53 protein-coding genes (1 of these 53 running past the window's edge) are annotated in these 57,671 nt (G+C 38.8%); 17 read left to right on the forward strand and 36 right to left on the reverse strand.

Features of this window, described 5'->3' with window-relative positions; genetic code table 11:
• Positions 1–194: 194 nt before the first annotated feature.
• From AACU98_RS15010 to yceD, 20 genes are all read right to left on the reverse strand, one after another.
• Positions 195–1,502: an NAD(P)/FAD-dependent oxidoreductase gene (locus AACU98_RS15010; protein ID WP_004247101.1), complete on the reverse strand. Its 1,308-nt coding sequence runs from the start codon at positions 1,500–1,502 to the stop codon at positions 195–197.
• 394 nt (positions 1,503–1,896) lie between these two features.
• A complete protein-coding gene (ycfP, locus tag AACU98_RS15015) occupies positions 1,897–2,442 on the reverse strand; it encodes an alpha/beta hydrolase YcfP (protein WP_004247100.1) in 546 nt (181 codons plus the stop codon).
• The gene (nagZ, locus tag AACU98_RS15020) at positions 2,439–3,458 is read right to left on the reverse strand and encodes a beta-N-acetylhexosaminidase (protein ID WP_004247099.1); all 1,020 of its coding nucleotides are present in this window, start codon (positions 3,456–3,458) and stop codon (positions 2,439–2,441) included. Before nagZ ends, ycfP begins: the two co-directional genes overlap by 4 nt.
• A gap of 38 nt (positions 3,459–3,496) precedes the next feature.
• Entirely contained in the window at positions 3,497–4,408 is a 912-nt protein-coding gene (locus AACU98_RS15025; RefSeq protein WP_049212458.1) for a phosphotransferase, read from the reverse strand.
• A complete protein-coding gene (locus AACU98_RS15030) occupies positions 4,401–4,982 on the reverse strand; it encodes a penicillin-binding protein activator LpoB (RefSeq protein WP_004247096.1) in 582 nt (193 codons plus the stop codon). The genes AACU98_RS15025 and AACU98_RS15030 overlap by 8 nt, the downstream gene beginning before the upstream one ends.
• Positions 4,983–4,996: 14 nt before the next feature.
• Positions 4,997–5,398 (reverse strand): YcfL family protein, encoded by a 402-nt coding sequence (locus AACU98_RS15035; RefSeq protein ID WP_004247095.1) that lies wholly within the window; start codon positions 5,396–5,398, stop codon positions 4,997–4,999.
• Positions 5,399–5,439: 41 nt separating this feature from the next.
• Positions 5,440–5,790, reverse strand: a complete 351-nt coding sequence (gene hinT / locus AACU98_RS15040) for a purine nucleoside phosphoramidase (protein ID WP_004247827.1) — start codon at positions 5,788–5,790, stop codon at positions 5,440–5,442.
• A gap of 64 nt (positions 5,791–5,854) precedes the next feature.
• A complete protein-coding gene (locus tag AACU98_RS15045) occupies positions 5,855–6,640 on the reverse strand; it encodes a metal-dependent hydrolase (RefSeq protein ID WP_004247093.1) in 786 nt (261 codons plus the stop codon).
• 67 nt (positions 6,641–6,707) lie between these two features.
• Positions 6,708–7,694 carry a DNA polymerase III subunit delta' gene (holB, locus tag AACU98_RS15050; protein WP_004247092.1) on the reverse strand — a complete coding sequence of 329 codons (987 nt, stop codon included), beginning with the start codon at positions 7,692–7,694 and terminating at the stop codon, positions 6,708–6,710.
• Positions 7,691–8,335, reverse strand: a complete 645-nt coding sequence (tmk, locus tag AACU98_RS15055; RefSeq protein WP_036908100.1) for a dTMP kinase — start codon at positions 8,333–8,335, stop codon at positions 7,691–7,693. The genes holB and tmk overlap by 4 nt, the downstream gene beginning before the upstream one ends.
• Positions 8,336–8,337: 2 nt before the next feature.
• Positions 8,338–9,360, reverse strand: a complete 1,023-nt coding sequence (mltG, locus tag AACU98_RS15060; protein WP_004247090.1) for an endolytic transglycosylase MltG — start codon at positions 9,358–9,360, stop codon at positions 8,338–8,340.
• 17 nt (positions 9,361–9,377) lie between these two features.
• Positions 9,378–10,205, reverse strand: a complete 828-nt coding sequence (gene pabC / locus AACU98_RS15065; protein WP_004247089.1) for an aminodeoxychorismate lyase — start codon at positions 10,203–10,205, stop codon at positions 9,378–9,380.
• Positions 10,206–10,349: 144 nt separating this feature from the next.
• The gene (gene fabF / locus AACU98_RS15070; RefSeq protein WP_004247823.1) at positions 10,350–11,591 is read right to left on the reverse strand and encodes a beta-ketoacyl-ACP synthase II; all 1,242 of its coding nucleotides are present in this window, start codon (positions 11,589–11,591) and stop codon (positions 10,350–10,352) included.
• Positions 11,592–11,665: 74 nt separating this feature from the next.
• Positions 11,666–11,902, reverse strand: coding sequence for an acyl carrier protein (acpP, locus tag AACU98_RS15075; RefSeq protein WP_004247087.1), 237 nt, complete (start codon positions 11,900–11,902; stop codon positions 11,666–11,668).
• A 157-nt stretch (positions 11,903–12,059) separates the two neighbouring features.
• The gene (fabG, locus tag AACU98_RS15080) at positions 12,060–12,794 is read right to left on the reverse strand and encodes a 3-oxoacyl-ACP reductase FabG (RefSeq protein WP_004247085.1); all 735 of its coding nucleotides are present in this window, start codon (positions 12,792–12,794) and stop codon (positions 12,060–12,062) included.
• A gap of 8 nt (positions 12,795–12,802) precedes the next feature.
• Positions 12,803–13,735: an ACP S-malonyltransferase gene (fabD, locus tag AACU98_RS15085; RefSeq protein ID WP_012367763.1), complete on the reverse strand. Its 933-nt coding sequence runs from the start codon at positions 13,733–13,735 to the stop codon at positions 12,803–12,805.
• Positions 13,736–13,754: 19 nt separating this feature from the next.
• Positions 13,755–14,708: a beta-ketoacyl-ACP synthase III gene (locus AACU98_RS15090; protein WP_004247821.1), complete on the reverse strand. Its 954-nt coding sequence runs from the start codon at positions 14,706–14,708 to the stop codon at positions 13,755–13,757.
• Positions 14,709–14,712: 4 nt separating this feature from the next.
• Positions 14,713–15,750, reverse strand: a complete 1,038-nt coding sequence (plsX, locus tag AACU98_RS15095; protein ID WP_012367762.1) for a phosphate acyltransferase PlsX — start codon at positions 15,748–15,750, stop codon at positions 14,713–14,715.
• 24 nt (positions 15,751–15,774) lie between these two features.
• Positions 15,775–15,945: a 50S ribosomal protein L32 gene (gene rpmF, locus AACU98_RS15100; protein ID WP_004247080.1), complete on the reverse strand. Its 171-nt coding sequence runs from the start codon at positions 15,943–15,945 to the stop codon at positions 15,775–15,777.
• 5 nt (positions 15,946–15,950) lie between these two features.
• Entirely contained in the window at positions 15,951–16,484 is a 534-nt protein-coding gene (yceD, locus tag AACU98_RS15105) for a 23S rRNA accumulation protein YceD (RefSeq protein ID WP_004247079.1), read from the reverse strand.
• 141 nt (positions 16,485–16,625) lie between these two features.
• Here yceD and AACU98_RS15110 point away from each other — a divergent pair, with 141 nt between their 5' ends.
• Positions 16,626–17,225 carry a Maf family protein gene (locus AACU98_RS15110; RefSeq protein WP_004247078.1) on the forward strand — a complete coding sequence of 200 codons (600 nt, stop codon included), beginning with the start codon at positions 16,626–16,628 and terminating at the stop codon, positions 17,223–17,225.
• Between the two features lie 65 nt (positions 17,226–17,290).
• Complete coding sequence (locus tag AACU98_RS15115; RefSeq protein ID WP_223231955.1) at positions 17,291–17,668, forward strand: hypothetical protein; 378 nt, start codon at positions 17,291–17,293, stop codon at positions 17,666–17,668.
• A gap of 106 nt (positions 17,669–17,774) precedes the next feature.
• On the opposite strand, the gene rluC is transcribed toward AACU98_RS15115, so the two are convergent.
• Positions 17,775–18,728 carry a 23S rRNA pseudouridine(955/2504/2580) synthase RluC gene (rluC, locus tag AACU98_RS15120; protein WP_004247076.1) on the reverse strand — a complete coding sequence of 318 codons (954 nt, stop codon included), beginning with the start codon at positions 18,726–18,728 and terminating at the stop codon, positions 17,775–17,777.
• 531 nt (positions 18,729–19,259) lie between these two features.
• Between rluC and rne the strand changes: the two genes are divergently transcribed.
• Complete coding sequence (gene rne, locus AACU98_RS15125; protein ID WP_161735040.1) at positions 19,260–22,781, forward strand: ribonuclease E; 3,522 nt, start codon at positions 19,260–19,262, stop codon at positions 22,779–22,781.
• A 174-nt stretch (positions 22,782–22,955) separates the two neighbouring features.
• Here the strand turns inward: rne and tmaR are convergent, their stop codons facing one another.
• Both tmaR and AACU98_RS15135 read right to left on the reverse strand, forming a co-directional pair.
• Complete coding sequence (gene tmaR, locus AACU98_RS15130) at positions 22,956–23,294, reverse strand: PTS system regulator TmaR (protein ID WP_004247073.1); 339 nt, start codon at positions 23,292–23,294, stop codon at positions 22,956–22,958.
• Positions 23,295–23,554: 260 nt separating this feature from the next.
• Positions 23,555–24,817, reverse strand: a complete 1,263-nt coding sequence (locus tag AACU98_RS15135; protein ID WP_004251857.1) for an MFS transporter — start codon at positions 24,815–24,817, stop codon at positions 23,555–23,557.
• 419 nt (positions 24,818–25,236) lie between these two features.
• On the opposite strand from AACU98_RS15135, the gene sbcB reads away from it, so the two are divergent.
• A complete protein-coding gene (gene sbcB / locus AACU98_RS15140) occupies positions 25,237–26,667 on the forward strand; it encodes an exodeoxyribonuclease I (RefSeq protein ID WP_036920081.1) in 1,431 nt (476 codons plus the stop codon).
• 81 nt (positions 26,668–26,748) lie between these two features.
• Here the strand turns inward: sbcB and dld are convergent, their stop codons facing one another.
• Together dld and AACU98_RS15150 are read right to left on the reverse strand one after the other, a co-directional pair.
• A complete protein-coding gene (gene dld, locus AACU98_RS15145; protein WP_161735043.1) occupies positions 26,749–28,518 on the reverse strand; it encodes a D-lactate dehydrogenase in 1,770 nt (589 codons plus the stop codon).
• Between the two features lie 217 nt (positions 28,519–28,735).
• On the reverse strand, positions 28,736–29,629 hold the full coding sequence (locus AACU98_RS15150) for a LysR family transcriptional regulator (RefSeq protein ID WP_049208647.1): 894 nt from the start codon (positions 29,627–29,629) through the stop codon (positions 28,736–28,738).
• A gap of 149 nt (positions 29,630–29,778) precedes the next feature.
• Here AACU98_RS15150 and AACU98_RS15155 point away from each other — a divergent pair, with 149 nt between their 5' ends.
• Both AACU98_RS15155 and AACU98_RS15160 read left to right on the forward strand, forming a co-directional pair.
• On the forward strand, positions 29,779–31,428 hold the full coding sequence (locus tag AACU98_RS15155; RefSeq protein ID WP_161735047.1) for an alpha-keto acid decarboxylase family protein: 1,650 nt from the start codon (positions 29,779–29,781) through the stop codon (positions 31,426–31,428).
• A 316-nt stretch (positions 31,429–31,744) separates the two neighbouring features.
• A complete protein-coding gene (locus AACU98_RS15160) occupies positions 31,745–34,678 on the forward strand; it encodes an autotransporter domain-containing protein (protein WP_161735050.1) in 2,934 nt (977 codons plus the stop codon).
• Between the two features lie 65 nt (positions 34,679–34,743).
• Here the strand turns inward: AACU98_RS15160 and AACU98_RS15165 are convergent, their stop codons facing one another.
• The 5 genes from AACU98_RS15165 to yieE form a co-directional block, all read right to left on the reverse strand.
• Positions 34,744–36,123: an APC family permease gene (locus AACU98_RS15165; RefSeq protein WP_004247065.1), complete on the reverse strand. Its 1,380-nt coding sequence runs from the start codon at positions 36,121–36,123 to the stop codon at positions 34,744–34,746.
• Positions 36,113–36,322 (reverse strand): hypothetical protein, encoded by a 210-nt coding sequence (locus tag AACU98_RS15170; RefSeq protein WP_017628390.1) that lies wholly within the window; start codon positions 36,320–36,322, stop codon positions 36,113–36,115. Before AACU98_RS15170 ends, AACU98_RS15165 begins: the two co-directional genes overlap by 11 nt.
• Before the next feature lie 751 nt (positions 36,323–37,073).
• The gene (locus tag AACU98_RS15175; protein ID WP_036905808.1) at positions 37,074–39,080 is read right to left on the reverse strand and encodes a ligand-gated channel protein; all 2,007 of its coding nucleotides are present in this window, start codon (positions 39,078–39,080) and stop codon (positions 37,074–37,076) included.
• Positions 39,081–39,860: 780 nt separating this feature from the next.
• Positions 39,861–41,348 (reverse strand): amino acid permease, encoded by a 1,488-nt coding sequence (locus tag AACU98_RS15180; protein ID WP_004247812.1) that lies wholly within the window; start codon positions 41,346–41,348, stop codon positions 39,861–39,863.
• 122 nt (positions 41,349–41,470) lie between these two features.
• Positions 41,471–42,361, reverse strand: a complete 891-nt coding sequence (gene yieE, locus AACU98_RS15185; RefSeq protein WP_004247811.1) for a DNA-binding transcriptional regulator YeiE — start codon at positions 42,359–42,361, stop codon at positions 41,471–41,473.
• A 148-nt stretch (positions 42,362–42,509) separates the two neighbouring features.
• Here yieE and AACU98_RS15190 point away from each other — a divergent pair, with 148 nt between their 5' ends.
• The 5 genes from AACU98_RS15190 (at position 42,510) to yeiP (ending at position 47,369) form a co-directional block, all read left to right on the forward strand.
• Positions 42,510–43,631: a YeiH family protein gene (locus tag AACU98_RS15190; RefSeq protein WP_004247060.1), complete on the forward strand. Its 1,122-nt coding sequence runs from the start codon at positions 42,510–42,512 to the stop codon at positions 43,629–43,631.
• Positions 43,632–43,777: 146 nt separating this feature from the next.
• Positions 43,778–44,623 (forward strand): deoxyribonuclease IV, encoded by an 846-nt coding sequence (gene nfo, locus AACU98_RS15195; RefSeq protein ID WP_004251877.1) that lies wholly within the window; start codon positions 43,778–43,780, stop codon positions 44,621–44,623.
• Between the two features lie 84 nt (positions 44,624–44,707).
• Entirely contained in the window at positions 44,708–45,124 is a 417-nt protein-coding gene (locus AACU98_RS15200) for a nucleotide triphosphate diphosphatase NUDT15 (protein WP_004247058.1), read from the forward strand.
• 296 nt (positions 45,125–45,420) lie between these two features.
• A complete protein-coding gene (gene mtr, locus AACU98_RS15205) occupies positions 45,421–46,662 on the forward strand; it encodes a tryptophan permease (RefSeq protein ID WP_004247056.1) in 1,242 nt (413 codons plus the stop codon).
• A 134-nt stretch (positions 46,663–46,796) separates the two neighbouring features.
• Positions 46,797–47,369 (forward strand): elongation factor P-like protein YeiP, encoded by a 573-nt coding sequence (yeiP, locus tag AACU98_RS15210; RefSeq protein ID WP_004247807.1) that lies wholly within the window; start codon positions 46,797–46,799, stop codon positions 47,367–47,369.
• 134 nt (positions 47,370–47,503) lie between these two features.
• On the opposite strand, the gene AACU98_RS15215 is transcribed toward yeiP, so the two are convergent.
• Positions 47,504–47,830 (reverse strand): hypothetical protein, encoded by a 327-nt coding sequence (locus tag AACU98_RS15215; RefSeq protein ID WP_063108972.1) that lies wholly within the window; start codon positions 47,828–47,830, stop codon positions 47,504–47,506.
• A gap of 264 nt (positions 47,831–48,094) precedes the next feature.
• Complete coding sequence (locus AACU98_RS15220) at positions 48,095–48,406, reverse strand: hypothetical protein (RefSeq protein ID WP_004247804.1); 312 nt, start codon at positions 48,404–48,406, stop codon at positions 48,095–48,097.
• A gap of 346 nt (positions 48,407–48,752) precedes the next feature.
• Between AACU98_RS15220 and AACU98_RS15225 the strand changes: the two genes are divergently transcribed.
• Together AACU98_RS15225 and mepS are read left to right on the forward strand one after the other, a co-directional pair.
• Positions 48,753–49,475, forward strand: a complete 723-nt coding sequence (locus tag AACU98_RS15225) for a phosphatase PAP2 family protein (RefSeq protein WP_004247803.1) — start codon at positions 48,753–48,755, stop codon at positions 49,473–49,475.
• Positions 49,476–49,823: 348 nt separating this feature from the next.
• A complete protein-coding gene (mepS, locus tag AACU98_RS15230; RefSeq protein WP_004247050.1) occupies positions 49,824–50,438 on the forward strand; it encodes a bifunctional murein DD-endopeptidase/murein LD-carboxypeptidase in 615 nt (204 codons plus the stop codon).
• Between the two features lie 185 nt (positions 50,439–50,623).
• Here mepS and AACU98_RS15235 read toward each other — a convergent pair whose 3' ends face one another.
• The 3 genes from AACU98_RS15235 to rsuA all read right to left on the reverse strand — a co-directional run bounded on the left by AACU98_RS15235 (position 50,624) and on the right by rsuA (position 53,411).
• Positions 50,624–50,971 (reverse strand): YejG family protein, encoded by a 348-nt coding sequence (locus AACU98_RS15235; protein WP_004247049.1) that lies wholly within the window; start codon positions 50,969–50,971, stop codon positions 50,624–50,626.
• A 515-nt stretch (positions 50,972–51,486) separates the two neighbouring features.
• A complete protein-coding gene (locus tag AACU98_RS15240) occupies positions 51,487–52,671 on the reverse strand; it encodes a Bcr/CflA family multidrug efflux MFS transporter (protein ID WP_004247802.1) in 1,185 nt (394 codons plus the stop codon).
• A gap of 35 nt (positions 52,672–52,706) precedes the next feature.
• Positions 52,707–53,411: a 16S rRNA pseudouridine(516) synthase RsuA gene (gene rsuA / locus AACU98_RS15245; protein WP_004247801.1), complete on the reverse strand. Its 705-nt coding sequence runs from the start codon at positions 53,409–53,411 to the stop codon at positions 52,707–52,709.
• A gap of 194 nt (positions 53,412–53,605) precedes the next feature.
• On the opposite strand from rsuA, the gene AACU98_RS15250 reads away from it, so the two are divergent.
• Together AACU98_RS15250 and rplY are read left to right on the forward strand one after the other, a co-directional pair.
• A complete protein-coding gene (locus tag AACU98_RS15250) occupies positions 53,606–55,369 on the forward strand; it encodes a DEAD/DEAH box helicase (protein WP_004251887.1) in 1,764 nt (587 codons plus the stop codon).
• 140 nt (positions 55,370–55,509) lie between these two features.
• Positions 55,510–55,794, forward strand: a complete 285-nt coding sequence (rplY, locus tag AACU98_RS15255; RefSeq protein WP_004247799.1) for a 50S ribosomal protein L25 — start codon at positions 55,510–55,512, stop codon at positions 55,792–55,794.
• Positions 55,795–55,877: 83 nt separating this feature from the next.
• On the opposite strand, the gene yejK is transcribed toward rplY, so the two are convergent.
• Positions 55,878–56,882 carry a nucleoid-associated protein YejK gene (gene yejK / locus AACU98_RS15260; protein WP_049199195.1) on the reverse strand — a complete coding sequence of 335 codons (1,005 nt, stop codon included), beginning with the start codon at positions 56,880–56,882 and terminating at the stop codon, positions 55,878–55,880.
• Between the two features lie 163 nt (positions 56,883–57,045).
• On the opposite strand from yejK, the gene AACU98_RS15265 reads away from it, so the two are divergent.
• On the forward strand, positions 57,046–57,273 hold the full coding sequence (locus AACU98_RS15265) for a YejL family protein (protein ID WP_004247042.1): 228 nt from the start codon (positions 57,046–57,048) through the stop codon (positions 57,271–57,273).
• Between the two features lie 23 nt (positions 57,274–57,296).
• A protein-coding gene (gene yejM / locus AACU98_RS15270; RefSeq protein ID WP_017628394.1) for an LPS biosynthesis-modulating metalloenzyme YejM crosses the window boundary here: on the forward strand, positions 57,297–57,671 show its 5' portion. The gene runs 1,359 nt beyond the window's last position; 375 of the gene's 1,734 nt are visible here — the first part of the coding sequence; its start codon is at positions 57,297–57,299; the stop codon falls past the right edge of the window.

A 57,671-nucleotide genomic window follows, 5' to 3' on the forward strand; every position in this document is an offset into this window, starting at 1 on the left:
AAATTAATTCGATATCCACATAAATATTTTCTACTGAATTAATCATCTAATTCAGAGATTCTTATTTTGACTGTTCACAATTATTACTACTCTTTAGATAGATAAAACCCCCGACAATATAAATACTGCGGGGGGTTAAAATAAACTTTTGTTTGCTAAAAGAAACAAAAGTTAGAAAAATAAACCATTATTCACTAATGAAGTTTTAGTTTTGGTCTAATCACACGATTGATTGATCCAACTAACATCATCAAACCCGTTTTAAGATAACCATGTAACGCGATTTGGTGCATACGGTATAAAGAAATATAAACGATACGTGCAATACGCCCTTCTATCATCATATCGCCTTTCATTAAGTTGCCCATCAAACTCCCTACCGTACTAAATTTAGAGAGCGAAACTAACGAGCCATGATCTTTAAACACATATTCTTTTAACGTTTTACCCTTTAACATGGCTAAAATATTGCTATAACAACGGCTTGCCATTTGATGAGCGGATTGTGCCCTTGGCGGAACAAAACCTCCCTCTTTTCGCGGACAGGATGCACAATCACCAATCGCAAAAATCGCATCATCTAATGTTGTTTGTAATGTCGGCTTAACGACTAATTGGTTAATACGATTGGTTTCTAATCCAGCGATATCTTTCATAAAGTCTGGGGCTTTGATCCCCGCAGCCCAAACCATCAGATCAGCATCAATATGCTCGCCATCTTTGGTATTTAACCCTTTTTCATCGGCGCTTGTTACCATGGTTTTCGTCATCACGCGCACACCCAACTTAGTCAGCTCTTGATGTGCTGCACTTGAAATACGCACGGGTAATGCAGGTAATATTCGCTCACCCGCCTCAACAAGCGTGATATTAAGGGCTGATGGCGCTAATTTTTTTAAACCATAACTATTGAGTTGGCGAACAGCATTGTGTAATTCGGCAGATAATTCCACTCCAGTTGCACCACCCCCCACAATCGCAATATTTACTTTACGATTTTCAGCTTCTGCGTTGGAGTCTGCTGAATATTTTAAAAATAAATTGAGCATTTCATTATGAAAACGGTGTGCTTGCTGTGGGCTATCTAAAAAGATGCAGTGCTCTTTGATCCCTGGGGTGCCAAAATCATTAGATTTACTGCCTAAGGCCATGACTAAAATATCATAATCGAGTTGACGCTCTGGAACTAATAGCTCTTGATTTTCATCATAAATAGCAGCCAAAGTGATATTTTTATGTTGGCGATCAAGCCCTGTTAAAGTGCCTAATTGAAAATTAAAGTGATGGTTATAACCATGAGCGAGATAACTTAATGCATCAACACCATCATCTAATGAGCCTGTGGCAACTTCATGTAACAGAGGTTTCCATAAGTGACTATTATTTCTATCAACAAGGGTAATTTCTGCTTTTTTTTTGCGCCCTAATTTATCACCCAATTTAGTCGCTAGTTCTAATCCACCAGCTCCACCACCGACTATAACAATTTTTGTTAATGACATATAACGTCACTCCTAAAGATATTTACTGTTGTTATTTAAGTCATCTTGGTTAAATCCACTTAAATAACGACAGTTAAAACGTTTCAGTCAATGATTTTGATAATAGCCAAAGCTCATTGGCAATATGGTCATACCAAAGTTGATTTATATCAAAAAAATTTGAATTTTCATACCTGTTTTTTGATGAATCGAGTCATTTAGGTTGTTTTTCATTCACCAATAGAACATCTTATTGACATATGGCTATTTTTTACCATAAATATCAATTAGATATAGGATATAAGTGAATAATTCAGTCGGAATATGAGAGGGGCTTAAAATAATAAAGAAAAGGAAAAATATAAATCAAAAAAGATGGACAAAATGCACTCTGTCCATCTTACATAAGCCAATTTTAAGCGGGGATTTTGCTATTAAATGCTTTAATTTTAAAAAGATGTTCTGACAAGCTTTTGAACTTATGTGTCTGCGTTTCATCCCAAATAATCGAATAATAAGGTGATAACTCATCAGCAGAACGCTGGTTATCTAAAATCTCATCATGACGGGATAAAATCACTAATGCATTGTCTCTATTTTTAGAGCGAAAATCTTGAATACACTTAGTGGCAATATCTAAATACTCTTCAGGTCTATCAATCTTATCAGTCATATTTTCATATGGAAAAAGATTGGGGTTAATCATTACTTGGCGAATATTAGATAAAAAACCGATACGCTCTGCCCAGTAGCCACCTAATCCTACACCACAAATCAGCACCGGCTGTTTTGTCGATTTAATCAGTTTATCCGTCTCTTTGAGTAGATGTTGCATATCGTGACGTGGATGCAACGTACTGTAACTGAGAAAACGGACATCAGGATCAATAAACTGTAGCTGTAATACCTTCTCATGATTTCCCGGACTGGTGGAATCAAAGCCATGTAAATATATAATCATGCGCGCTCCTGCCATTGCTCCTGTAATTGGGTCAGCATTTGATTCGCTTTTTTCCAACGATCAGATGCTTGCAGTTCACTTAATGTGTAACGACCTCGGTGATGGTACAACGCCGAAATGCGTTCTGCTTTGACAAAGGACAGGTTATCTAACACACTTACCGCCCCTTTACGGTTATTACACACTAAAAGCATATCACAACCCGCATCTAATGAACGTTGCGCTCTCTGCGCATAACTTCCCATAATAGCGGCACCTTCCATAGATAAATCATCAGAGAAAATAACGCCTTGGAAACCGAGTTGTTCACGTAAAATTGATTTCAACCAATAAGGAGAGCCACTTGCTGGACGCTCATCAATCTGAGAATAAATAACATGAGCTGGCATAATGGCATCTAATAATTGACGTTGGATAAAATCTTTAAAGATAGCCATATCACGTTGACGAATATCGTTTAAAGAGCGCTCATCACGTGGCGTTTCTTTATGGGAATCGGCTCTGACGGCACCATGACCAGGAAAATGCTTACCTGTTGATTTCATACCTGCAGAGCGCATTCCTTTAATAAAACTTTCCGCCATATCCATAGCAATTTCTGGACACTCATGGAAAGAGCGCTCACCGATAGCAATACAGTCATGACCAAGATCTAGGACTGGAGCAAAGCTAATATCAATATCCATTGCGATCATTTCTGATGCCATTAACCAACCGGCCTCTTGTGCTAAGCGACTAGCTTGATAGCGCTCATTAAGCGCAGCATAAGATTGCGCGGCAGGTAAGCGAGTAAAACCATCACGAAAGCGCTGTACTCGCCCTCCTTCTTGGTCAACGGCAATCACTAAACGCTCATGGGAAGCATCACGGATTTGGCGCACTAATTCATTTAACTGCTCAGCGTCGTGGAAGTTGCGGGTAAAAAGGATCAAACCACCAACAAGGGGATGCTTTAAAATTTCACGCTCCTCGTTATCGAGCTCATATCCTTCAACATCAAGCATTACAGGACCCATAACATTCCTCTCTTTGTTATTGCAATAATAAAATCTTTTCAATTCATCAGACTAAAATAGCGACGTAAAGGTTCAGACATAGCCAAAAACGCGTTATCTTTGGTTTGTTGCCAACGAACCTCATACCACATCAGCATCATATACAAGATAAAGGGTTCTCTTGATAAAATACGCTGCTTTAATACGTTAACCGAATAAAACGACTGCTGTTGTGGGTGCTGCCTATTTTGCTGATCATTATTTAATTCAGTATAGTGATGATATGCACAATACTCATGTAAAAATGCTGTTTGTTGTGCGCTGTTTAACTGATTTGCGGCAAAAAATGTCATTAATGAATCTGCCGTATCAATATCAGCAGCATATTCCCAATCAATAAATTTTATACCTGAATCGCTCAGAAGAATATTCTCAGGATGAAGATCCATGTGAGCTGGCGCGTATTTTATGAGTGTACGTCGAGGTTGACGTAAAAAATCGTGATGTAAACGTAACCACTTTGGTGATAATCGTTTTCTGTCAATATGATACCAATAGACTGAAAGTTCATGCCACAAATCAAGAGGAAGCCCAAAAGGTTTTTGCTGATGTAACTTAGCAATTTGATGAGCTAATAATTTGAGATGGGAGCCAAATAACTGCTGATGAGTAAGATGCTCACCCTCTAGCCACTGGAAAAAAAACCATGCACCATGGCGTTTAATAATATTTGGTGCAAGCTGAGTATTTAATAACTGTTTTAAAATCGAAGACTCTTTTTTAGCCCTGACAAAAAGTGCCGTTTTTTCAGAACCATAATAACGAGCGACCCAATCTATCCCATTACTTTGCAAACGAAAAGTACCGCCCCCTAATCCCGCTAAGGCGGTTATTTGCCACTGTGATAAGGGTATTGCGGGAAACCATTCCCGCAATAGGCTCAATAACTGTTGTTGATAAGACTTACTCAACCTTATGGCGCCCGCTCCAGAGTATTTCTCCGCTCGCAACCGACATTAATTGCATGCTGATCACACGATTATCTTTCTTACCATCGACAGTAGAAAACAAAATATAGTCTGCTTGCAAATAACGCGCTAAACCAATTGCCGCACTGCGCAATCCTAAGCTATCTTCACCGGATAGTCCTAATGCTTTTCTTGCTGACATCATTTGTGCATAAGGAACTGTTTGTAATGCACTAATACTATTTACTGAGTCGATAATTGTGTTAGTAGCATTAACTGCTTGGATGTTTCCGCCCGAATTATTTTTTACATTATCAACCACTAATAATTTGCCAGTTGCTAAATCATCCGTGACAGACATCTCTCTAATTAATGGCTGAATGGCCGCGTTCCAATTAATACTGGTTATTTTTGGCGGTGTTGGTACAACCTCTATGGGTGGCTCGATAGGTTTAGGTGGCTCTGTTGGCTCTGTGGGAGTAACAGGCTCTACAGGTGCTGGGGGTTGTTGTGGTAACATCGATGGACAACCTGCCAGTAAAAATACCGCTGCCACCACAAATAGCATTTTTTTCATATGACTACCTTATCCTAAGTAAAGAGATAGACTCTGACATAACTTACTGTTTTATTGGGTATATCAGCACTGATCTCAGTATCACCATCGCCCAAAATCATCACATCATTTACGCGGCCTGCCGGAGAAATTTCCAGTCCTTGCTCGTTATACCAATAAAAACGATAACGAATAGAGACAGGATAAGATCGCGTATTCGATAACGTCACCGTGGCGCGACTCCCCTGTTCATAACGCGTTAATAATGGTTTGCCTGCCACAATACCTACAGCTAAAACCGACGGCTCCATCACAATAGATTGTTGACGATTAAAATAGAGTTTATTGTCTGAATGAGACGCAAAACATCCAGCCAATAACGTTGTCATCAACAATACTATAAGTAATGAATAAACCCTTTTAGCTTGTTTTATCATGCTGCTACCTTGTTGCCATGATGATCTATTATCACATTAGATTATTTGCTTAATAATGGCCCTAATGGTTTTCCACCTAAAAGATGCATATGAATATGGAAAACTTCTTGCCCACCATGTTTATTGCAATTCATTACTAAACGATATCCCTCTTCTGCAATACCTTCTTGCTGAGCAATTTTAGCTGCCACAACAAATAGATGACCTAAAACTTGTTCATCTTGTGCAGTAACATCGTTTACCGTTGGAATAAGTTTATTGGGGATAATTAAAATATGAGTAGGCGCTTGGGGTGAAATATCACGAAATGCAGTGACAGTATCATCTTGAAAAACGATATCTGCAGGAATTTCACCACGAATAATTTTACTAAAAATTGTCTCTTCTGCCATTTTTATCACCTTATTATTTATTTTAATTCCTAGCCATCACTCGCCAATATTTCTATTGAACAACTTAGTCTGCGAGGTTTGGTATTTGAAAAAGTGTTGCAAAATTACGGGTGGTTTGCTGAGCAAGCTCTTCTATGCTCACCCCTTTTAATACGGCCATATACTCAGCAACATCACGTACATAAGCGGGTTGGTTCTCTTTACCACGATGAGGCACTGGCGCTAAATATGGCGAATCCGTTTCAACCAGAATACGATCAAGTGGTACGATACGTGCAGCTTCTCTAATTTGCTCGGCATTTCTAAATGTCACAATGCCTGAAAAAGAGATGTACATACCAAGATCAAGTAGCGCCATTGCTGTTTCTTTATCTTCCGTAAAACAGTGCAATACACCGCCACAGTCTTGAACCTTTTCTTCTTTTAAAATAGTTAGCGTATCTTCACGAGCGCTACGCGTATGTACAATAACAGGTTTATTAACTTGGCGCCCAATGCGAATATGTTCACGGAAAATTTCACGCTGAAGTGACGCATTTTCTTGTTGATAATAGTAGTCTAAACCTGTTTCGCCTAATGCAACAACATCGGCCTCAGCTGCAAGGCGCGCAAGCTCAGCGACATCGTGTCCCTCATCAAGGTTTAATGGGTGAATACCACAAGAAAAAGCCACATTATCACGCTTGCCGATCAGTTCGCGCATATTTTTAAAGCCGGGTAATGTTGTTGCGACAGCTAACATATATTTGACATCACGCTGTTGCGCTTTTTCTACAACATCATCAATATTTTTGTGCAGTTTTTCATAATCTAAGCTGTCAAGATGGCAGTGTGAATCAACTAAAAACATAATGTACTCTCATCGTTATATAACTTTATATTATTTCTTTTACTTGTCTGCTAAATGGAAAGGGAAATTATTTCCCTAGAGCAACTAGCTGGGCTTCCCAATCAAGTAACTGTTCTGCCAACAATAGCTCTTTATTGATTGCTGGAATGGTAACTAATTGATGACGACACTGTTTCCAGCTTTCGCTCACCGCTAGCAACATTGCAGAAGGCAACTGTGATAACGCCATAATTAATGGCTGCTTATCTTGGTTGACACAATACACTTCAGCATGAGTTTGTCGTTTTAAAGCATCCAACAGTAATGATAATAACCAATAGATCTTACGTTCAGCATTATCTTGATTGAACTGAGCTAACAACCCATATAAATTTTGTTGTTGTAAGCTAACATATAACGCTTGGCAGAAGGCTTCCCTTTCTTGCCATTCTTGTTTTAGTAATGATAACGCTAAAACGGGCGCACCTTGAGATAGATTTAATGCTGTGACACCATCGGCATAAGCCATATTAGGTAGCTGTTGTTGTAGCCAATGTATCGCATAATTCATCTCAGGCGGTGCTAAATGGTAATAGAAACAGCGACTACGTAGTGTTGCTAGCAATATTTCAGGTTGTTGACAATTCAATAAAAAATAGCAATTAACTGGTGGCTCTTCTAAGGTCTTTAATAACGCATTGGCTGCCGCTTCTGTTAATGCCTCAACCTCTTTTATCCATACCACTCGTGAGCCACCTTGTTGTGCATGGTGCTCAAGCTTTTCGGTGACTTTTCTAACCGCTTCGATCCCTATTGATGACTTTCCCTTTTCATTTTGCAAGATATGCCAATCTGGATGTGTTTCTGCCAACATCAAACGGCAACTATGACACTCATTACAGCTTTTTGAACCCTGCTTATTCTGACACATTAACCAACGACTTAATCCATAAGAAAGTGCATCAGCCCCCATTCCTTGAGATGCATGCAACAAAATCGCATGATGACCACGCCCTTCTTGGTACATACTTACCAGTTGTCGATATGCCTGATTTAACCAAGGATACCAATTCATAATGCGCTATTTTCCTGAGTCAGCCACTGATTGAGTACATCGCGAATATCCGCTTGTACTTTATCAATATCTTGTGATGCATCAATGGTAATAATCGAGGTGTCTTCTTTTGCTAATGCTTGATAACGTTCGCGAGTGCGGTAAAAAAAGTCCATAGACTCTTTTTCTATTCTGTCCAATTCACCTCGTGCTCGTGCTCTGGCTAGACCAACGGCCGGATCTAAATCAAGATAAAGGGTAAGATCAGGTTTAAAATCTGCTAATACCGTATCACGTAGTGACTTCATCAGGGCTTTGTCAATTCCTCGACCACCACCTTGATATGCTTGTGAAGAGAGATCATGTCTATCCCCTATCACCCACTTACCTTGGGCTAAAGCTGGTTTTATCACATTTTCAACCAGTTGCACACGTGCAGCATATAACATTAGCAATTCAGCTTTATCGGTAACTTTTTCGCCTTCAATACCTTGTTTAATCAATTCCCGTAATTTTTCTGCAAGCGGAGTTCCCCCCGGCTCGCGCGTAAAGGCCAAATCGGTGATCCCTTGTTGTTTTAATGTATCAACAACCGTTTGAATAGCACTGGTTTTGCCAGCCCCTTCTAATCCTTCAATAACAATAAATTTGCTGTTTTTCATAATTATCTTTGTTGTAAGCGTCGGTATTGTGCGACGGCTTTATTATGCTCCGCCAACGTTGTAGAAAACTTATGTCCCCCAGTGCCATCTGCGACAAAATAGAGATAACGCGTATCCGCAGGATGTGCTGCGGCTTTAATGGAAGCAACACTTGGCATAGCAATCGGTGTTGGCGGTAGCCCATCAATTTGGTAGGTATTGTAAGGCGTATAGCCATTAAGATCACTGCGATAAATTGTACCGCGATATTTATCACCTAACCCATAAATCACAGTGGGATCAGTTTGTAAGCGCATATTACGTTTTAAACGATTAACAAACACCGAGGCCACTTTGGTTCTTTCTGCATCAATGCCAGTCTCTTTTTCAATAATCGATGCCATAATCAACATTTCATAGGCAGATTTATAGGGTAAATCACTATCGCGTTTTAGCCACTCTTCTTCTAATGTTTTTTCCATTTGCTGATAAGCACGTTTTAAAATGGCGATATCCGTCGTGCCTGCGGTGTAATGGTAAGTATCAGGAGCAAACCAACCCTCAAGATGGGTAATTTCAGGCTTCATTCCTATCTCTTGGCGTAACTTATCGCTTTCCATACCATTTGCGACAATCTTTAACTCAGGGGCTTTATCAAAAATAGCTTGCCAATCACTTAAACGGCTACCCTCGATAAATCGAATCGTAAACTGCGCCTCTTTGCCACTTTTTATTAACAGCAAAACATCCCGCAGTGTCATACCTTTTGTTAAACGATAAGTCCCTGCTTTAAATTGACTGAGTTCTGGTTTTACTTTTAATAAAATTTGAAAATAATCTCCTTGTTTAAGAAGATTATTCTTAATAAGCAATTGTTCCATCGCAATACGCCCTGTTCCTGCCGGAACAGTAAGCAGCATTTCATCTTGCTTTACCACAACATTGTTCTCTAACCCACGAAGGCTTTGCATAATATATAATGTGGCTGCGCCAGCGCTAATCAATAATGCAAAAAAGGCTATCCAAACTAATTTTTTTATCTTCATTTATAACTCATCAAACGTTAAGTCAGTGACAAACAGTGTTGTAAAACAACATGGTAAGCGTCTCTATCGCGATATTGATAGTGCTTATCATCTGAAAAATAGATCTGTTTTACGGGAATAATGGGCATCAGTGCATTGGTTAACCAAATTTCATCTGCTTGATAGAGCGTTTGCGGTTTTTCTCGCACAATGTGAATATCCCAGTCCAATTGTTGCGCAAAATCTAATACCTGCTGGCGCATGATCCCATTCACACCCGAAAGACTAATATCCGGGGTAAATAATTGATTTCCTTTACGCCAGAAAAGGTTTGCGGCATTCGCTTCAACTAAATATCCTTCATTGTCACACACTAACATGTCATCAAATGGGGTTGTTTCTAAATGGTGTTTAATCAGCACTTGCTCTAAGCGATTAAGATGCTTGATACCGGCTAATAAACTATTTTGTCCCAATCTCACTGGGCTAATGGCTAAAGAAACCCCTTGCTTTTGTAAGTTATGATAATAAAACGGGTAAGTTGAGCAGGATGTGATCACTGTGGGTGTGTCAAAGCCTTTCGATGAATAGCCTCGCCCACCGCTTCCGCGGCTAATAATCACCTTAATAACACTTTTTTCAGTGATTGTGGACGCTATTTGTAGAAGATGGCTGGCTAACCATTGCCAGTCTGGTGAGGGTAAAAACAGTGCATCACAACCGCGTTGTAAACGCTTAAGGTGAGCAGATAATAGAATAGGTTTACCTTGTTCAACGGCAAGTGTTGTAAAACAGCCATCACCAAATTGTACCGCGCGATCACTCACATTGATGCTTTGTTGCTGTTGTCCATTTACCCAATACATCAAACACCTTATTTATAATCTATGTTATTGATATTTTTTGTACATGATAAACAAGTTAATGTAAAAGGACAAAGCTATAGATAAAATAAAAGACCCAGCATGATGTCTGGGTCTTTAGACTAATTCAATACGCGAATAAGCGGTTTACACACGCTTAAAGAGAATCGAACCGTTGGTACCGCCAAAGCCAAATGAGTTACATAGTGCATAATCCATGTTCTCAACTTTACGCGCTTTATGTGGTACGAAATCAAGGTGACAATGTTCATCTTGATTATCAAGATTGATTGTTGGCGGTACAATTTGGTCACGTAAAGACAAAATAGTAAAGATAGACTCAATCGCCCCGGCAGCACCTAATAAGTGACCCGTCATCGATTTTGTTGAGCTAACTAATACATCAGTCCCTTTGCCAAATACCGTTTCAACAGCTTGCGCTTCTGCAATATCACCCGCATTAGTAGAAGTACCATGCGCGTTGATATAACCGACATCAGCAGCAGTAATACCCGCATCTTTCAATGCGTTTTCCATTGCAAGTGCACCACCCGCACCATTTTCTGCAGGAGAGGTCATATGGTAAGCATCACTACTCATACCAAAACCAACAACTTCTGCATAAATTTTAGCGCCACGTGCTTTAGCGTGTTCATACTCTTCGAGGACTAACACACCTGCACCATCACCTAACACGAAACCATCACGATCTTTATCCCATGGGCGACTTGCCGCTTGAGGATCATCATTACGTGTTGATAATGCACGTACTGCACCAAAACCACCAACACCTAATGGTGTTGTTGCTTTTTCAGCACCGCCCGCTAACATCACATCAGCATCACCATAAGCGATAATACGAGCGGCATGCCCGATATTATGCACACCTGATGTACATGCAGTTGCGATAGAAATGGTCGGTCCACGTAAGCCATAAATAATGCTTAAATGGCCAGCAACCATATTAATGATGGTTGAAGGAACAAAGAATGGGCTAATTTTACGAGGGCCACCATTGATTAATGATGAATGATTTTCCTCGATAAGGCCTAAGCCACCAATACCAGAACCAATAGCAGCTCCGATACGACTTGCATTGGCTTCTGTTACTTCAAGACCTGAATCCGCAATGGCTTGAACACCTGCTGCAATACCATATTGAATAAAGAGATCCATCTTGCGCGCATCTTTACGCGAAAGATTGTAATCTTCATGATTGAAATCTTTTACCAATCCTGCGAATTTAGTCGCATGATGACTGGTGTCAAATTCTTCGATAAGGCCGATACCACTCTGTCCGGCACACACAGCTTTCCAAGAAGCTTCTGCGTTATTACCGACAGGAGATAACATGCCTAGTCCGGTCACAACTACACGACGCTTAGACACGCTTATCCTCCAAGGAGGGAAAAAGTTTAGGATTAAGAATATAGGCGGTCGAGTGACCGCCTAGATTAGCAAGCTTATTTACCTGCGTTTTCAACGTAATCAATAGCAGCTTGAACTGTAGTAATTTTTTCTGCTTCTTCGTCTGGGATTTCGATATCGAATTCTTCTTCCAGAGCCATTACCAGCTCAACTGTGTCAAGAGAATCAGCGCCTAAGTCATCAACAAATGAAGCTGAATTCACAACTTCTTCCTCTTTAACACCCAGTTGTTCAACAATGATTTTCTTAACGCGTTCGTCGATAGTGCTCATACTATTAAATTTCCTATCAAAACTCGCTTGCGCGATGATTTTCTTAGTTTATAAATACAGGAAAAGATCTAACCAATCCCGACTGTGTGGACTACTTTATTCGCTATATTTTGCATTATATTGTACGCAAAAAGCAAATATAAAGACGTCCCCGTAATTAGACCATGTACATGCCGCCATTGACATGCAATGTTTCACCCGTGATATAGCCTGCTTCATCAGAAGCTAAGAAAGCTACAGCACTGGCAATCTCTTTGGCATCACCTAAACGGTTAGCTGGCACTTGAGATAAAATACCGGCTCTTTGGTCTTCTGTTAACGCTCTGGTCATATCAGTTTCGATAAAGCCAGGAGCAACAACATTTACCGTAATGCCACGGGAAGCAACTTCGCGTGCTAATGATTTACTAAAACCAATCACACCCGCTTTTGCTGCCGCGTAGTTTGCCTGTCCAGCATTACCCATGGTTCCAACTACTGAACCAATAGTAATTATGCGACCATAACGTTTTTTCATCATAGCACGCATAACTGCTTTAGACAGACGGAAGACTGATGAAAGATTAGTGTCAATGATATCTTGCCACTCATCATCTTTCATGCGCATCAACAGGTTATCACGAGTAATACCTGCATTATTGACCAAAATATCAATTTCGCCAAATTCCGCGCGCACATCAGCTAAAAATTTTTCAATAGAGTCAGTTTCTGTGACGTTTAACACAAAACCTTTACCTTTATTGCCTAAATATTCGCTGATCGCTTTAGCACCGTTTTCACTCGTTGCTGTACCAATTACGGTAGCACCACATGCTATTAGCTTTTCTGCAATCGCACGGCCAATACCACGGCTTGCACCAGTAACTAGCGCTATTTTTCCGTCAAATCCCATGAGATCCCTCAGTCATTTCCTAATGCAGCGTCTAATGATGCAATATCATTAACTGCCGCAGCGTTCATCTCTTTAGAAATACGTTTCGTTAAACCAGTTAATACTTTACCGGGTCCTATTTCTAATAATTGTGTGATGCCCTTGCCAGCAATAAATTCAACCGTTTCAGTCCAGCGGACTGGGTTATAAAGCTGACGAACTAATGCATCTCGAATAGCATTAGCATCGGTTTGTGCTTTCACATCAACATTATTAACAACTTGAATTTCAGGTTGTTTAAATTCAATTTCTTGTAATGCAACAGCTAACTTATCTGCAGCAGGCTTCATTAAAGCACAGTGAGAAGGCACACTTACCGCTAAAGGTAACGCACGTTTTGCTCCAGCTTCTTTACATAATGCCCCTGCACGCTCTACGGCTTCTTTATTACCCGCAATCACCACTTGACCGGGTGAGTTAAAGTTCACAGGTGAGACAACTTGTCCTTGAGCCGCATCTTCACAAGCTTTTGCAATAGCATCATTATCTAATCCGATAATTGCATACATGGCGCCAGTACCTGCAGGTACAGCCTCTTGCATTAATTGACCGCGCAATTCTACTAGTTTAATCGCCGCAGCAAAATCAATTACGCCAGCACAGACTAAAGCAGAATACTCACCAAGACTGTGACCTGCCATCATTTGTGGCATTTTGCCTTGCTTTTCTTGCCATACTCGCCAAATAGCAACGGATGCTGCTAATAATGCCGGCTGTGTTTTCCATGTTTTGTTTAACTCTTCTTCAGGACCATTTTGCACTAAATCCCAAAGAGAATAACCCAATACATCAGATGCTTGAGCAAATGTTTCTGTCACTATTGGATAATGCTCGGCAAGTTCTGCAAGCATTCCAATCGCTTGTGATCCCTGTCCAGGGAAAACCATTGCAAAATCAGTCATGTTTATTTTCCTGATAATATTAAAAACGGATAAGTGCAGAGCCCCAAGTAAAGCCGCCACCAAACGCTTCTAACAGAATTAACTGCCCACGTTGAATGCGATTGTCTCTTACAGCTTCATCTAATGCTGTAGGAACGGATGCTGCTGACGTATTACCGTGGCGATCTAATGTCACCACGACTTTATCCATTGTCATATCCAGCTTTTTGGCTGTTGCTGAAATAATTCTTAAATTTGCTTGATGAGGCACAAGCCAGTCGAGTTCCGATTTATCAATATGATTCGCTTCTAATGTTTCATCCACAATGTGGGCAAGTTCACGAACTGCGACTTTAAAGACTTCATTCCCTGCCATGGTGACATAAGCAGGTAAGTCTTGATTTTCTCTATCCTGATAAGGCAGAGCTAACAGCTCACCAAAACGCCCATCAGAATGTAAATGTGTAGAAATAATACCTGACTCTTCAGAAGCACCGACAACGACGGCACCAGCAGCATCACCGAAAAGAATAATTGTACCGCGATCGTTAGGATCTAACGCATGTGATAAGCGATCAGCACCAATCACTAAAGCTTGTTTCACCGTGCCAGCCTTAATAAATTGATCAGCGATACTTAACGCGTAAACGAATCCTGAGCACGCGGCTGCAACATCAAACGCAATACAATCAGCAATACCGAGGGCGTGTTGAATTTGACATGCCGCACTCGGAAACGCATGAGAGCCTGATGTTGTGGCAACGATAATTAAGCCAATTTCTTGTCTATCAATATCAGCCATTTCTAATGCATTCTCAGCGGCACTCGCACCCATTTTGGCAACAGTTTCTTCTTCTGTTGCGATACGACGTTCATGAATACCTGTTCTGGTGACAATCCACTCGTCTGATGTATCAACCATTTTTTCTAAATCGGCATTAGTTCGCACTTGTACAGGCAAGTAACTACCAGTACCTAAGATTTTTGTATACATACTATCAATCACTCTTGGGTAATACTGTATTCAGACGTGAGGCAATTCGTTCTGGAATTTGTCGCTCAATGGCCTGAACAGCCTGTTCTATTGCTGCTGTAAACGCGTTTTCATTTGCGCCACCATGGCTTTTAATGACGATACCGCGTAATCCTAACAGAGAAGCACCGTTATACTGGTCGGGGTTCATATGGCCAAAACGCTTATTTAGGCGTTTTTGTAACCATTTCTTCAATAATTTCATCCACCACGACGTTTTTTTATTGTCACCAGTAGAAGATTTAATCAATGAAAGGAAGACTCTAATCACCCCTTCCATTGTTTTAAGGGAAACATTACCTGCGAAGCCGTCACACACCAACACATCTGTTTTGCCGGTCAGTAACTCGTTACCTTCCACATAACCAATATAGTTTATATTTGGTGTCGCCTTAAGAACGGTGGCGGCTTCGCGGATATTATCTAATCCCTTACTCTCTTCTTCACCAATATTTAAAAGTGCCACTTTAGGTGAATGTATACCTGCAATTTCTTCTGCCATCACGGCACCCATAACAGCAAATTGAACTAACATTTGGCTATCACAGTTAACGTTCGCGCCTAAATCAAGAACGACGGTCTTGCTTTTTTTCTGATTAGGTAACACAGAAACCAATGCAGGACGTTCTATTCCATCAATCGCTTTTAGCCGAAGTTTTGCTAACCCCATCAACACACCGGTGTTACCTGCACTTACACATGCCTGTGCTTCCCCTGTTTTCACCAGATCGAGTGCCACGCGCATTGATGTACCTTTACTTGCTCTAATAGCATGTGAAGGTTTGGCATCATTGGCGACAATATGTTCAGCCGGTATAACATGTAAACGGGAGATTAGCTCAGCATTTTGATTTGCAAGCAGAGGAGAGATAGAGTCTGGTTGACCCACCAGCAATATTTTTAAATGAGGATTAGATGCCAGCGCCCGCAAACATGCAGGCACTGTGATACGAGGACCGAAGTCCCCGCCCATCGCATCTAACGCTATGGTTAGATTTGTCAAAGTATCAACGAGCTATAAAGCTAATTACTTGTTGATAACCTTGCGGCCACGGTAGTAACCGTCAGCAGTTACATGGTGACGCAGGTGAGTTTCACCAGAAGTTTTGTCAACAGAAACATGAGTTGCTGTCAGTGCGTCATGAGAACGACGCATACCACGTTTAGAACGAGTTGGTTTGTTTTGTTGTACGGCCATTGACCTTACTCCTTAGTACTTTTCTTTAAACTGGCTAATACGGCAAATGGATTCGGCTTCTCTGATAATTCTTCAGGGAGTTCACCGAACACTTGTTCCGCGTCGGACACTTCACAGTGTTCAAAATCATGTACCGGAACCACCGGCAAGTTGAGGATTATTTCATCTTCAATCATCGCCAGCAAATCTATTTCACCAAAATCGTCTACGTCGATTGGCTCATATTCTTCCGGTAATGCTTCAGCCCGTTCATCACTAACAACAGGGCTAAAACAATATGTTGTGTGAACATGATAGGGAAAATGGCCCCCGCAACGCTGACACTCTAAAGTGACATCCACATCGGAATGCCCCTTGATGACTGCCAAACGTTGATGGTCAATATCAAATGATAAAGCCACATCAATATTACTGTCCACACTGACCACCGATTCAGCTAAGCGGCTAACTTGCTCAGAGGAATATTGACCGTCATAGTCTAAATTCTTCTGTGCTGCTCGCAGCGCATCAATGGTCAGGGGTAATTTTACCTTTTGCATAAGGCGCGCATATTATCTTTGTAATGGAATATAGTCAAAGAAAAAGGCGGGTTATCTACACCTTTCCACCAAAATTCGCTTTATCAGCGGCGCATAGTTTAGAATGTCGGGCATCATTTTGCTACGGATTTTATAAAAAATATGTTGCCACTAGTTCTTGCGTCGACTTCGCCCTTCCGAGCTCAGCTTCTGAAAAAGCTTGGAATGCCCTTTATACAGGCCTCCCCAAACATTGACGAAACCCCTTTGCCCACAGAGTGTGCACAAGCGTTAGTCACTCGTTTATCCTATGAAAAAGCGCGTGCTTTAGAGGTACAATACCCAAATCACTTAATTATTGGTTCAGATCAGGTTTGTGTACTCAATAAAAAAATTACGGGTAAGCCTCTTAATTTTGAAAACGCTTTTGCACAATTAAAACAAGCATCCGGTCAATGTGTATCATTTTATACTGGATTAACTTTATATAATAGCTCAACATTAGCCTATGAAAGTCATTGTGAATTATTTCAAGTTCACTTTCGGCATTTAACCGATGATGAAATTATCGGCTATTTAAATAAAGAAACACCGTTTTATTGCGCAGGAAGTTTCAAGTCTGAGGGGTTAGGAATTACTCTGTTCGATAAATTAAGCGGTGATGACCCAAATTCTTTAATCGGATTACCACTTATCCGATTGAATAAAATGTTACTCTCACAAAGAATTAACCCATTACTTTCCACAGATAATCAGGAATAGTCGTGATTGTCTTATTTTAATCTTATTTAGCGATAAAGCGTATTATGAATAAATTAGCATCAATTTTGGCAGCTTTAATCCTTACGGCATCGGTAGTAGGTTGCTCTGATGAGAAAGCACCTGACAATTCAGCCGTAAAAGCAGACAACAGTAGTAATGTTGCCCAAAATACTGATCCCAAAAAAGAAGATGAAAGTGCATCTTCATTTAAAAAGAACTTTATTAGTAGTTGCATACTCGGTTCTGGTGTGACTGATGATGCACTAATACCACAAATTACCGAAGTTTGTAGCTGTACTTACGATAACATCATCAAAGATTATGGTATGACCGAATTTATTCGCGTTGATATGGAAATGAGAAAAGATGGCTCCAAATCGCTTCCGAAAGAGTGGAATATCGATAAAATTGTTGAGCAATGTATATCAACCATCACCAAATAACCCTGGCTGGATACTGATCCTATTTTCTAGGACGACAACGGTAAATCATTTGCAAACAAAGTGGGAAAAATTTTTCTCCCACTTTGCTAGCTTGAAAACAGCAATATTAAGATTTTTGATTGCGTAATACTTGTAAACAGTAACGTAACGTTTTATCCATCGGCGCTTCAATACGCATTTTTTCCCCTGTTGAGGGATGAATAAAGGTTAATGAACTCGCATGTAAAAAGAGACGATTAAGCTTGGTTGAAGCTAATTGTGTATCAAAATCACGATCACCATAGCGATCATCAAAAGCAATAGGATGGCCGGCATGTAATGTATGGACACGAATTTGATGAGTTCGTCCCGTGACAGGACTTGCTTTAACTAAGGTCGCAAATTCAAAGCGCTCTTCTACCTTAAAGCGTGTTTCTGATGGTTTACCTTCACTACTTACTTTAACCACCCGCTCACCACTTTGTAGGATATTTTTCAATAAAGGGGCTTGTACTACTTTTGTATGAGATTGCCATTGACCACGTACTAAGGCTAAATAATCTTTTTGCATCTGTTTTAATCTTAGCTGTTCGTGTAGTGAACGCAGGGCTGAGCGCTTTTTAGCAATCAACAATACCCCTGAGGTATCTCTATCAAGGCGATGCACTAATTCTAGAAATCTCGCTTCTGGGCGCAATGCCCTTAAACCTTCAATCACACCAAAACTGAGTCCGCTACCACCATGTACTGCCGTCCCTGATGGCTTATTAATCAGCATCACATGTTCATCTTCATATAAAATACACTCAGCAAGTGCTGATACTTTTTCTAACTTAGGCGATACCGCATGTTCTTCTTTTTCTGCTACCCGGACAGGAGGAATACGAATGCTATCCCCTGCAGCTAATTTATATTCAGGCTTAATGCGCCCTTTATTAACCCGAACTTCACCTTTGCGGATAATTCGGTAAATCATACTTTTCGGTACACCTTTTAAGCGTGCCAGTAAAAAATTATCAATACGCTGGCCTGCCTCATCGCCATCAATGGTGACGAACTGAACTTGATTAAATGATTTCATAGTGGCGATTTTTTAGCTCTCTTAAAATAAAAAATGACAAACAAATTATTGGTGCACAAAATAACATCAAATTGGGCGCCTATTTTAACCTGATTAATGGGAAAAAGACGAAACATTAACTAATCTCTCATATTTATACAGAAAAAGTCACCAAAGCGGAAAAGTCATCTTGCTATAACCCCAACACCAATGGAATAATGCAGACTCTCCTGATTAAGTTTATCAGGTATATTTATGAAATTTTGTTTGTTTGATATTCAAATGCAGCAATGGCGTAAGACATAGTCGAATATCAAACAATTTAGTATGCCATAAATACATCACTTATTGAGTTGGCACATTACGTCTCAATTAAAGAGTGCTGAATTTTAGAACTGAAAATCAGACTCACCGACAAATTGCACCTCTATACAATCGACAACCGTGAGGTTGACGCCTTTGTAAAAGACACGAGGTCATCGGTTATCAATAGTGTAATTACGTATGTCAGTGGCACATTATAAAACGTGAAAATAACGAGTAAGTCACAATATGAAAAGAATGTTAATTAACGCGACTCAACAGGAAGAGTTGCGTGTTGCCCTTGTTGATGGGCAACGTTTGTATGATCTGGATATCGAAAGCCCCGGACATGAGCAAAAAAAAGCCAATATCTATAAAGGTAAAATCACCCGAATTGAACCCAGTCTAGAAGCCGCTTTTGTTGATTATGGTGCGGAACGCCACGGTTTCCTTCCTATCAAAGAAATTGCCCGCGAATATTTTCCTAGTAATTATCACTCACATGGTCGTCCTAACATCAAAGATGTTTTAAAAGAAGGTCAAGAGGTAATCGTACAGGTAGATAAAGAAGAGCGCGGAAATAAAGGTGCTGCTTTAACCACCTTTATTAGCCTTGCAGGTAGCTATTTGGTATTAATGCCAAATAATCCTCGTGCTGGCGGTATTTCTCGTCGTATTGAAGGGGAAGATCGCACTGAATTAAAGGAAGCGTTATCTAGCCTTGATATTCCTGATGGAATGGGGTTAATTGTTCGTACTGCAGGTGTGGGTAAATCCGCAGAAGCATTACAACAAGATTTAAGCTACCGTTTAAGACATTGGGATGCTATCAAAAAAGCAGCGGAAAGCCGCCCAGCGCCTTTTCTGATCCACCAAGAAAGTAACGTGATTGTACGTGCTTTCCGTGATTATTTACGACCAGATATTGGTGAGATCTTAATTGATAACGCTAAAGTAGTTGAAATGGCTCGTAGCCATATTGAAGCCATTGGTCGTGGTGACTTTGCTAGCAAAATTCGCCACTACACAGGGGCTGTACCACTATTTAGTCACTACCAAATTGAATCTCAAATTGAATCAGCCTTCCAACGTGAAGTCCGTTTACCTTCGGGTGGCGCTCTGGTTATTGATACAACAGAAGCATTAACCGCTATCGATATTAACTCATCTCGTTCAACACGAGGTGGCGATATTGAAGAGACAGCCTTTAACACTAACTTAGAAGCTGCTGATGAAATTGCGCGCCAACTCCGTCTACGTGACCTTGGTGGTTTGATTGTTATCGACTTTATCGATATGACCCCTGTTCGTCATCAGCGTGAAGTAGAAAATAGAATGCGTGAGGCTGTGCGCCAAGATCGCGCACGTATTCAAATAGGTCGCATTTCGCGTTTCGGCTTATTAGAGATGTCACGTCAGCGTTTAAGTCCTTCATTAGGTGAATCAAGCCATCATGTTTGTCCGCGTTGTTTAGGCACAGGGACTATCCGTGATAATGAGTCACTTTCTCTTTCTGTATTGCGTCTTATCGAAGAAGAAGCATTAAAAGAAAATACTCATGAAGTACACGCTATTGTGCCCGTACAAATTGCCTCTTACTTGCTCAATGAAAAACGTAAGGCCGTCACCGATATTGAGTTGCGCCAAGCCAATGTCAAAGTAGTGATTGTTCCTAATGATCAAATGCAAACACCGCATTTCTCAGTTATTCGTGTGCGCAAGGGCGAAGAGATCTCTTCATTAAGCTACAATTTAGCGCAATATCACGAAACTCAGTTAAATGAAGCAGAAGATGAAGCCGTACCTGAGCGTAAAGCGCCAGAGCAACCGGCGATATCCGCTTTTGCATTACAAGATAATAGCGCTGACACCACCAATAAGAAAAAATCTGCACCAACTCCAGCTAAACAGGTGAAGAAAAGCGAAACAACAGAGAGTGGTGGATTCTTTAGTGCTATTGCAAAATTCTTCTCTAACTTATTTGCGAGTCAGCCAGAGCCTGTCGTTGAAGAAAAACCGCAAGAAAGCAAAAAAGAGAATAATGAAAACCGTCGTGAGCGCCGAAATAATAACAATCGTCGCAATAATAACCGCCGTGAACGCGATAATGATCGCAATCGTGACCACGAGCGCAATCGCGATAACGTAACGAGCGAAGAAAATCGTAAGAACCGTAATCAGAAAGCGCAAAATGCCAATACTGAAGTCAGTAATGAGCAAGAAATCGCTGAACGTGAAGCCCGTCGTCAACAACGCCGTGAACAACGTGCAGAACAACGTCGTCGTCAGGAAGAAAAACGTCAGCAACAACAAGAAGCTGCGAAAGCCGCACAAAATACAGCGGAAAATGACAATGCAGCAAAACAGGCTGAGAAGAAAGAAGAACCTCGTCGCCCTGTTATGCCTCGTCGTGCTCGCCGTCAATTAACGCAATCTGTTCGTGTTACTGATGCTGTCGCAACACCTGCTATTGATGTTGCTGTGAGCGACTCACCGGTTTCTGAGCCACCAGCGACAGTGGTTAGTCAATTACCATCATCAGAAAAACAGCAAGTTGCGAAACCAGTAGCGACGGTTAAAGATGAGCAAGAACAAGTTTCTGCTAATGCGTTAACTGATACTGTAAAAGCACAAGAAGAAGTGAAAAAAGAAGAGAATGCGGGCCAACAAGAAAATGTGATGCCACGTCGCTCTCGCCGTTCACCTCGTCATTTACGTGTTAGTGGGCAACGTCGTCGCCGTTATCGTGATGAACGTACATTAGTCTCCCCTATGCCGCTAACGATGGCCGTAGCTTCTCCAGAGCTTGCGTCAGGTAAAGTATGTATTCATTACCCTGTCACACCAATTAGTGATGCACCATTTGTTGACAATAATGTTGAAAATAGCACTGACAATACAGTGGCTAAAAACTTCATTACTCATAAAGATCCACAAATGGTTGCTATTGCACCAGAAGTATCAGAAACCATTGCTGCAGATGTTGCTCAGGCTCAAACAGCAAATACTGAAGCAACTGAAGCGACTTATTCGGTCACAGTTAGTACTGAATCAACCACTGAAGCTGTAGCTGAAATTGTCGCGATTGCACCGCAAGAAACGACTGCTGATGTTAATGAGTCAACTGCCGATCATGTAGAAGAAAACGCTGTTAACAACGTTATTGCTGACGTTAATACCCAAGAGCATGTTACTCGTAAAGAGAATATCTCTGCGGTATTAAATACAACGGAAGCTTATCTACATGAAGTGACTGAGCAAGCAGATGTTGCCGAAGAGAAAACAGAAACCGCTCATAATAAAGTCATAGCTAATGCTGATCATGAAACCGCTAGTGAAGACACCCATAGTGACATGACAACGCAAGCGCCTGTACCTGAGATGCCAGCAACAACCCAAGCATCAACTGAATGCGCGGCTGAGCAGCATGTAGAGCAAACTGCTTCTCAATCTACACCTGTAGAAACACAGCCTGAAGTGACCGAGCCTGTTGCTGAAACTAAAACGGAAACCGAAGTCGTATCGGTTGAAGTTAAGCAGCCAGCTAAAGTGACCGTTATTCGTCAAGAGCCAACAGTACGCCAGTTACATGCCAGCTCGCCAATGACGAAAGCTCCGGCATCTACAGATGCGCCTGTAGCAATTGAAATCAAAGCATGGGATGCACGTCCAGCCTTTGATAAGCAAGGCCGTAGCGGTGCGGGCGGTCATTGTTCAACTAATCATGCTTCATCTGAAATGACTAAAGCGTCAACGCATAGTGAGTCATAAGAGAAAAGAAGCAATAATATAACGCGATAAAAATATCCGTTGTTAATCCAAGAGCCTGTTAATTAGCAGGCTCTTTTGTTTTATGGCTTGTGTGACCATAACTATGATGAAAAAACGAAAAAAAAGGCCTCTGAACAACCATTCAGAGGCCTTTGAATTTGCCAGCTAATATAATTAATTTTTAATATTAGGAATATTTTTAATTTCACCCATCGCTTTTAATTGTTTTGACAATTCACGACGCTCTTTAGAGAGATCTGCATTTTTTATGATGTAATCATCTACACGATCTTCATAGTCACTACGCATATTAGCGATAATACCGAGTACATCTTCAATTGACATACCAGGCTTAATGTATTCACTTAAGTTGTCTAATAAAAGAACACGTTTTTGGTTATCACGGATCTTTTTCTCATTGTCAGTGATCTCACGACGGATTTTGTTTTTACGACGATACATACGCACAAACTCCAGTACGTTTTGGAAAGACGGCTTGCTTGCGTTATCCATTTCCTACACCTTTACAATTGATATTTAAGAAAAATAGTACTGTTTAAGATTATCGCTTAATCGTGTCAATAAACAAGTAAAGTTTATAAATTTAATTGATTTGGCTTAATAAACAGTAGATTAGAATGATACGCTCTATTCAATATAGTCAATCAGCCGATATTCGTAAACCTAAATAAAATCGATAAAAAAAGCTACCACTCACGAATGGTAGCCATAAAAATTATCTAGCAGCGCTGTAATAGCTAATGCCTACCCGCTTAAATCGGTTGAGCTTTATTGTTACTATCGAGATCAGTCATATCATGTTGTGGTAATGCTTTCGAGTCAGCACGTAACAACACAGCAGAAAGTAACGTAGTACCGACTACCATACATCCCATCACCATATACGTAGGGGCAAAACCGTAATGATCATAGCCATAACCCGCTAATGGGGATAACAATGTTGCCACAATGGAACTGACACATTGGAAACCGACTAAATACAATGTAGAAGATAAACGCTTATCAAAATGTTGGCTGTTATATTTAAAAATAGAAATTAACAGGATAGGAAGCTCAACGGCATGTAATAACTTCATACAAGAGATCATTATCGGCCCTTCAACTAATCCAGAACCAATAATACGCGCAGCCATCACACTACTCGCCAATAATAAACCGTTTTTCGCCCCTATTTTGTTCACTAAGAAAGGCGCAACAAACATTCCTCCCGCTTCTAAGAAAACCTGTAAGGAATTAAGATACCCGTACATCTCATTACCTTGCTGTAATGATGCAAATTGTGAAGAGAAGAAAACCGGGAACTGTTGATCGTAGACGCTATAAATACAGGTTCCGACCACAAATAATATTAATGCCCAAAAGCGCGGTAATGACAGTAAGTTTAATGCATCATTGATGGTGAGTGCAGAAGGTTTACCATGCTCTAATTGATTAAAAGCATCTGGTTTATCTGTTTTTAGTAACGCCAACAGAATTAAGAAGATCACCCCCGCTATCGATGCCATAAAAAAGTTATAGTTAGGATCGATATTGATATTATGCCCAGCAATAAAAGTTGCCGATGCCCATCCCAAAGAGCCCCACATCCTCGCCCTGCCATACTCAAAACCACGAATACGGCTAACACGCTCAGTATAAGATTCTAAAACGCCGATCCCGGCATTAAAAGTCATTCCTACATAGAGCCCTCCGAGAATAGAGCCAATAAAAATATTCCAGCGTAATATTGCCGCAAAGCTAAGAAAAAAAGGCCCCGATAAAATAAGCAATACCGCGATAACCAGCAGTAAATTTTTGCGTAAACCCAGTTTATCTTGAATAAAGCCATAGAGTGGCTGGGCACATAAAGCAATCAATGATATAGCCGAGAATATCAAACCAGTATCTGTTGCTTTAAGTCCAACATATTGATGTAACCAAATAGAGATTAATGAAAACGATGAAGACCATGTAAAAAAGAAGAAAAATAGCAACGCACTTAAGATCACATAGTATTTTTTAGCATCTTTATTCATTGTTAAGCGCCTTATAAAGTCATTTTGCGACCAGAATGTTAACGTTAACTCTATTTATAACGTAGAAAATATTTACCATTATGTGATTTAACGCACTAAAGTTAACGTTAACATATAAGTTATGTGCGATAGATCGCTATTTATATATCCCCATTAAACGAGGTTCTCCCTATACTCAACGCTATGCTCCTTTTATTTCTTATTCATTAGATATTTCACGTTTTAGTCAATATGGTTTACCATACCTTTTATCGCAGTTAAGCATTGTTAACAATTTGATATTTGTGACACTATCATCAATCAAACTTTGTCGTTATATCCATTGTTTAAACCCGATGCAACTCAATAGTGCAAGGTTTAATGCTTTAAAACTCATTTAAAAATCAATTAATTAAGCAGATAAATTACGGTAGGAAACCTTGTCAAATTCAGCTAATACCCCCACTTTCTATATCCATGACTACGAGACCTTTGGTACGCATCCTGCGATGGATCGCCCTGCGCAATTTGCCGGTGTCAGAACAGATATGGATTTTAATATCATTGAAGATCCTCTGGTCATTTATTGCAAACCGAATGATGATTACTTACCTCAGCCAGAAGCCGTCATGATAACGGGGATCACACCACAAATAGCACTAAAGAATGGTGTATCAGAAGCTGAATTTACTCGCCAAATTCATCAAGCCTTTAGCCAGCCTAACAGTTGTATTATGGGTTATAACAATTTACGCTTTGATGATGAAGTCACCAGAAATATCTTATATCGTAATTTTTATGATCCCTATGCTTATAGTTGGCAAAAAGGAAATTCACGTTGGGATTTACTTGATGTTTTACGTGCATGTTATGCATTGCGTCCTGAGGGAATTAATTGGCCTGAGAATGATGATGGTTTTCCGAGTTTTCGCCTTGAGCTATTAACTAAAGCAAATGGGATCTCCCACGAAAATGCGCATGATGCCATGTCAGACGTTTATGCAACTATTGCGATGGCAAAAAAACTCAAACAAGCGCAACCTCGTATGTTTGATTATTTCTTTAATTTACGTGATAAACGTAAAGTACAAGCACTGATTGATATCCCAACCATGACGCCGCTTGTGCATGTCTCTGGTATGTTTGGTGCAGCGCGTTCTAATTTAAGCCTTGTAGCTCCTTTAGCTTGGCATCCAGATAATCGTAATGCGGTGATTGTTTGTGATTTAGCTGCGGATATTTCCCCTTTATTAACCCTCACTTCAGAGCAATTGCGTGAGCGCTTATATACTCCTCGCAGTGAGTTATCTGCCGATGAGCCACCAGTTCCGATAAAATTACTGCATATTAATAAATGCCCTATCGTTGCACCTAAAAATACCCTCAGATCTCAAGATGCCGATAGAATTGGGTTAGATATTGATAATTGTTTAAATAACCAAGCAATATTGCTGTCTAATCCTGAGATCCGCAATAAAGTTGTCGAGATTTTTGCTCAACAAACACCATTTACCCCTGCAGATGATGTTGATGCTCAATTATACAATGGCTTTTTTAGCGATAATGATCGTAGCGCGATGGAAATTATTCGCTCAACACAGCCACAAAACTTACCAGCACTTAATTTAACTTTTGAAGATCCACGTATGGAGCCGCTGTTTTTCCGTTACCGTGCGAGAAACTTCCCAGCCACATTAACTTATGATGAACAACAACGTTGGTTAGCGCATAGAAAAGAGCAATTAACGCCAGAAAAGCTGACTGAATATATCAATACCATTCAGCTGTTAGCAGAAGAACATAGCGATAACGAAGAAAAGCTAAAACAACTACAAGAGCTATATTTATATGCTCAAGAAATTGCGAGTTAATAACATCAGATAAGCAATTAAATTACGCAAAAGGCAGGTTTCCCTGCCTTTATTATGTTTAGCTGTCATAGAATAAAAAACTTATTCTTTGTTTTCTATATGATTAACTTCAGCTTGATGATGATTATGCCCGCAATCACACTCTTCTCCCCAATATTTTAATTTTGAGGTTTTACCAATGCCTGGGTTCATGCTATTTGTCGGATCGTTATGTTTATAAAACGCTTTTAATTGCGGTTTTGCATAATAGAGATGTCCTACATTATGCTCTGCTGGATATTCCGCACCACGTTTGTCTAGTAAGGCTAACATCTGTGCTTTAAGCGCCTTAGCGTCAACACCTTTTTTAATAATATAATCTTGATGCATAACGTGACACATAAAATGACCACAGTATAATTTATAGAGCAATTGGTTTTCTATTTCAGGAGGCAGTTTTTCAAACCAATCTCGATCATTACGACGCAATGCAATATCCAAAGGTAGCACATCTTCCACATCGTTAATATGAACGGCATGATAACGCACCGCAGCACCCGCGGCGGCAAAACGATGTAAAAAGGCTTTATTACCTTCTTCTTCTGTACATTCGAAATAATCCCCCGTGGCATGTTTAAAATATTCTTTTAAATAAGTTGAGGCTTCTTCTATACCACTATCCGCCATTCTTAGCATTAAATGATGCTCATATTTATCGCGATATTCTGTCATACGAGCAGGTAAATGAGCAGGCCATAACTTACTCATCAATTGCATTGTTCTATCAGTTAGATTCTTAGGTAAAAATGGCACTTTATTAAGAACAGCATCAACACGCCCTTTAATAGCAAATAAGGCTGGCATCTTATCTGTACCTAACTTATCAATAATTAAAAAGGTATCTTTGCCATAAACTTCTGCCATCTTGTAGTAACTTCGATGCATATACTCACCCGCAACGGGTAATACCTTAAATTGACTGAGAATATGGCGACGGATATCTTCTAACTCATCAGGATCATTGGTCCCAATATAGAAAACTTGAGTGCGATGATCAGCAGGAAAAGTATCTAATCTCACGGCAAAAACAGAGAGCTTACCGGCGCTTCCCGCCGCTTCAAAGAGACGTCTTTCGTCATTATTAAATCGAGATGGTGTATCAGCATCAATATCACGTACTCGCTCACTATATTCATGATCAGATGCCAGTTTATCCGTCGCATGAATTTGTTTCGCATGATAATGTCGATTATCCAGATTGGTTAATATCTCTTCCGGAGTGTCACCTAAATCAATTCCCAAATGGTTGATAAGCTCTGCTTCACCCTGTTCATTAACACGGGCGTAAAGTGATAACTCAGTATAAGCAGGACCGCGGCGCACTAATGCCCCCCCTGAGTTATTACAAATGCCTCCAATCACCGAAGCACCAATACAAGAAGAACCTATCACTGAATGTGGCTCTCTTCCTAATGGCTTTAATACTTTTTCTAAGTGCCATAATGTACTGCCAGGAAAGGCAATAACTTGGTTATATTCAGAAAGAACTTGTATTTTATCTTGGCGCAAGGTACTGATGATAACAATATCACGATCATAGTCATCACCACTGGGGGTTGAACCTTCTGTTAACCCAGTATTTGCCGCTTGCATAATAATAATTTTATCGGCTTCAACACAGGTTTTAAAAATACGCCACTGTTCTAATAAAGAGCCGGGGAATACCACTGCCAGCGCTTTTCCCTGTCCGGAACGAAACCCTTTACGATATCGCTCTGTTTTATGCTCTTGGGTTAATACATGTTTTTTACCGACAATACCTTCTAACTTACGAATAAAATGCTGGTTTGTGGAGCTGCTACTCTCATTCATTGTCCCTATCCTATTCCTGTCTTGTCTGATTTTTCTCTTTATCACAATTTAATTTTTATTTAAAAATAATGAGATAAAAAGAAATGTATTATCAATATAACCACTTTTATACCATTGTGGGCAAGTTAATCACAATAAATTAGCCGCTAGTTTGATAAAATAATTATAGCTACCATTAATAAAACACTTTTTACAAAGCGTATTTATCATTCCATGATTAAATATTCTCTTTCATTAATTTCTCTATTGCTAATTTATTCCATGCTTGGCAACTACGGCTTTGATAACTATTTTGATTGGTGGCTAAAGCTAATTGATAAGATAACGTAGGGGAAGTAATGGGAATAACCACTAAATCATCGATAGGATATTTATTACACATGCTATTAGGCAACAGTGTGATCCCGACACCGGCTTTAACCATTGCAATAATTAAATCTAAATGATTACTTCTCCCCACAATTTGTGGTTCAGTGTTATAAATCCCACAAGCACTACGTACCAAATCATTAATACGAAAATCTTCTGAAAAAAAGATAAACCGCTCTGTAATAAGCTGTTTAAAATTAACCTTCTTATCTTTAGCCAAAGGATGGGATTGTGCTACTAATAACATCAAGTGATCTTCTGAAAAAATGGTTAATTCAAAATCTTTATCATTAAAAGGTAACATCACTGCCGCAGTTTCTACCGTGCCTTCTAACATCGCATCTTCCATCTGTTTGGTGCCCAGCTCAAAAATTTTAAGTTCAACATTGGGATGGCGAGAGCTAAACGCCATGATAATATCAGCAAAATAGGTTGAGGCTATAACAGGAGGTAATCCGACATTTAAGGCGCCTGTTAAAGGTTCATCTTTATCATTTAATGCTTTATTCATACTATTAAATTGAGCGAGGATCTGCTTTGCATGCTCATATAAAATAGCACCGTCATCAGTTAATTTTACCCCATCCACTTCTCTTATTAATAAAACAGTGCCTAATTCATCCTCTAATTTTTTAATGCTGCGACTAATGGCTGGTTGTGTAATAAATAAAGCATCAGCGGCTCGGCTAAATCCATTTAATTGAACAACTTCAATAAAATAGCGTAAAACACGAATATCCATAAATAATTTTTACCTTATTACTTTTGGTTATACCCCCAATAATAATAAACCATTTCCTTAAAAACAAAATTAGCGATAGAACATTAAGCATAATGTAAGAACTTTACTATCATTTAGTAGATTATTATTTCAGATTTTCTGGAGATTATATGACAAACACAGTTATTAAGTACGTTTTAGACCGATTATATGATTTAGGTATCAAAGATATTTTTGGTGTTGCTGGTGATTATGCCTTCCCTATTGAAGACACTGTTTGCAACAACCAACAACAACGTTGGATTGGTAACTGTAATGAATTAAATGCGGCATATGCTGCAGATGGCTATGCCCGAATTAAAGGTATGGCAGCATTATCCACTACCTTTGGCGTAGGTGAATTAAGTGCGATTAACGCTATTGCTGGTGCCTATGCTGAAAATTTACCGATTTTCCATTTAGTTGGCATGCCAGCAAGTGGCGTACAAAAAAGTAAACGCCTTGTGCATCATACTTTAGGTAATGGTGATTTTGATGTTTTTTATCAGATTGCTCAGCGCCTTGCTTGCGCTCATACTATTTTAACACCCGAAAATTGTGTGGAAGAAATGGAGCGCGTAATAGAAGCAGCATTAAAAGAGCGTCGTCCTGTTTATATTGGTATACCTTCAGATTATGCTAATAGCCAAGTAGTAGCGCCGTTATCTGTTACCGCACCACAAAAGCCAACAAGTGATAAAGCAACATTAGAAAAAGCAGTATCAGCAATCATTGAGAAACTCACCCACAGCAATAATGTCTGTGTATTACCAGGCTTTTTATCTGCACGTTTAGGGTTAACAGATAAAATCCAGCATTTTATTGATAAAACAGGTTTACCTTATGCCACTATGTTTATGGATAAAAGCATATTAAGTGAATCTAACGCGCAATATGTTGGTATGTATGACGGACAATTAATGACACCAGAGGTCAGAGAATTTGTCGAAAGTAGTGAATATATATTAGGGATCGGTACATTAATGACTGACTTTAATACAGGCAGCTTCACTGCTAATATGAAATCAGAACAATTTATCAGTATCATGCCAGACTATGTTGAAATTGATTCTGTGATCTACTCCTGCGTTTATATGACAGATATTCTTTCTGAATTAACCCAACGACTGCCGAATAAAACTTATCATAAAATAAAAGCGAAAGGATTAGGTGAAGCGGTTACATCTGATAATGATAAAATTACAGCACAATATCTCTATCCTCGTTTAGAACAATTCTTTAAGCCTAATGATATTATTATTGCAGAAACAGGAACCTCATCCATGGGATTAGGCTTCGCTTTATTACCTGAAGGTGCACAATTTCATAACCAAACACTATGGGGCTCTATTGGTTGGGCAACACCGGCTGCATTAGGCGCTGCGTTAGCGGCACCAGAAAAACGTATTATTTTAATTACCGGCGAAGGCTCTCATCAGTTAACAGTACAAGAAATTAGCCAATTTGTTCGTTTCGGTTTAAAACCTATTATTCTAGTATTAAATAACGATGGTTATTTAATAGAGAGATTATTATGTGATTACCCCGAAGCTTATTATAATGATTTAGCTCAGTGGAACTATCATCAGTTACCTCAAGCCTTTGGTGCAACAGATTGGTATAGTGAAAAAGTGACGACAGCAAGTGAACTCGATAATGCGTTAAATAAAGCCGCATTAACAGATAGCGCATCTTATATTGAGATAGTCACAGAGCGATATGAGGCCTCTGAATTAGCGCAAAAATTAAAAGAATCAAAAAGTTCATTATATTCATTCTAAAATGAATAAGTAGAATAACTAATTAAGCATGTAACAGTACAAAATAGATAAAGCTTAGCTAATTTGCTTAATAAATAAGGTATAATTTAAATCATCGGCATACTCTAATTTTTATTTTTAATATAGAGAATATGCCGATATTTTTTACTACATTGATCACACTATATTCAAACTTTCATATAATGTTAGTAAAAATAATAAAAAAACTCTGAATAAATTACTACCAAACAATTTAGAAAATATCTCTAATATAATAATGCCTGTCATAAAAACTAAACATAGCTAATATAAATTAGCTCTCAATTTTTTAGAGACTATGGCTTATTTTATGAAAAATATCGTAATACCTACCTCGTTAAGCTGCTTTTTTTTACTTTTTTCCCATTCAACATGGTCTGAAACCAATATTTCACAAACCAAGCAACGTATTATCGACCAACGTAATTATTGGTTAGATGAAATCAAAAATGGTGTTATCACAACTAGCCCTCAAAAAGGATCGAGAACCGCTGAATTAGATAGAATAATCAGCAATAATTATCAAGCCATTACCGGCGAACGTAGAGAACTTGCCGAAGCGGATAAGTCACAGTCTCATACTTATGTGTTTAATACCTATGCTAATATTTTATTTGGTGATAAGGCTAAATCGATCAACTTTAGCGATATTCAAGCTTATCAAGATCTCAATAAATTACATAGCACAGGCACCTATGCTTATGATACAAACAAAAAAAGAGTACGCTCGATAGATTTTATCTTAAAAGAACTTTTTTTACGTGGCCGACCTTATCAAGTACTTGATAAAGAAGGTCATTATCTTGATAACTACACCACTATAACAGGCTCATCTTATCCCAGTGGTCATACGTGGAACGGATACAAACAAGCTGCAGTGTTATCCATCTTATTCCCTGAAAAGGGCAGTGAAATGTTTGCCAGAGCAATAGAATATGGTGAAAGTCGAGTTATTGTCGGGGCACACTTCGCAACAGATACCATTGCATCCAGAATAGGCAATTATTACCTGCTGTCACAAATGCTTGCAGATGATGACACCACCCGCACTTTTGTAGAGCTTACCAAAGAAGTCCGCCAAAATGTTGCTAGCCAATGCAAAAATCCACATTGCTTAACGACCTCGACAACAATCACTAACGATGAAACAGGTTATTACGCAACCAAAGATCCAGAGCCTGCACCACGCATTACCCCTAATGAAATACCAACATCTGCCAACGCTTTACTGCGTTTACGCTTTGCCTATTTAACCAAAGAGCAACGACAATCTATCTTAGCGAGTACCGCCTACCCGAGTAATTCATTGGCTGGCTGGGCTGCAAACAAAGATGATCCAAACGCCAATTGGGGATTAATTAATCTCCCAAAAGCCTATAATGGCCCTAGCTATTTCTACAATCATTTTATTGTTAATCAAATAACTAATGAATTTGACTTTGCTGAATTTGGTCAACTTGATGAATGGAAAAATGATATTAGTGGGCCTGGCAAATTAATCAAACAAGGTAATGGCACCTTGATCTTATCAGGCAATAACCATTTTGCTGGCGTTGAAGTTAATCAGGGTCATTTACTGCTCACTGGTGAAAACCACTATGCAAAAAATTCTTCCATTAATGGTGGTACATTGCTTCTTGAAGGAACACTAAACTCTTTACTAGATGTCAACAAAGGAGCATTGCTATTAAATGGTGGGAGCGTTGATTCTCAAGTCAATATCAATAACAAAGGGATACTTTCTGGTAAAGGAAAAATTAATAAGCTGGCCGTTTATTCAGGAGGCATCGTATCACCGGGTCATTCAATAGGTACAATTAATATAGATGATACTGTTATTTTTAATTCTGGTAGCAACTACCATGTTGAAATAAATTCACAAGGTGATAGCGATAAAATAATCAGTTTGGGTACCGCGACACTGAATGGTGGAATGGTTAATGTATCGCTTGAAAATAGCCAAAATCTGCTAACAAAAGATGATGTTCAAAGTTTATATAACACAAAATATACCATTTTAACGGCAGATCACGGTGTTAATGGTCAATTTACTGATGTAAATCCAAACTATCTTTTTTTAGGTACCACACTGTCCTACGATAAAAATTCAGTAATACTAAATGTCGGAAGAAATAACACCGCCTTTTCAAGTGTGGCTAAAACAAAAAACCAACTATCAATCGCCAATGCGATAGACGCATTACCCTTGGGACATCCTATTTATGAAAGCATTATAAGAATGGATACAGGGAATGATGCCCGCGCTGCCTATAATCAATTAACAGGTCAAATTCATGCGGATATCTTATCTAACCAACTCAACAATAGCCGGCAAATAAAAGAAACACTCCTCTCTCAGATTAAAAATGCAGAAATAATTAATAGAGAGAAAGAAAGTGCAGATAACAAAGGTCATGTTTGGGCTAAAATTCTCTCTCATTGGGAAAAGACTTCCAATGATGGCAATGCAAATAGCTATGATGCTTCCACCTATGGCGTACTATTAGGTGCAGATCAGCGGGTTAGTCACGATAAAATGCTGCTTGGTATTGCAACAGGGGTCACCAAAACCTCACTATCTGGTGATAACAGTCACGCAAATAGCGAAAATTACCACTTATCACTCTATGGTGGCTATGATTTTGACACAATCGCGTTACGTGCTGGTGCATCTAATACCTTTCATCGTATCCATACAACAAAATCGGTCAACTATGGTGTACAGTCAGATAAAAATAAGGCGAATTACAATGGGAACACTAGCCAAATTTTTATTGAAGCAGCTTATCCCATCACCCTCTCAGATACACAATTAGAGCCTTTTGTTAATTTTGAATATGCCAAAACGAAAAATGCTACCATTAACGAGCAAGGTGGACGAGCAGCCTTACAAGCCCATTCGCAAACTCTAGAGTCAACCACCTCCACTACAGGGCTACGTTTAAATAACCAATGGAAATTTAACAGTAAATCAACGGTTTCTCTCTATGGTGAGCTAGGCTGGAGACACCAATATAACGATGTAGAACGAGGGATCCATTTACGCTTCACACAAACCCAGCCTACATTTATAGCAAATAGTGTTGATGCTGCTCGAGATGCACTGGTGGTAAAAGCTGGAACGACTATCCAAATTAATGAGACATCAAAAGTCTCAATTGGATACAGCGGACTAACGGCAAGAAATCAGCACGATAATGGTATTGATATGAAACTCTCTATCGCGTTCTAACTATAAACAAAAAATGGCCTCACTGATGAGGCCATTTTTAAACAATCAACACACTAAATACAATGTTATTTCTCTGGCATTTGAGGCATAGGTCGACGGAATCGACGAGTGATCCACACCATATAAAGTATACCAATTGCCCCCCAAATCAGTCCTAATTCCATAGAGCCTGGTTCAAGGTTTACCCACAGTACCCCCATTGTCGCGGCACCAATAATCGGTAATATAAGATAGTTAATATGATCCATTAACCCTTTATTACGACGCTCACGAATGTAGAACTGCGAAATAACAGATAAATTGACAAAGGTAAATGCCACTAACGCACCAAAGTTAATTAACGCTGTAGCAGTGACTAAATCAAAAAAGATCGCCCCTAGCGCTAAAAAGCCAACTAACAGTACGTTAAATGCCGGTGTACGCCATTTGGGATGAACATAACCAAACGCTTTTTCAGGGAATACACCATCACGTCCCATCACATACAGCAGACGCGCAACACCTGCGTGAGCCGCCATACCCGATGCTAATACCGTCACACAAGAAAACACTAAGATAATAGACTGGAACAAGGCTCCTGCTACATACAGCATAATCTCAGGTTGTGACTCTTCTGGATTTTTAAAACGTGAAATATCTGGGAAATATAATTGTAAAAAATAAGAAACAGCGATAAAAATTAAACCACCGATTAACGCAGTTAAGAAAATCGCTTTTGGTATCACATTACCGGCATTGGGTGTTTCTTCAGATAAGGTACTAATGCCATCAAACCCTAAGAACGAGAAGCACAAAATTGTCGCGCCGGTTATCATTGGGATTAATTCAGCATCTACTGACGCAAATGGGCGGAAAGTCCATAACTCCCCTGTACCTTCGCCGTTATATACGCCATGAATTAATAAACCAACAAATACCACCATTACAGCTACTTGAATAACAACAATAACGGTATTTAAGTTAGCCACAACGTTAATTCCGCGTAGATTAAAAAATGTCATTAACGCGACTAACGCAACAACAAAGATCCACGGATCAACGCCTGGGAATATGGCTTGTAAATAAATTTTAGCCAATAAGATATTTATCATTGGCATAAATAAGTAGTCTAATAATGAAGACCACCCAACCATAAAACCAACATGTGGACTCATGGATTTTTGTGCATAAGTATAAGCAGAGCCTGCTGAAGGGAAACGCTTGACTAATTTCCCATAGCTCACTGCGGTAAATAAAATAGCGGTTAACGCAATAGCATATGATGTTGCCACATGACCATTGGTTATGCCTGATACAATACCGAAAGTATCAAAAATCGTCATAGGTTGTAAAAATGCCAACCCCATCATGACGACTTGCATTAGCGTCAATGTTTTGCGTAATTGAACACGGTTATTAACACCAGTTTGATTGGTGCCGATAGAGGAGATGACATTATCTGACATGAGCGAACCCTCCCATAACTTCGAACTGAGTACTTGATAAACTCAACCGACAGTTACTGGGAAGACTTCGCATCTGTCTATAAACAGAATAGAAAGAAGTTTTTGAGGACAGGAGTGAGTTTAGGAGACGCCGTGCTCCGTAGTCATCATTACCGCAGGTGCCGTTAGGCCCGACTGCGAAAGAGAATAATTGTACCATATTAGCATTCCTCTATCACGACAACCCTTTCTCTAAGGGGCTGGCTGCTAATCAAATTATGTTATCTATTCAGACTAAAATAAGTCTGACCTCTTGGTGTAGTAATAAGTAAAAAGCAAAAAAAAACCGATGCAGTTAAAACGCATCAGTCATATTTTTAGTGGGCGCATTTTGCACGTCTCAGACTTAAATAGCAATAGATTTTCATCAAAAAACCACCTTTTTTTACGATCTTTTTAAATAGCAAACTAAGTTAGCCTTTACTGTCACATTTCATTGACAATATTTGCGTTTTTATCACAAAGCCTAACTTTGAGATATAGCCTATTGTCGTTTGGTATTAAACAACAAAAATCATTAATACATTAACAATCAAAAAGTTAATTAATTCTGCATGTTATATACAACAATACCAACCAAAATAAAGTATTAATAATGCATAAATAAATCTAATGTAAATTAATTGCTTATTTCACGCTATAAAGACTAAAAAAGATACAGCCAACTGAAATACCATTATTTTTCAACAAGCCATATAGAGTAATCAAAAATGATTTTCAGTAATAAGAAAAAAAGATTAAGTATTCAGTAAAGATAGTCAGTGGTTAAAACAAATGAACCTTATTTTTAGGTGATTCATTAAACTAAATATAAATGCCTATTATGCATTTTGCCAGTATTGGCTTTAATTAAATAACAAAAAAAGCTCCACATAATGTGGAGCTTGATTGACACACACTGAGGGATAAAACTAGAAGTTGTAGTTTAATCCGATGTTATAACGACGGCCTTCTAAGGTTGAACCGTAATTATCTCTTTCGATGCGACGATCAAAAACATTATAGACGCCGCCGATCAGATTTAGTTGCTTCGTTAGACTATAGCTAGTACCTACATCAACAAAGGCGTATGAAGGTGTGCTCTTAGCCATTGAAGTACGTGATAAATAGTCTGATGTCTTACCACGGAAATTAATGCGTGCCCAAGTTTCCATTTCAGGTGTGGTTTCCCAATTTAAGGTCGCGTTTGCCATATGGCGCGGTTGCTTATTCAGAGGCTTACCTTTGAAATCGCCACTCTTTTGTTCCGTATCTGTGAACGTGTAGTTTGCTGCTAAATTCCATTCTGGGGAAATAATCCAGTTAGCAGTAACTTCAACACCGCGCATATTGGCTTTATCAACATTAGTTCTATCACTTACAAAATCATAAGGGTCGCCACTATTACCAACACCATCAGCTAATGTACAATCGCGCATACCCGGTGCTTTGTCTGAACGACTATCGCAACGACGAACTTCTGTTATTTTATCTTTAAAATCAGTATTATAAATCGTTAAACTTGCCGTTAAGTTATCACGATTATCCCAAATAATACCAATTTCCTCTGTCACCGATTTTTCTGGTTTTAAGTCAGGATTACCGTAAATAACTGCATCATAACGACCACCGCCAGTCCCTTGTCCCCAAGTAGCTGTCGCTTGACGTAAATCCGGTGAACGATATCCAGTAGATACCCCACCTTTTAATGTCCATTCATCAGCTAAATGCCAAACACCATAAACTCGCGGTGTCCAGTGAGTACCAAAGTTTTCATCTTTATCCATCCGTAAACCGGCGGTTAAAGCGAAGTCGTTTGTCAATGTCCACTCATCTTCAGCAAACAGCGCCCAACTATAGCGATCTAGCTTATTATTACCTTTAAGCTTATTGCCTTCATCTTTCAGCTCTTCATAGCGATATTGACCGCCGACACTTAACATATGATCACCAAACATAAAGACGGTTTGGTTACGAACAGTTGTATCATCATAATCCATTTTACGTGATGGATTGCGGCTTTCATCGCGCTGAACATAGGTATTCATAGTACCAAAATCATAAACACCATCATGGGTTAAGGCATAATGCGTTAACTCATAATCAGTAAAGCTACTTTGTGGTGCCTTTCCTTTAACAAGTTCAGCTGATTTTGAATAGCCAACACGTGAATCACGATGTTGATTATCTTTTTTAAATTCAAATTCAACGGTATTTTTCTCATCTGGTGTCCAGCTTAATGTACCGCCACCACTTGCCGTGATCTGACGGTTATAGCCATCAACACGTCTATCTTCACCACGGTGAGAATATTGCCCTTGCAGCTTTAGACCTAACACATTATCAATCAATGGACCTGCAGCATAGAAACTACCTTGTCCTGTATTTCCTTCATTTTTACGCTCAGTCAACGTTGTGTCACCACGTAAACTAAAGTTCCATTCTTTTTGCGCTTTACGCGTAATAATATTGATAACGCCTCCCATGGCATCAGAGCCATATAAAGAAGACATTGGGCCTCTTACTACCTCAATACGCTCAATCGCGGGTAAAGGAGGTAACCAGCCTTGTTCAATACCTGAGTTATCACTATTAGGACGCGTTTCACGAGATGCAACACGCTTACCATCGACTAAGATCATGGTATACTTAGGATCCATACCACGAATACTAATATCAGAGCTACTACCGCCCCCTGTCACTAGCACCCCCGGAACATCTTTTAGCGCATCAGTTACATCACGATATGATTTTGTTTCTAATTGTTCACGAGTTACAACTGAAACAGAAGCTGGAGCATCTTCAACAGTCTGTTTAAACCCCGAAGCGGTTGTCACCAGTAACCTTTCCGGATCTTCTGCGGAAGCTGTCATCACAAAACTTGATGCAAGAGCAGCAACAACGCCAAGCGCAATTTTATTTTTCTTTAACACTACCATTCCCGATTCTCCAAGAATATATATTCTTTAAGTTTTATATAGATGGACAGATCGACAGTTGCTCAACAATGAAGGTAATTAATTTAATTACCCTTAGTTATTTTGATATTATTTTTATATCCCTATTGACTAAATTCCTATACTTCTGCTGTTATTGTTTTATGCTTCTATAAGATTTTTATCACTCAAATAATTTGATCTGTAAATTTTCTTTTAAAACAATGTGTTAATAAAATCCTATTAATAGTGACAATATATTTATCAGGCTTGCCTGTAGATTAATCAAACAAATATATACCTACATCTATTTGCATATTGCTATTGATTTTCTATCCAGCTGTTTCATTAACAGATAAATATGCCAAAGTTTAACCTGATAATTTATTCATCACTTTTTTGCATTAAAATTGATTAATTGAGAATAATGTGACAAATAAGAAGAAAATTCGCTTAATTGATATAATACGCAATATTCAATATATGACTTCTTATACAACGATGCGTTATTAGATGAGCTAAAAATCGCTCTAGAGAGTGGATGATGACGCTTTACATACATCAGATCTATTTTCTATAACCAATAACACTGTCGTCACATTATTATGCAATAAATTGTTTGCTAACAATAAAGCAAATAAGAATACTTATCAATGCGATTGCGAATATAAATTAGAATTTTCTCTTATTTGTGTAATTATTAGTCATAGAATAGAAAAAGAGCCGGCTAAATTGTGATAAAGTTCACAAATTAGCCGGCTCTCTATTTAGTGATAAAACTAACTATTTTTTGTTTTCAATATGCTCAGGAAACTGCATTTCACTGTAGCGAATAAAACGTGTTTTCTTCACTATTTTATAGGTAAACCAAATCAGCAGGAATAATGGGATCCCAATATAGGTTGCCACAACACCATACCAGTCAATAGTATCTTCTAAAAATGCCTGATAGTTTTGACCTAATGTAATAATTAAACAGAGAATAAAGGCAAAAATAGGTCCTACAGGGAAGAAGCCCGAACGATATGGCAATTCATTCAGATCACGACCTTGTGCTACATAACCCCGACGAAAACGGTAATGACTGATTGCAATACCTAACCAAGCAATAAATCCTGTCATACCTGATGTATTTAATAACCATAAATAAACCGTTTGGTTACCATACATTGAGCTTAAAAAGCATAAACCCGCAACCACTGTTGTTGCATAAAGTGCATTACGTGGAACACCGTTTTTAGATAATTTACCAAAAAATTTCGGCGCTTTACCTTCTCTTGCTAAGGTAAATAACATACGCGTAGATGCATACATACCGGAGTTCCCTGCCGAAAGCACCGCCGTTAAAATAACTGCGTTCATGATAGCGGCAGCTGAAAGTAACCCTGCATTTTTAAATACCAGTGTAAATGGACTCACACTGATGTCACCCACATCATTACGTAGCAAGTTAGGATCAGTATAAGGAATGATTAAACTGATAATTAAGATAGCTAGGATATAAAACAGTAAAATACGCCAAAAAACTTTACGTACTGCTTTAGGAATATTTTTCGCAGGATCTTTCGACTCCCCCGCTGCGATACCGATAAGTTCAGTTCCTTGGAAAGAGAACCCAACAATCATCGCTACCCCTATCATGGCGGCAAAACCACCAGCAAAAGGCGCATCGCCGATTTCCCAGTTGTGCCAACCTGCATTTTCAGCGCCTTTCATAATACCGGTGATCATCGCAATACCCACCGCAATAAAAATAATCACGGTCGATACTTTAATTAATGAAAACCAATATTCAGCTTCACCAAATCCCTTTACAGAAATATAGTTAAGCAAGAAAATAACGGCTAAAAATAACGCACTCCAAATCCAACCATCCACATCAGGGAACCAATACAGCATCACGAGCTGCGCGGCGACTAAGTCAACTGCAATCGTCACAGCCCAGTTGTACCAGTAGTTCCAGCCTAGTGCGAAACCAAATCCTTCATCAACATATTTAGAGCCATAGGTTGAAAAAGATCCGGAAACAGGCATAAATGCCGCTAACTCTCCAAGGCTGGTCATAAGGAAATAGACCATAAGTCCTATTAATGCGTAAGAGAGTAATGCGCCCCCAGGCCCTGCTTGAGCAACAGTTGCACCTGATGCGACAAAAAGCCCTGTACCAATTGAACCACCAATAGCGATCATCGCTAAATGTCGCGCCTTTAATTCTCGACGCAAAGTGCGTACCGCACCCGATTTTGCGGTATCTGTTTGTTGTTCTGACATTATCATTCCACGGTTATATTCATATTCCTAGCATCAATTGTAACAAATCTGGCTGTGGTGAATAGCAAGGATCTAGGATTATAAGATACCTTCATAATCGGGCTTCAATTATTAGTAACTTATCAAGCGTTGTCGATTAAATGTTCAGCATTACAATATGAAAGTAATTTTTTGAGGGCATCAGAGACATGTTTTTGGCGATGATAGACCAAATATAAAGTACGTTGTAATTTTAGACCTTCGACCTTTATCTCTTTTAAAGAGCCACTCTCTATTTGATCTTGGATCACTCGGCGAGATAAACAACTAATCCCCATTTCATACATTACAGCATGTTTTATCGCTTCTGAATTACCTAATTCCATTTCGATTCGATATCCGGGTAATGAAGCAAACAGCAGATGATTGAGTACATCTCGCGTCCCAGAACCGTTTTCACGTAGGATCCACGGCGCGGATTGAAGATCGGCTAATGTCACTGTTTTCGCCTTAGCTAAAGGATGTTCAGGGGAACAAAATATGACCATTTCATCCAGTAGCCATTTTTGGCTGATTAATTCAGAGCTTTGGCAAGCCCCTTCAATAAGGCCTAAATCAACACGGAACTCACTGACTGATTTGACGACTTCTTCCGTATTGCCAATACTCATTTCAAGTGGAATATCGGGGTAGTTACGATGAAAATTACCCAACATTTGTGGCAAAATATAATTACCAATAGTGGTGCTTGCAGCAATACGTAAAGCACCATTTCCGGCTTGAAATAACTGCTCTACTTCAGTAGCACGCTCAAGTAAAGAGAGTGCCCTTGGATATAATAATCGCCCGTGTTCATTAGTCACTAAGCGCTTCCCCACTCTATCGAAAAGTTGTACTCCTAACTGATTTTCTAGATCAGTTAAAGAAGCACTCACAGCGGATTGAGATAATGCCAACTGTTGTGAAGCCTGTGTTGTAGAACCACTTTTAAGTACTTCAGTAAATACTTCCAGTTGTCGCAATGTAATACGCATGTCCATCCCACCTTTTAGCTGTCATAGTAATAACATACTATCCACAAACCAATAACATACCAAGAACAATTGTGAAAATATACCTATATTAGTTTTAGTGGTTATTATTATAAAAATAATGAATTTAATAAATAATGGTATCTGTTATATGCTTATGCAAAATTTACATAAGCAAGGTTTTTCTATGTCAGAGCAAAGTCAAACAACCACATTGGCTAAAAAATGTTTTATTCCTGTTTATCGCTGGCTCCCCGGCTTGCTGCTAACAGGTATATTAACCGCCCTCGCTATTTACGTAGGTGATATTCCATGGTTTTCCAGTATGGGGTTAGGTGCTCTTACACTGGCTATCTTATTTGGCATTATTGCGGGTAATACGGTTTATCCCATCGCTAAACCTTATAGTGATGAAGGCGTTAAGTTTGCTAAACACTATTTACTACGCGCGGGGATCATCCTATACGGATTTAGACTCACTTTTCAGCAAATTGCAGATGTAGGCGCAACAGGATTAATTATTGACGCTATTATGTTGACCTCAACTTTTCTCATTGCAATGTGGGTGGGGAAAAAATATTTTGGTCTTGATGATCAAACCGTCATGTTAATTGGTGCTGGTAGTAGTATTTGTGGTGCGGCTGCGGTCATGGCAACAGAGCCTGTTGTCAAAGCCCAGGCGAGCCAAGTTGCGGTGGCTGTATCCACTGTCGTAATTTTTGGAACTATCGGTATTTTCCTCTACCCATGGTTTTTCCATCTTAACGCTTTTGCGGGTTGGTTACCTTTTAGTGAAGAAACTTTTGGTATCTTCGCTGGTTCAACCATACATGAAGTCGCTCAAGTTGTTGCGGTGGGTCATTCAATTAGTCCAGATGCAGAAAATGCAGCCGTAATTAGTAAAATGATCCGCGTGATGATGCTGGCACCTTTCTTAATTATCCTTTCTACTTATATTAGTAAAAAGGGCCGTAAAACAGTAGGTGCGACAACAGAAAAAAGTCCGATAACTATTCCTTGGTTTGCTGTGTTCTTTATCTTAATGGCTGGTTTTAATTCATTTAATTTAATTCCTGCCGCTATTGTGAGCTATATCGTTACTATTGATACTATTTTATTGGCAATGGCGATGGTAGCACTAGGTTTAACAACGCATATTAGTGCGATACGTCAAGCGGGTGTAAAACCACTACTGCTAGCTTTATTTCTCTTTTTCTGGCTAACGTTAGGTGGTGCTGCTATTAATATCTTTATCCAATCTGTGTTGATGTGATTGTTTAATCTATCCTTGAGTATGTACCTCCGTATTGCGCAACTTATTCTAGTTTAAGTTGCGCCTTTTTATTTTCCTCATATTCAGATGTCAATAAGCCCACGATTTGTTATCGTAGTGTGAAATGAGATTAGAGGAGAACTATGATGAAATTTGTTGGCGCACATGTCAGTGCTGCAGGTGGTGTTGATCAGGCTGTATTACGAGCTCATGAGATCAAAGCAACGGCATTTGCTCTTTTTACTAAAAATCAGCGCCAATGGAAAGCAGCCCCGTTATCAACTGAATCGATTGATAAATTTAAAAAAAATTGTGAAATCTATGGCTATGGTCCAGCACAAATTTTACCACACGACAGCTATCTGATTAATTTAGGGCATCCAGAAGAAGAAGCCCTTGAAAAATCAAGAGCCGCTTTTCTCGATGAGATGCAACGCTGTGAGCAATTAGGCATTGAATTACTTAATTTTCACCCAGGTAGCCATTTAAAAAAAATCGATGTTGATAAATGTCTGCAACGCATCGCTGAATCAATTAATATCACCTTAGATAAAACCCAAAATGTGACCGCAGTGATTGAAAATACCGCAGGACAAGGCACTAACTTAGGCTATCGTTTTGAACATCTCGCCGCTATTATCGATGGTGTAGAAGATAAATCTCGAGTGGGCGTTTGTATTGATACTTGTCACACTTTTGCTGCAGGTTATGATCTACGTACCGTTGAAGACTGTGAAAAGACCTTTGCTGAATTTGATAATATTGTCGGCTTTCAATATTTAAAAGCCATGCACTTAAATGATGCTAAAAGCGAATTGGCTAGTCGTGTCGATCGCCATCATAGTTTAGGGCAAGGCAATATTGGCAAAGTACCCTTTACTTATATTATGCAAGATACCCGTTTTGATGGGATCCCACTTATCTTAGAAACAATTAATCCTGATATTTGGCCAGAAGAAATAGCTTGGTTAAAATCACAACAAACTCAATAACCTTATTTCTTTTTTACTTGCGATTTGATGTACTAAAATCGCAAGCCTCTATTTTTTTATCCGTATGCTATTTTGGAGTCTCTCATGTCTGTAGTCGTTGGTGTTGGAGTGATCATCGTCAATGAAAAAGGTGAAGTATTATTAGGTAAACGCTGTGGTAAACACGCCCCTTATTGGTCAATTTTTGGTGGCCATGTCGATCCGGGGGAAACCTTTGAGCAATGTGCTATTCGTGAAATTGAAGAAGAGATTGGCATTACCATCCCTACTCCTGAAGTGATTGGGATCAGCAACAATCTACAAACTTATCAATTAGAAGGTAAACATACCGTATCTATCTGTATGATAGCGCAATATCAAGGTGGCGAGCCTAAGTTAATGGAGCCAGATAAATGTTCTGAACTACGCTGGTGCTCACCTGATGATTTACCTGAACCCCATTTTGAAGCGAGCCGTAATTCTATTGCTTTATGGAAAAGTAAACGTTTCTATCAACCTTAATTAACACTCTTCATCATTATTCTGAATATTCTTTATTCAGAATAATGTTTTCCCCTACTTAGTTATTATTCAACGTGATCTTTTTTCTATTTAATTTCCTTGACTCTATTTGGCTTATTTTTGAGCACAAATAATTTAACCTATTGATTTATATAAAGATAAAAACTTATTGTACTATTTTTATTCATTTTTTTATTTAATAAACAAGGAAGTGCTCTATTTACACCCTCAGATCAAGCGTGTATTCTCTACACTATCAAGCTAGTACATTGAGTCATTTTTTATAAGGACATGTTATGTCAGAAGTCACATCCATTGCTAAACGCCCATCTATACTCGGTGGTGCGATGATTATTGCCGGTACGGCGGTAGGCGCCGGTATGTTCTCCATCCCTATTGTGACTTCCGGTGTGTGGTTTACCGGCTCTATCTTTTTACTCATTTATACTTGGTTTTGCCTATTTATGTCTGGCTTAATGATCTTAGAAGTTAATCTTCACTACCCCCTAGGATCAAGCTTTCATACTATTACCAAAGATTTATTAGGTAAGGGATGGAGTACCATTAATGGTCTTTCTATTGCTTTTGTTCTCTATATTTTAACTTATGCCTATATTTCTGCAGGTAGCTCCATCATTGTGCAAAATTTTGCTAATGTGGTTAGCTTGCCACAAGCCGTTGCAGGCTTAGTATTTGCCCTTGTTGTTGCTTTCTTCGTTTGGTTATCAACCCGAGCCGTTGATCGCTTAAGTACCATATTAATTGGCGGTATGATTGTGGCTTTTGTATTTGCTATCGGTGGATTATTTACCGAAGTGAAAATGCCAGTATTATTTAATACAACAGAAAGCCATGCCAGTTATTTACCTTATGCACTAGCCGCATTACCTTATTTATTAACCTCCTTTGGTTATCACGGCAATATTCCTGGATTAGTCACCTACTACCGTAAAGACGGTAAAGCCGTGATGAAAAGTCTATTAATTGGTACCTTGATTTCGCTGGCTATCTACATTTTATGGCAGTTTGTTGTACAAGGTAATATTCCTCGTGAAGGCTTTAAACAAGTCATTGCTGAAGGCGGAAATATTGGTAACTTACTGGCACAAATGCGTATCAATACAGCAAATACTTCCGTTTCATTCTTATTAGACTTGTTCTCATATATGGCATTAGCGAGTTCATTTTTAGGCGTGTCTTTAGGGTTATTTGATTATTTAGCTGATTTCTTTAAATTCTCAAATACAGGGACAGGACGTTTAAAATCGGCCATCGTAACTTTTGTACCACCTACTATTTTAGCGATTATTTTTCCTGATGGCTTCTTGTATGCTATTGGCTTTGCAGGACTTGCAGCCACAATTTGGGCGGCGATAATTCCAGCATTAATGGCAAAAGCCAGTCGTCAACGTCATCAGCAACAAAGCTTTAAAGCACCTGGTGGCACCTTTATGATTATCTTTGTGATCTTATTTGGTGCAATTAATGCGATTGCACACATATTAGCAAACTTTAATCTCCTACCTATTTACCGCTGATCTTCCGTCAAGCCAGCAATATGCTGGCTTGAACCTTCTTCTGCCAAAAAAATATTGCGAAATACTTGCCAAGTTTCAGTACTACGAGTAATTTTGTCGCCATTATCGTCAATGCTATTTATAGAAGGTTACCTATGGCAAAAGCTAATGAAATTAAGCGCGGTATGGCTATCAGTTATAACAATAAATTATTATTGGTAAAAGATATCGACATCCAAGCGCCAAGTGCTCGCGGTGCAAGTACTTTGTATAAAATGCGCTTTACTGATATTCGTACAGGCCAAAAAGTAGAAGAACGTTTTAAAGGGGATGATATCCTCGATACTATCAACTTAACACGCCGTGCAGTCAGTTTCTCGTATATCGATGGTGATGAATATGTCTTTATGGACAATGAAGATTATACACCTTACACCTTCAAAAAAGATCAGATTGAAGAAGAGCTGCTGTTTATTCCAGAAGAAGGCTTAGCTGGAATGCAGGTCTTAACTATGGATGGACAAGTTTTAGCTTTAGAGTTACCGCAAACTGTTGATATGGAAATTATCGAAACAGTACCGGGCATTAAAGGCGCGTCAGCGAGCGCTCGTACTAAGCCTGCGACTCTACCTACTGGATTAGTCATTCAAGTCCCTGAATATCTTTCTACAGGGGATAAAATCCGTATTCATATTGCTGAACGTCGCTATATGGGGCGTGCTGATTAATTAACCGCCAAAAACCTCCCTCACAAAGTAATATTTTACTGATGTGATGCTAAATAGGTCAGATAATCGTAAGAAACCCACTGTGACAACGATTATTTGACTTGTTTACCTAATCATTCCCTGTCAATACACAATTAAAAATATTGCACATTAATCAATCCATTTTTTTCAGCGCCATCCATCCAACGGATTTCAGCTTTCCCCATATTTTGAGGCAGTATAATTGATGATGATTGTTCAAAAGAGGTAGGGAAAATAGACTGGGTTGATGTAAAGACTTTGTTATTTTTGTAACATTGGTACTCAGCTTGATCGAGTGTGAAATTAATTTCACAAGCTGGATCAACAATTGCTCCTCGTACATAAATCTGTCCTGTGGTTTGCTGTGCTGTTGACGCCCAAACAAATGATATCGAACTGGAAACGAGAAGACTGCATAAAATGGTCAGATATTTTTTCATAACGACCTCACTTCTTGTTTGCGCAGTAGGTATGAGGATCACGCCTACTCGACATACTTTTATCATAGCAATAAAATATGACATTCATATAGACACAATAAGAATGTTTGATGTCTATCAAATATGAGTGGTTTTTATTTATAAATAAAAAATCAACGTTGATTTAAGCTTAAGTCAAATATTCATAACTTTAATAACCTAATTATTTAAACATCAACTTTCTATTTAATTAACACAATTTATTTTATTATTAGTATTAATTAACTAATTATAAACAATATTCATTACTGCTAGATGATCGTTAATCCATTCGATATCCATAAAACCTTTATTATTAATTAATTGCGAGTTAAATTGCTGATTAGCATCTAGTTTATATTGGAAGTCTTTCATCTCCTTACCATTCCAACAACTTGTTTTAACAGTATTTTCTTCTGATGATGCATAACATCCGCCTTCGACAATAGCACCAACAAAAGTAATTGTTGTTGAGCCTAACACTTTACTTTCACGTGCTAAACTAGGTGCCGTTAATAATAGACCTAGACATGCTAAAACTATCGGTATCTTTTTCAAAATAAACCTCCTCTCATTTATTTAAGTACAGAATATCCACGAGCCAATATGCTATTAAACTAATAACTAATATCGGCTAGTAACTTTATTTATTTAACTTTTATCTTTGATTAAAGTTTAGAAAGAAATTATAAAATACTCAAATTAAGACTATCAATAAAAAATATTCTATATTTGACTTATATCAAGATAAGAGAAGCTAACAAGATTAAAACAAAAAGATAACATTTACCTTAGCAATTAATTGCAAAGATATTTTTTTTTATTTTGGCTATAGTCCCTGCCATAAACTTGGAGTATTTGTGATTTAGATCACAATTAATCAACGAATTTTTTAATTATCCTTATGAAACTTTCTACTGTTAAACAAAAATTGTCTCTTATCTTGCTGTTAAATTTGGTTGGATTGACTCTTTTTTTATCTTGGTATCTTCCCGCACAACATGGCTTTTGGCTTTCAATAGATACACATATCTTTTATTTTTTTAATCGGCAACTATTGCCAGACTCTTCTTTTGCTATGTTTGTGGCTTATGTCAATAATCGAGCATTCGATGTGATTATTCTGCTGGCGATGGGAGGGTTGTATTATCATACCTTTCGTCAGAAAGATTATCAGGGCAAACGCCATCTCATTATTGTGGGAATAGTCATGGTGCTAAGTGCAATCGTAATTAATCAGATTGGACAAAATATTCCTATCGAAAGACCTAGCCCAACACTTCATTTTCACGATGTGCACCGCGTAGGTGTAGTGACAGGAATACCGACTAAAGATGCATCAGGTGATAGCTTTCCTGGCGATCATGGTTTGATGCTACTGATCTTTTGTAGCTTTATATTACGTTATCTTTCATTTCGCTCTTTTTTATGCGCTCTTTTAATTACGGTAATTTTTTCATTACCTCGTGTTATGGCTGGCGCACATTGGGCTTCTGATATCTTAGTTGGCTCTATCTCGCTCACTTTAGTCACAACAAGCTGGTTATTAATAACCCCTGCCTCTGATATCATCATTCATTGGCTAGATGAGCATCTCCCTTTTAAAGGCAAAAAAGCATTTAGCTAATTAAGTATAAAAAATAAGTAAAAGTAAAAATAAGCGCCCTACTGAGCGCTTATTTTTTATCTGTAAAAGGATAGTTTTATAACAAAAAGATAATCATTTTTAGTATGTGTTCTTTATTATCTAATGTTTTGTAAATTAAGCCTCTTTCCTCTCGCCATTTGACTTTTCTTTATGTAAACTTTTTACGTTTCCACATTATTTATTGTTTAATGTGGATATTTACGTGCTTTAGAGCACGTTTTTCGCGAAATAGGGTTGCCAGAGTTAAATTACACTATATTCTCTGGTTATTTGGTGAATATTCATGTGCTCATCTCGCACATAAGGATGTAAGGGAAATCTGTCACAATGAGAAATAAACCGTTTATGAGAATGCTTAAGCTCATACCGGCGTTTATTGTCGTAGCTACGTTATCAGCCTGTAGTTCACAAAACGCGTCTTCACGCTTAGCTAATTCAACAACTGCCCCACTTAATAAATCTTCAAGCACATCTATTTCCCAAGCATCTCAAGATGAATTTGAATCATTGGTGAAGAATCTCGATATAAAATCTAAGATACTTGACCAATATGCAGACTGGAAAGGTGTTGCATACCGCTTAGGTGGCAATACAAAAAGTGGTATTGATTGTTCCGCTTTTGTCCAAAGAACTTTTCGTGATCAATTTGGTGTCGAATTACCTCGTTCAACCTCCGATCAGCAATTTGCTGGTACCAAAGTTAATCGTTCAACCTTAAAAGCGGGTGACTTAGTACTGTTTAAGACTGGTCGCACTATGCGCCATATTGGTATTTATATCGGTAATGATAAGTTTGTTCACGCGTCAACCAGCAGTGGTGTTATCGTTTCTGAAATGTCCAATGTCTATTGGAAAAACCGTTTCTATACAGCGCGTCGGATCATTGATAATAATACAACAACAAGTCTTGCTGATAACTATTCTCAAGCGTCATTAAGATAAAATTTTCCCTTATATCTTATCGCAATAAAAAAGCCCCAATACTTATTGAGTATGGGGCTTTTTTATGTTGTTTTTTCTTGCATAACAGAGCCATATAGCCATCGTTAGTGAGTATTTTTATCTAAGTACATAGCAATAGATTGTGCATATGTCATAGAGAAATACCCATTAAGAACAAAAAAGAACTACAGATAAGAGTAGTCTGTTGGAAATGGCTCAGCAATTGCAACCCCAGCATTTTTTAAGCAACAAAGTGCTGCGCACTCATCATCACTATGTAAAAATAAACAAGGTACGCCATCCCACTCAATAATCACATTTTCAATATTGAGATTATTCAGATACTTTTGTAAGTTCTGTATTGCCTCATCTAAAGTCATACCATCATGACTTAGCAGTTTTAAGCCAATCAAGGTATTTTGTCTACTAGCATCATTCTCAGGTAGAATTTCTACCCTTGTTCCTGTAAAGCCTGCTAGCCACCGATAACTCAGCGGCAGCTTATGAACCACCGAAAGTTGTACATTTTCCACAAATCAATCCTGTTTCATCAACACGTTAATTTAATACATCATCAATACGAGTTTGAACTGACTTGCTCACACACATATTAAAATATTGTTAAAAACAAAGCATGAACGTTACAATAATCTTACAAAGAGAGAGGTATTTTAAGCTGTTTATTTCGCTTAACCTTTATCAACCTTCCTATCAGCCCTGATTACTCTTTTCAATTATTCTTTCATTTATTTAACATTTTATCAACTATATAAAATAATTGCATAAAATTTTACGCATTTAAGTAAAACAATCTATCAATTTTTATCATGATATTTCATATTACTAAAACAATAATAGATGATTATTAAAATAAACCCTAGTTAATTTAACAAAAATACAACATTAAGTGTTGATGCAAATCAAATAAGTTACATTGAAGGGAAAGAATTTAGAGAAATATTTAGTGAAAAACGTGGCGATAATGACATTTTAAAGATAAATAGAAAGGAAAACGCTATAAATACAGTGTATTTATAGCGTGATATTCTTATTTATAACGACGAGCAAGTAACAAGAAACTCATGGCACAGATAACACAAAATGCCATCGAACTCACCATCGGCCACTCAGTTTTAGCGGGTAACATTGCAATAGCGGTTCCAACTAAAGCCCCCACACCAAAACGGATAGTACCGGCTAAAGAAGATACCGTACCCGCCATATGTGGATAGTCTTCAAGAATAACGGCCATCGCATTTGAGGTTATCATGGCTATCCCACCAACATACATAGCCACTCCCACAACAAGGAAGTAAAAATGTAAATTAAGGGCGACCACCAATATTAAGAATATGCCCATTAAAAACTGCACAGTTAACCCAAAACGTAACATATTCAGTGCACCAAATCGGCGCACATAGCGCCCATTGATACTGGTCATGACAATCAAGAAAATAATATTAAAACCAAAGTACAAGCCAAATTGGTCGAATGGAATACCATGTAGTTCGATATAAACAAAAGGCCCTGCACTTAAAAATGAAAACATCCCTGCAAAAGAAAATCCCGATGCCAGAATATAGCAAAGTACTCGACGTGCTCTAAATAAGCTAATAAATTGACTAAATGTCACTCGTAGGCTAAAGCGTTGGCGGTGCTGTTTGGGCAAAGTTTCCGGTATATAGAGCGCAATTAATGCAGCAGCAATGATCGCCGCAATAGCAATACTCCAAAAAATAGCATGCCATGAGAACCAGTTCATCACCCAAGCACCAAGTAATGGCGCTAATAATGGAGCAATCGTCATGACTAATGCAACAAATGACATGCTTCTTGAGAACTCATCTCTTGAAAACATATCCCGCATTAAAGCATTAATGACAACACTTGCAGCGGCGGCAGCAAATCCATGTAGAAAACGCATACCAATTAGCATATCGATCGAGTCAGATAATGCACAAGCGCTCGATGCTAATGCAAAAACAATCACACCACCTAGAATAACCGGTTTACGCCCTAGACTATCTGCCATCGGCCCATAGACCATTTGTCCAATAGCAAAACCAAAGATATAGCTACTTAATGTCATCTGAACTTGGCCACCAGGCACGCCAAAATCCCGTGCTATAGTAGGTAAACTTGGCAGGTACATATCGATAGCCAGTGGCATAAGCATGGAAATAAGCCCCAATATTAAAATGAGGCTAAAGTACGACGGACGTTGCTCTTGCACGCAGTTAAACTCCAAAAAACGACAAAATATAATTATTATTTAGGTAGATGAATGCTATTGATTTCTTCTTCTGTTAGCGGTCGGTATTCTCCTGGCGCTAAAGCATCATCTAATGTGATATCACCGATACGCTCTCGATGTAACGCGACAACATGATTACCCACCGCAGCAAACATACGTTTAACTTGATGGTACTTCCCTTCACTGATGGTCAGTTTTACCTCAGTCGGTGTTATTACTTCCAATGTCGCAGGCTTAGTCAATTCTTTTTCGCCATTTAACTGAACACCCGTTTTAAATTTCTCGGCGACATCCGTAGCAATAGGCTGTTCCAACGTTACGACATACGTTTTTTCACAGTGATGTTTAGGTGCCGTTATACGATGAGACCATTGACCATTATCGGTTAATAGCACTAACCCTGTAGTATCAATATCTAAACGCCCCGCAGCATGTAATTTATGTGCTAGTGGCTCATCAATAAAATAAAGAATGGTGGGGTTAACAGGATCATCCGTTGAACACACATAACCAATAGGTTTGTTCAACATAAAATAACGCGGGCCTAAAATTTGTGTCAACACATTGCCATCATAAGCAACTTCTTGTTCAGGTGTGATTTTAGTCGCACCTGTTTTTACCATTTCACCATCTATAGTCACAAGCCCCGCTCTAAGTTCACGAGCTACTAAATTACGGCTAATCCCCAATTGCTGGGATAAAAATTTATCTAATCGCATGAATTTCTCTGAAAAATGGAAGAGTACCATCTGATATGAGGCATCTATTAAAAATGAATATTAACAATAAAACAACTAATTAATTTACCCTTAAATCATTTAGCCTTTCACTGTATTTAATTACAGTCTTTCTGTTCGCACTCATCGCTAAAAAGTGCTACGCTGGTGCTCTGTTTTGCTTTTGATGTATGGTTATGGCTTTTACACTCAGACCTTATCAGCTTGACGCGGTTAACGCGACAATCACTTATTTTCGCCAACATAAAACACCAGCACTTATTGTATTACCTACCGGTGCTGGAAAAAGCTTAGTCATTGCCGAACTTGCTAAAAGAGCACGTGGGCGGGTATTGGTTCTAGCACATGTAAAGGAATTAGTAGAGCAGAACCATAGCAAATATGAAGCCTATGGTCTATCTGCGGATATTTATGCCGCCGGATTACAGCAAAAAGAGAGTCGAGGCAAAGTTGTTTTCGGCAGTGTGCAATCGGTAGCACGTAACTTATCGCAGTTTGAGCATGCTTTTTCTCTATTAATTATTGATGAATGTCACCGTATTAGTCTGTCTGAAGATAGCCAATACCAACAAGTGATCAAACAACTTCAAACCATTAACCCCCAATTACGCATCTTAGGATTAACGGCTACTCCTTATCGTTTACCGACTGGTTGGATTTACCAATATCACTATCACGGTATGGTAAAAGGGGATGACAATTGTTTTTTTCGTGACTGTATTTATGAATTACCTTTACGCTACATGATAAGTCACCATTTCTTAGTCCCACCAACACGTTTAGATATGCCTATTTTGCAATATGACTTTAGCCAAGTTAGAACGAGCCAAAATGGTATTTTTAATCAAGAAGATCTCAATCGCGAAGTAAAAAAACAACAGCGTATTACACCCCATATTGTGTCACAGATAATTGAATACGGTGAACAACGCCGTGGTGTGATGATATTTGCGGCAACAGTCGAACATGCGACAGAAATCTTCACATTATTACCCCAAGGACAAGCCGCGTTAGTCAGTGCTGAAACCCCCTCTTCTGAGCGTGACGCATTAATTTCACAGTTTAAACAGCAACAGCTACGTTATATGGTTAATGTTGCTGTATTAACCACAGGCTTTGATGCGCCCCATGTTGATTTAATTGCTATTTTACGTCCAACGGAGTCCGTCAGTTTATATCAACAGATAGTAGGACGAGGATTAAGGTTATTTGCAGGAAAAACAGAATGTTTAATCTTAGATTATGCAGGTAACCCTCACGACCTTTATCTTCCTGAAGTGGGTAGTAAAAAGCCCAATCCAAATAGCAAACCGGTACAAGTGTTTTGTCCTCTCTGTCAATTCGCTAACACTTTCTGGGGCATAGTTGATGCAGATGGCGATATTATTGAGCACTATGGGCGACGTTGCCAAGGTTGGGAGCTTGATGAGCAAGGACAAAAAAAACAGTGTGATTATCGCTTTCGTTTTAAATTATGCCCACACTGTAATGAAGAAAATGATATCGCCGCACGGCGTTGTGTGCACTGTAATGAAATCCTAGTTGATCCTGATGATATGCTCAAAGCTGCTTTAAAGCTAAAAGGCGCCCTTATCCTTCGCTGTGGAGGAATGCAATTACTCAGTGGTCAAGATGAAAAAGGTGAGTGGCTTAAAATCAACTATTATGATGAAGAAGGTACTTCTGTTTCAGAACGATTTCGTTTAAAAACGCCTGCCCAACGTAAAGTATTTGAACTCAAGTTTTTACGCGAACACCAGCGCGCCCCTGGCGTTCCTTTTGTATGGCATAACGCTCAAGATATTATTAATCAGTTTGATTTATTACGTTATCCTGATTTTATTGTGGCACAAAAAAATAAAAAAGATGGCTTTTGGCAAATTCGTAATAAGTTATTTGACTATCATGGACGCTTTCGTAAAGCAGATACCTTATATTAAAGTCGATTTATATTTGCTGTTAGAGTGCTTTTTCGTTAAAATGCGCCCCGCTTTATCTGTTTTTAGATAAACCAAATCTCGAGCTTGTTGCTGGGTCGCCTGTAACAAGTATGTATTTTCTTTTTCATAAGAGAAAAAAGATGTTAACTATTAATGCAACAGTACGTAAAGAGCAGGGTAAGGGTGCGAGCCGCCGCCTGCGTGTGGCTAACCGTTTTCCAGCTATCGTTTATGGCGGAAATGAAGAGCCAATCGCTATCGATTTAGATCACAACGAAGTTATCAACCAAGAACACAAATCTGAGTTCTATGCTGATTTCGTTAACCTCGTTATCGATGGTAAAGCAACTAAAGTTAAAGTTAAAGCAGTGCAACGTCACGAGTATAAGCCAAAAATTACTCATATTGACTTCCTGCGCGCTTAATAAGCCAACCTTCGAGCTTTATTTTTCGGGACGCCGAGCATGTAACGCCACTTAATGTGGCGTTATTTGTTTCTATCTATTGCCTATTTTTCTGAAACTCTACGCTGTAACTGGTCGCGTAAATTAGGTGGAGTTCCTTTTATCGTCAGTGTATCGGTAGCGGGATCCCAAAAAATTCTTTCCCCCAACAGTTTCGCATCAAAATTAACCGTTATCCCCCCACCACTTCCTGAATACTTCATTAATTGGCGTAATGTACTGCGATCTGCGGGAAAAGTTTCCGCTAATTCATACCCTTTTTCTTCTGTAAACTGTGCAAAGTTTTGATCACCTAATGGCGGTAACTCTTGTGCTAGTTCAGTTAATGCAATCTCTTCACCCGATTGCAATTGCTCATTACAATAGCTGTAGACTTGTTCACGACAAGTTTGGCGCTCTTGTTTATTCATGTCTGATGCTTCGCAAAAGTCATCAACCGCTTGTAATAAGCCTTTATTTTGTACTTTAGTATTTAAACCTTCTTGCGCCCCTAAAAAGTCCATAAAGAAATCTGAAACTTTGCGTCCTACACGCCCTTTTAAGAAGGTTAAATAACGTAAAGAATCGGGTGAAGTTTCCCATTCAGTTAAATCAATACGAGCGATAATATCTGCATGAGGAATATCTAAATAGCGCGTTGAAGATACATCAAGACTGTCATTGACCCACATGCTATTACAGCTATTCAATACAGCGATTAATAAATATTCCACCGCGAGATAACGATAATGACAAAAAAGAACCGTTCCCCCTTCAGCAAAAGGGTATTTCGCTAACTCATCTTTAAGTCTAACCGTCGCTGCACGAGAAAAACCTAAAAATTCTTCTTCACCTTGACGTTGTAAACGTAATGCTTGAGCTAATTCGCTCTCTTCATTAAATAAACCATAGGCTTTACTTTTTGCACTATAAACACGATGTAACTCTTCGACCATCTCTTGAACAACCGGCTCAATGGCTAAGAGTGAATCACGTAGTACCACTTCTAATGTCTGCTCATCACGCTTAATAAGTTGGTGCAAAACTAACTGGTTAATATCTAGACTCATGGGCGCCCTCCTTTATCCCGATTCTTTTTGTGCGCGTATTCAAACATCCCCTACTTTTACTATCAAGGGGTATAACCGCAAAATAATTAATTTAATAGCAGAAAAACAACACGCCTTGCGGTAACATATAGCGTTTTATCCATTTAGTAGGAATTCAGATTTTATGCCACAAAAATCCCGTTATAGTGATGAACAAGTTGAGCAATTACTTGCAGAACTTGTCAGCGTTCTTGAAAAACATCATACTCCTACAGATCTTTCTTTGATGGTGTTGGGGAACATGGTGACAAACTTAATCAATACAAGTATTGCCCCTGCTCAACGAATGCTGATTGCAGACTCTTTTGTTCACGCTTTACGTGCTTCAATTGATGAAGGCAATATTCACTAATAAACACAGAAATATTTATAGACATGGTAACGAGAAATCAGTCCTATCGTGAAAAAGTATCCCAAATGATCAGTTGGGGTCACTGGTTTGCGCTGTTTAATATTATTCTAAGCCTTTTGCTTGGGAGCCGTTACCTGTTTATTGCTGATTGGCCAAGTACCTTTGCAGGTCGTCTTTACGCTATTGTCAGTTGGATGGGCCATTTTAGTTTTATCGTGTTTGCTATTTATATCCTTATTCTTTTTCCGTTGACCTTTGTGGTAGTTTCGCAACGATTACTTAGGGTGATATCCTGCGCCTTAGCTAGCGCAGGATTGACATTACTTATTTTTGATATAGCTGTTTACCAGCAATTTCAACTTCATTTGACCCAGTTGGTTTGGGATTTGGTTATCAAT

The organism is Proteus sp. G4380 (assembly GCF_963885725.1).
Classification (GTDB): domain Bacteria; phylum Pseudomonadota; class Gammaproteobacteria; order Enterobacterales; family Enterobacteriaceae; genus Proteus; species Proteus mirabilis.

Coding starts and splice junctions, on each gene's coding strand:
- AACU98_RS15010 (WP_004247101.1), bottom strand. CDS start 1,502: ATGTCATTAACAAAAATTGTTATAGTCGGTGGTGGAGCTGGTGGATTA.
- ycfP (WP_004247100.1), bottom strand. CDS start 2,442: ATGATTATATATTTACATGGCTTTGATTCCACCAGTCCGGGAAATCAT.
- nagZ (WP_004247099.1), bottom strand. CDS start 3,458: ATGGGTCCTGTAATGCTTGATGTTGAAGGATATGAGCTCGATAACGAG.
- AACU98_RS15030 (WP_004247096.1), bottom strand. CDS start 4,982: ATGAAAAAAATGCTATTTGTGGTGGCAGCGGTATTTTTACTGGCAGGT.
- AACU98_RS15035 (WP_004247095.1), bottom strand. CDS start 5,398: ATGATAAAACAAGCTAAAAGGGTTTATTCATTACTTATAGTATTGTTG.
- hinT (WP_004247827.1), bottom strand. CDS start 5,790: ATGGCAGAAGAGACAATTTTTAGTAAAATTATTCGTGGTGAAATTCCT.
- AACU98_RS15045 (WP_004247093.1), bottom strand. CDS start 6,640: ATGTTTTTAGTTGATTCACACTGCCATCTTGACAGCTTAGATTATGAA.
- holB (WP_004247092.1), bottom strand. CDS start 7,694: ATGAATTGGTATCCTTGGTTAAATCAGGCATATCGACAACTGGTAAGT.
- tmk (WP_036908100.1), bottom strand. CDS start 8,335: ATGAAAAACAGCAAATTTATTGTTATTGAAGGATTAGAAGGGGCTGGC.
- mltG (WP_004247090.1), bottom strand. CDS start 9,360: ATGAAGATAAAAAAATTAGTTTGGATAGCCTTTTTTGCATTATTGATT.
- pabC (WP_004247089.1), bottom strand. CDS start 10,205: ATGTATTGGGTAAATGGACAACAGCAACAAAGCATCAATGTGAGTGAT.
- acpP (WP_004247087.1), bottom strand. CDS start 11,902: ATGAGCACTATCGACGAACGCGTTAAGAAAATCATTGTTGAACAACTG.
- fabG (WP_004247085.1), bottom strand. CDS start 12,794: ATGGGATTTGACGGAAAAATAGCGCTAGTTACTGGTGCAAGCCGTGGT.
- fabD (WP_012367763.1), bottom strand. CDS start 13,735: ATGACTGATTTTGCAATGGTTTTCCCTGGACAGGGATCACAAGCGATT.
- AACU98_RS15090 (WP_004247821.1), bottom strand. CDS start 14,708: ATGTATACAAAAATCTTAGGTACTGGTAGTTACTTGCCTGTACAAGTG.
- rpmF (WP_004247080.1), bottom strand. CDS start 15,945: ATGGCCGTACAACAAAACAAACCAACTCGTTCTAAACGTGGTATGCGT.
- yceD (WP_004247079.1), bottom strand. CDS start 16,484: ATGCAAAAGGTAAAATTACCCCTGACCATTGATGCGCTGCGAGCAGCA.
- AACU98_RS15110 (WP_004247078.1), top strand. CDS start 16,626: ATGTTGCCACTAGTTCTTGCGTCGACTTCGCCCTTCCGAGCTCAGCTT.
- rluC (WP_004247076.1), bottom strand. CDS start 18,728: ATGAAATCATTTAATCAAGTTCAGTTCGTCACCATTGATGGCGATGAG.
- rne (WP_161735040.1), top strand. CDS start 19,260: ATGAAAAGAATGTTAATTAACGCGACTCAACAGGAAGAGTTGCGTGTT.
- tmaR (WP_004247073.1), bottom strand. CDS start 23,294: ATGGATAACGCAAGCAAGCCGTCTTTCCAAAACGTACTGGAGTTTGTG.
- AACU98_RS15135 (WP_004251857.1), bottom strand. CDS start 24,817: ATGAATAAAGATGCTAAAAAATACTATGTGATCTTAAGTGCGTTGCTA.
- dld (WP_161735043.1), bottom strand. CDS start 28,518: ATGAATGAGAGTAGCAGCTCCACAAACCAGCATTTTATTCGTAAGTTA.
- AACU98_RS15150 (WP_049208647.1), bottom strand. CDS start 29,629: ATGGATATTCGTGTTTTACGCTATTTTATTGAAGTTGTTCAATTAAAT.
- AACU98_RS15155 (WP_161735047.1), top strand. CDS start 29,779: ATGACAAACACAGTTATTAAGTACGTTTTAGACCGATTATATGATTTA.
- AACU98_RS15160 (WP_161735050.1), top strand. CDS start 31,745: ATGGCTTATTTTATGAAAAATATCGTAATACCTACCTCGTTAAGCTGC.
- AACU98_RS15165 (WP_004247065.1), bottom strand. CDS start 36,123: ATGTCAGATAATGTCATCTCCTCTATCGGCACCAATCAAACTGGTGTT.
- AACU98_RS15170 (WP_017628390.1), bottom strand. CDS start 36,322: ATGGTACAATTATTCTCTTTCGCAGTCGGGCCTAACGGCACCTGCGGT.
- AACU98_RS15175 (WP_036905808.1), bottom strand. CDS start 39,080: ATGGTAGTGTTAAAGAAAAATAAAATTGCGCTTGGCGTTGTTGCTGCT.
- AACU98_RS15180 (WP_004247812.1), bottom strand. CDS start 41,348: ATGTCAGAACAACAAACAGATACCGCAAAATCGGGTGCGGTACGCACT.
- yieE (WP_004247811.1), bottom strand. CDS start 42,361: ATGCGTATTACATTGCGACAACTGGAAGTATTTACTGAAGTACTTAAA.
- AACU98_RS15190 (WP_004247060.1), top strand. CDS start 42,510: ATGCTTATGCAAAATTTACATAAGCAAGGTTTTTCTATGTCAGAGCAA.
- nfo (WP_004251877.1), top strand. CDS start 43,778: ATGAAATTTGTTGGCGCACATGTCAGTGCTGCAGGTGGTGTTGATCAG.
- AACU98_RS15200 (WP_004247058.1), top strand. CDS start 44,708: ATGTCTGTAGTCGTTGGTGTTGGAGTGATCATCGTCAATGAAAAAGGT.
- mtr (WP_004247056.1), top strand. CDS start 45,421: ATGTCAGAAGTCACATCCATTGCTAAACGCCCATCTATACTCGGTGGT.
- yeiP (WP_004247807.1), top strand. CDS start 46,797: ATGGCAAAAGCTAATGAAATTAAGCGCGGTATGGCTATCAGTTATAAC.
- AACU98_RS15215 (WP_063108972.1), bottom strand. CDS start 47,830: ATGAAAAAATATCTGACCATTTTATGCAGTCTTCTCGTTTCCAGTTCG.
- AACU98_RS15225 (WP_004247803.1), top strand. CDS start 48,753: ATGAAACTTTCTACTGTTAAACAAAAATTGTCTCTTATCTTGCTGTTA.
- mepS (WP_004247050.1), top strand. CDS start 49,824: ATGAGAAATAAACCGTTTATGAGAATGCTTAAGCTCATACCGGCGTTT.
- rsuA (WP_004247801.1), bottom strand. CDS start 53,411: ATGCGATTAGATAAATTTTTATCCCAGCAATTGGGGATTAGCCGTAAT.
- AACU98_RS15250 (WP_004251887.1), top strand. CDS start 53,606: ATGGCTTTTACACTCAGACCTTATCAGCTTGACGCGGTTAACGCGACA.
- rplY (WP_004247799.1), top strand. CDS start 55,510: ATGTTAACTATTAATGCAACAGTACGTAAAGAGCAGGGTAAGGGTGCG.
- yejK (WP_049199195.1), bottom strand. CDS start 56,882: ATGAGTCTAGATATTAACCAGTTAGTTTTGCACCAACTTATTAAGCGT.
- AACU98_RS15265 (WP_004247042.1), top strand. CDS start 57,046: ATGCCACAAAAATCCCGTTATAGTGATGAACAAGTTGAGCAATTACTT.